This is a genomic window from Phenylobacterium sp., from assembly GCF_016793285.1.
Lineage (GTDB): Bacteria > Pseudomonadota > Alphaproteobacteria > Caulobacterales > Caulobacteraceae > Phenylobacterium.
In genome coordinates, this window is the sequence record NZ_JAEUMO010000001.1 from 1 (window position 1) to 51,952 (window position 51,952).

The window sequence follows — 51,952 nt, forward strand, 5'->3', positions numbered from 1 at the left end:
GGGACGGCGGCGCGCAGCTCGCCCAGGGGCACGGGCCCCTTGGTGCGCACTTCGATGGCGGTGCCGCCGACGAAGTCGATGCCGAAGTTCAGCCCCTGGACGACGAACGAGCCGATGGAGCCCGCGATCAGGATGGCCGAGATGATCGCCGCAACGGGCGCGCCCCGCACGAAGTCCACATGGAACTCACGCGGGAGAAGGCGGATGAGGGGCCAGGGCATGCGGCGTCTCTACTCGATCGGCAGGGCTTTGGGCTTGGCGATGCGGAACCACCAGCCGATCAGGACCTGGGTGATGACCACGGCGGTGAACACCGAGGTGATGACGCCGATCAGCAGGGTCCAGGCGAAGCCGCGGATCGGGCCGGATCCGAACTGGAACATGATGACGGCGGAGATCGCGCTGGTGATGTTGGCGTCGAGGATCGACACCAGCGCACGGCTGTAGCCGTGCTCCAGGGCCATGATCGGTGTTCGCCCGGCATGCGCCTCGTCGCGGACGCGCTCGTAGATCAGCACGTTGGCGTCGACCGCCACCGCCAGTGTCAGGATCAGGCCCGCGATGCCGGGGAAGGTCAGCGTCGCCTGGGTCATCGACATGATGCCCAGGATCAGCATCACGTTCACGATCAGCGCCAGCGCCGCGAAGACCCCGAACAGGCCGTAGGCCAGCACGATGAAGACGATGATCGCGATGCCGCCGATCACCAGCGAGAAGGCGCCGGCGCGGATGGCGTCGGCCCCGAGTTCGGCGCTCACGGTCTGCTGTTCCTGCACGGTGAGCGGCGCAGGCAGCGCGCCGGCGCGAAGCAGGATCGCCAGGTTGTTGGCGCTTTCGGTCGTGAAGTTGCCGGTGATCTGGCCGTTGCCGCCGGTGATCGGGTTGATGATCGTCGGCGCGGAAATGACCTTGTTGTCGAGCACGATAGCGAAGCGCTTGCCGACGTTGGCGCTGGTCGCCTCGCCGAACTTCTTCGCGCCGACCCCGTTGAAGCGGAATGTCACGATCGGGCGGCCGGTCTGCTGGTCGAAGGCCGAGCCGGCGTCGGTGAGCATCTCGCCGGTGACCAGCGCACGCCGCTTGACGACGTAGAACGGCGCGAGGTCGTCGCCCTGCACCATGATGCTGCCCGGCGGCACGCGGCCCGCCTGGGCGGCGGCGAGGTCCGCGGTCTCGTCCACCATCTGGAAGGTCAGCTTGGCCGTCTGGCCGACGATGGCCTTCAGCTTCTCGGGGTCGCTTTCGCCCGGCGCGGCGATCGAGATCCGGTTGGACCCCTGGCGCCGGATGTCGGGCTCCTTGGTGCCCAGTTCGTCGATCCGGCGGCGGATCACCTCGATGGACTGGTCCACCGCCTTGGCCGCCTGGGCCTGGAGGGCCTGGGCGACGAACACGATGCGGATCCGCTGGTCGCTCTCGACGCTGATGGTCACGTCGCGACCGCCCGCCGCGCCAGCCAGCGGCGCGCCCAGCGTGCTGCGCAGCGCCTTCGCGGCGGCCTCCACCTGCGCGGCGTCGTTGATCCGCACGACGACCTCGCCGTTCACGACGCCCAGGCCGGTGAACTGGATGTCGGCGTTGCGCAGTTCGGTGCGCGCATCCTCGGCGAGGTTGGTCAGTCGCTCGGCGCGCAGCGCCTGGGTGTCCACCTCATAGAGCAGGTACGATCCGCCCTGCAGGTCGAGGCCCAGGTTCAGGATCTGCCTGGGCATGAACGCCGGCAGGCTGTCGCGGGCGCTGGCCGGCAGCAGGTTCGGAAGCGTGAAGAGGATGCCGTAGAGCGTCGCCAGGACGACGAGGACGACCTTCCAGCGGGCTACGTTGATCATCGGAAGGCGCGCTTCAGGCCTTGGCGTCGTTGGCCGCAGCCGGCTCGCCGCGGGTGCGGACGTCCTGGATCATGCCCTTGACCACCTTCACGGTGACGCCGGTGGCGATCTCGAGGCCCACTTCCTTGTCCTCGACGCGGACGATCTTGCCGATCAGACCCGACGACAGCACGACCTGATCGCCACGCTTGAGGCCGCCCAGCATCTCCTGGTGCTTCTTCATCCGCTGCTGCTGCGGGCGGATCATCAGGAAGTAGAACAGCACGATCAGCAGGATCGGCATGCCGATGACCTGGATCAGGGCATTGGGGTCGCTCATCTCGTCTCCGGAAAGGTGGCCCTCGCGTAGGGCCGGAAATCGGGTCGGCGGAAGCTATTCGCAAGGACCTGCTTTTGCAATGGAACCGGCCGCAGTGCTAGGCAACGTCCGATGGACGCCGAGCTCAAGCCTGTTCTGACCCGCATCGCCGAGGCGCTGGAGCGGCTGGCGCCGCACGCGCCGGCGGCCCCCGACTTCGGCGGCGCGCGCCTGTTCCGCCACGACCCGGCGACCGGCGCCTTCCATCCTGCGCCCGACTATCCCCTGCCGCTGGAGAGCCTCGTCGGCGTCGAGCGCCAGAAGGACCGGTTCCTCGGGAACCTGCAGCGGTTCGCGCAGGGTCTACCCTACAACCACGCCCTCCTCTGGGGCGTGCGCGGCACGGGCAAGAGTTCGCTGGCCAAGGCCGCGTTCATGGCGGTGGCCGCGGGCGCGCCCGACGTGAAGCTGGTCGAGGTGGACCGCGACGAGGTCACCACCCTGCCCGCCCTGTTCGATGTGTTGCGCGGCCGGGCCGAACGCTTCCTGGTGCTCTGCGACGACCTCTCGTTCGAGGAAGGCGCCGCGGCCGCCAAGGCGCTGAAATCGGCGCTGGAGGGCGGGGTCTCGGGTCCGCCGGCCAACGTCCTCTTCGTCGCCACCTCGAACCGCCGCCACCTGATGCCGCGCGGCCACCAGGAAGATCGCGGCCTCGTCGCCGCTGCCGAGGACGCCGAGGAGGAGGTCAGCGTCTCGGACCGCTTCGGCCTCTGGATCGGCTTCCCGCCCATGGACCAGCCGACCTATCTCGCGGCGGTGGGCGCCTATGCCGAGACGTTCGGCCTCGAGGCGCCCGACCTGGAGCGCCGCGCCCTGCAGTGGGCCCAGCTCCGCGGCGCACGCTCGGGCCGGGTCGCCTGGCAGTTCATCCGCGACCTCGCGGGCGAACTCGGAAGGCCGCTGCCGCTATAGGCAAAGAAAAAGGCCGGCGAAACGCCGGCCTCTTCCCAACCCGACGGGATGACTTCAGGCGCTCTGAAGCTGGCCCGCCGACATCTTGCCGCTGCGCTTGTCGCGCTCGAGCTCGAAGCTGACCTTCTGGCCCTCGTTCAGGCCGGCCATGCCGGCGCGCTCGACCGCCGAAATGTGGACGAACACGTCCTGACCGCCGTCGTCCGGCTGGATGAACCCGAAGCCCTTGGTGGCGTTGAACCACTTCACAGTACCGACTGCCATTTTGTTCCCTTTCCGGGTGCAAATATTTCGCGCCATGTGCCGACGCTTGCATCAAATTCTCGGAGAGGGTCGTGGGGGAATTCCGCGTCGGATCTCAGGAAAATCCGGGCCGAAAATCTCGCGAGCCAGTGCGATATTCGAACGTCGGACCATACATTGATCCGCTCCCAATTCAACGATTTCGTTCGAATTATTGGCTGAGCAGGCGACAGGCGCGGGAATTAACTCTAGAATACGCACTTGCCTGCGACGCGCCCGGATGTGGCCGACGCCACGACCCGATGGAGCTTCTCGATGCGCAATGGTCCGGACCGTGACGTGATCACGGTGGTCCGCCACCCCTCCGGCTGGGCGGTCGAGCACGGCGGCGAGGTCAGCGACGTGACGCCCGACAAGGACGTGGCCAAGGCCGCCGCCAACAAGCATGCCCGCGCCGCCGTCGACGCCGGCCGCCCCTGCATTGTGCGCGTCGTCGGCGAGCACGGCTTCTTCAACGCGGCCTGAGGTCCCGATGCCTTCCCAGCCGCCCCGCCGCAAGCCGCCCGGGCCCCGCTTCCGCACCGAGATCGAGGCCGCCGAGGCCGAGGGCGTGGCGCGCGAGAACATGGTCCTGCGCCTCACCCTGGCCGACGTCACCCAGCTCAAGCGCGACCGCGAGCTGCCGGTCACCGACATCAGCTTCGCCGACGGCGTCATGCGCTACCTGGGCGTGAGGGTCGAACAGGGCGGCGTGGCCGAGAGCGTGCTCGACCGCGGCGCCTGACGTCCTACTGCGGCAGCACCAGGGCCGGATTGAACGGACGCGCGCGCTCCTGCGGGGTCGGCGCGTAACGGACCTCGAAGTGGAGCTGAGGCTCGGAGACGCCGCCGCTCTGGCCGGCTTCGCCGATCTGCTGGCCCTGCGAGACCTTCTGCTGCATCCGCACATTCGCGCGACCGAGGTGGCCGTAGGCGGTGACCCAGCCGTCGGCGTGCTTGATCAGCACGAGGTTGCCGAAGCCCGGCACCTGGTCGCCGGCGTAGACGACGTCGCCGTCGGCCGCCGCGAGAACCGGAGTCCCGGCCTGCACGCGGATGTTGACGCCGTCGTTCCTCTGACCGCCGCCCCGGTCGCCGAAGCCCGAGATCACGTCGCGGCTGCTCACCGGCCACAGGAAGACACCCCGGCCCATCTGCGAGATCTGGGCGTCGCTGACCTGCGGGCTGGCCGTCGGCGCCCCGACGGGCGGTCCGGACGGGCGGTACGGCTGCGGCGTGGACGGCAGCACGGCCGGCGGTCGCGGGGCCGAACGCGGCGGCGGCAGGGTCTGGCCGGTCGGCGGCGGCGTGTCGAACGACGACGGCCGCTGGGGCGGCGGCGCCTGCGGCGTCGTGGGCGCGCTCGGCGCGCTCGCCGCGATCGGACCGCGGTCGCGATAGCCGGCGGGCAGCCGCAGTTTGCGGCCCGGCGCCGCCGAGGCGCCGCGGCGCAGGCCGTTGGCCGCACGCAGCTTGTCGATGGTGGTGGAGAACCGTTGCGCGATCTCGGCCAGCGTGTCGCCGCGCTCGACCACATAGGCCTTGGCCGTGCCGCCCGGCCCCCGGATCGTCTGGCCCGGCTGCAGCCGGTAGGGCCGCTTCAGCTTGTTCAGCCTGGCGAGTTCCGGGATCGACGAATCCAGTCGCCCGGCGATCTCTTCCAGGGTGTCGCCCTTGCGCACGCGATAGGCCTTTCCGGGGGTGTCGACGTTCACGACGCGGCCGGTGACCTCCAGCGCGCCTCCGGACGCCGCGGCCGGCGGGACGACCTCGCGCTCGACTTCGCGTTCGCGGCGCTGGGGCGGCGAACTGCGCGGCGGCGTGGCGGCGACCTGCTCTTCCGGAGCTTCGGCCTCCTCCGCGGAGACGGCGCCCGGAATCCTCAGCTTCTGACCGCGCGCGATGGACGAGCCGCGCAGTCCGTTGGCGCGCCGCAGGTCCTCGACGCTGACGCCGAAGCGGTTGGCGATGGCGAACAGGGTGTCGCCCGACTTCACGGCGTAGGTCTCGGCACCGGCTTTCGCGGCCCTGGAACCGCTCGGGGCCTTCGCAGCAGGGGCGGCCGCCTTCGCCTTGGGGTTCTTGAGCACCTGGCCGGGCTGCAGCCGGTAGGGCCGCTTCAGGTCGTTGGCCTTGGCCAGGTCGTCCATGTCGACGCCCAGCTTGCCTGAGATCCCGGCCAGGGTGTCGCCCCGCCGCACGGTGTAGGTCGCCGCCGGTCCCGAGGACCGGCCCGTGCGCGCAAAGACGTCCACCGCGGGCGGCTCGAACGCCAGCACAGGCGCGCGGTCGGCCTCGGCCAGCGCGGCAGCCTGCGCGGACGACGCGGTCTCCGGCGCCCGCGGGCTCGCAGGCGCAGCGAGCTGGGCGGTCTCCACCGCCGCGACGGGCGCGGCCTGGACCGGCGCGGGGCCGGCGACGGCCACAGGCGGTGCGGGCGCGACCGGCTGGGCCGGCGGCGGGATCGCCACGGTCGGGACGAACGCAAAGTCGTTCGCGGTGGCGCACGCGGTCAGGGCCGAACCGGCCAGGAGGATCAGGACCGTGCGTCCGAAGTTACAAGTCATCGCCGCTCCGGGTGGCTTTATCGAGAATCATCGGGGCGTGAGGGGGGATCATGGCGACGAGCCGGCGCCCCCGCCACCCCCGCCTGCCAGGTCCGTCCCTGAAGGACGGGCCATGGTCACTAAAAGTTGCGCGGCATCCTGCGTCCTCAAGCCGGCGTCCACGTTGAGGGCTCAGCGCCCGAAATGGTCAGAGCTCCTTGGCGACACCGTCCAGAAGAGGCACGAACCGCACGTCGATCAGGTCCTCGATCTCGTACCCGCCCTTGCCGTCGCCGGTATAGCGGCGAAGCGTCTGGACGGGCCCCTTCCCGATCGGCGCCACCAGAACCCCGGTGGGCTTCAGTTGCGAGAGCAAAGCCTTGGGCTCACCTGGCGCCGCTGCTGTGACCATAATGCGGTCGAAAGGCGCCTGTTCGGGCCATCCCTCGCCGCCGTCGCCGAACCGGGTGATCACGTTGGTGAGTCCCAGAGCCTTGAAGCGCCCTTCGGCCTCCTGCATCAGCGTGCGGTAGCGCTCGACCGTGTAGACCAGCCGCGCGAGCTTCGACAGGATCGTGGTCTGGTAGCCCGAGCCGGTGCCGATCTCCAGGATCCGGTCGCGCTTGTCGATCTTCAGCGCCTGGGTCATCAGGCCCACGATGAACGGCTGGCTGATGGTCTGGCCGCAGGCGATGGGCAGCGCCGAGTCCTCGAACGCCCGTTCCTTGAAGAGGTCCTGCGTGAAGATCGGCCGCGGGGTGGATTCGATCGCGCCCAGCACCTTGGCCTCGGTCACGCCCTGGCTGCGCAGCGCCAGGATCAGGCGCGCCATCTGGGTCTCGGGCGTGTCGTCTTGCTCAGCCATCGTCAGGCCTTGGGCGGAACACCGCCGAGGCGTCCCTTCAGGTCATGCACCGTGGTCTGGTGAGTCAGGTCGATATGCAACGGGGTGACCGATATCTTGCCGTCGTAGAGCGCGCGCAGGTCGGTGCCCTCGGCGGGGCTGGAGCGCAGTTGCCTGAATCCGACCCAGTAGTAGTCGCGGCCGCGCAGATCGGTGCGCTTCTCGTTGTGGCGGATATGGAAGTCGCGGAAGCCCTGACGGGTCACCTCGACCTCCTTGATCCGGTCGACCGGACCGTTCGGGAAGTTGATGTTGAGGACCACGTCGGCGGGCCAGCCCAACTCGACCAGCTTCTTGACGATGCCCGGCCCGAAGGTCTCGGCGGCCTCGAAGCTGGCGCCCTCCTCGTAGAAGCCCATCTGCGAGAGCGCGATGGAGGGTACGCCCAGGGCCATGCCCTCGATGGCCCCCGCGACCGTGCCCGACATCGTCACGTCCTCGGCCAGGTTGGCGCCGCGGTTCACGCCGGAGAGCACGAGGTCGGGCTTCCTGCCGGGCACCAGGTCGTTGACGCCCAGCATCACGCAGTCGGTCGGCGTGCCGGTCGTCGCGAACCGGCGCTCGGCGATCTGGCGCACGCGGATCGGGTCGGCGAGGGTCAGCGCGCGGCTCGCGCCCGACTGCTCGTACTCCGGCGCCACCACCCAGACGTCGTCCGACAACGCCTCGGCAATACGCTCCAGAGCCTCCAGCCCCTCGGCATGGATGCCGTCGTCGTTGGTGAGGAGAATACGCATCACGCTAAGACCCGCTCATCCCCGCGCATGCGAGGACCCAGGCTTGATCCTTTTGGGTCCTCGCACCGCCAGCATCCTCATGAAAGCGAGAGTCTGGGCCCCCGCATGCGCGGGGATGAGCGGAGGTGGAGAAGCTCAAGCTCTGCCCCCGATGTGCGTCACCCCCGGCAGATAGGGATGCAGCGCCTGCGGGATGGCGATGCGGCCGCCCTCGTCCTGGTAGTTCTCCATGATCGCCACCAGGGTGCGGCCCACGGCGAGCCCCGAGCCGTTCAGCGTGTGGACGAAGCGCGTGCCCTTCTCGCCGGTCTTCTTGGTCCGCGCGTCCATGCGCCGGGCCTGGAAGTCGCCGCAGTTCGAGCACGAGCTGATCTCGCGGTACTTCTCCTGGCTGGGCAGCCAGACCTCCAGGTCGTAGGTCTTGCGTGCGCCGAACCCCATGTCGCCCGTGCAGAGCAGCATGGTCCGGAACGGCAGTTCCAGCCGCTTCAGCACCGCCTCCGCGCAGCCGACCATCCGCTCGTGCTCTTCCTCGGACTTCTCCGGGGCCACGATCGAGACCAGCTCCACCTTGTTGAACTGGTGCTGGCGGATCATGCCGCGGGTGTCGCGACCGCTCGCGCCCGCCTCCGAGCGGAAGCAGGGCGTCAGCGCCGTGAAGCGCAGCGGCAGTTCCTCCTCGGCCACGATCTGGTCCATCACCAGGCTGGTCAGCGGCACCTCGGCCGTGGGGATCAGCCAGCGGCCGTCCGTCGTCTGGAACAGGTCCTCGGCGAACTTCGGCAGCTTGTCGGTCCCGTAGGCCGCCGCGTCGTTGACCAGCAGCGGCGGGGCCACCTCCAGGTAGCCGTGCTCCTGCGTCTGCAGGTCCAGCATGAACTGGCCGATGGCGCGTTCCAGGCGGGCCAACGGGCCCTTCAGCACGGTGAAGCGCGCGCCCGACATGCGAACCGCGGCCTCGAAGTCCAGCAGGCCGGCGCTCTCGCCCAGGTCGACGTGGTCCTTCGGGTTCGAGATCGCGAAAGGCTCGCCCCAGCGGCGGACCTCGACGTTGTCGTGCTCGTCGCCGCCCACCGGCACATCGGCGAGCGGGATGTTCGGCAGCGACGACAGCAGCGCCTTCAGCGCCTCGGCGGCCTCGCGCTCGGCCTCGGCGTGTCGGGCCTGGCCGGCCTTCAGCGCCTCGACCTGCGCCATCAGGCGCTGGGCCTCGTCCTCGTTCTTTTGGGCCTTGGCCTGGCCGATCTTCTTGGAGGCCTCGTTGCGCTCGGCCTGGGCCGCCTGCCCCGCCGTCTGGGCGGCGCGCAGCTTCGCGTCCAGCTCGATCGCCTCGGCCGCCTTGCCGGACGAGCCCTTCGCCGCCCAGGCTTTCTCGTAAAGCTCGGGGTTCTCGCGAATGGCTCGGATGTCGTGCATGGGGGTCCAGGAGGTTTGAGCGGCTCTCTCTAGTGCGCGTCGGAGGGGGCGCCAAGCTTGCCGCCCGGCCCGGGCGCCGCGATGATCGCGCCGGTTGGCGGCGAGGATGTCCATGAAGCTCGAGCTTGCCGCGATGGCCGCGGCCCTGCTGGCGTGGCCCCAGGCCGCATCGGCTGCCGACGGCATCACCGCCATCCGCGTCGGCGGCGACGAGATCCGCGCGCCCGTGCCAGCGGGCTACTGCCCGCCGGAGGGTCGCTACGCCAACATCGCCCAGATCACCGACGCGATGGACAGCCAGAGCATCACCTACCTCGCCCTCGTCGACTGCGACGCGCTCGCCGAGGGACGCAACCTGCGCCGCTATCTCTTCCTGCGCGCGCCGAAGGTGATGGCCGACCAGAGGCTGACCCGGGCGGAGCTGATCGAGCGCATGGGTCCGATTCCCGAGACGCCCTTGAACCTCGCGCTCAACAACCCCGCCTGGGAGCAGGCGAAGGCCGAGGCCGAGCGCAGCGCGGGCCGTAAGCTGCAGGTGGGCGCCGACATGCGGCCGGTCGCGCGCGACGCCAACGGCTACTACGTGGCCGGGGTCATCAAGCTGAGCGCCGGGGCCGAGGCGCGCTGGACGGCGGTCGCGGTCGGCGCGACGGCCGTGAAGGGCCATGTGCTCGCGGTCACCAGCTACATCGCCGGCTCGGACGCGGACGCCCTGCGCGAAACGCTCGACGTTGCGAAGGCCAGCGCCAAGGCCCTCGCCGAGGCGAATCCTTAGACCATTCGGCGCTCGGGTTGGTCCGCGGCCGAAGCCGGATCTCTAGGCGGCGGCTTCCGCCTCGGCGTCTTCCTTGCCGCGGCGCAGTTCGATCAGCTTCACGCAGCCGACCGAAAGGAAGTAGAGGCCGATGATGGGCAGCGCCAGCAGGAGCTGGCTGATCGGGTCGGGCGGGGTCACCACCGCGGCCACCACCACCACGCCCAGCACGGCGTAGCGCCAGCCCTTCCACAACATGCCCGAGTTCACGATCCCGGCCATGCCGAGCAGCGTCAGCACCACCGGAAGCTGGAAACAGAGCCCGAAGGCCAGCAGCAGCGTGGTCACCAGGGTCAGGTAGTCCGACACCTTGGGCAGCATCTGCACCTGCACGCCTGTGGCCCCCACGATCTGTTGGGAGAGCGAGAACCACAGCACGAACGGCAGGATCACGTAGTAGACCAGCGCCGCGCCCGCGAGGAACAGCACCGGCGAGGCCAGCAGGAACGGCAGGAAGGCGCGCCGCTCGCGCTTGTAGAGCCCAGGCGCCACGAAGGCGTAGGTCTGCCAGGCCAGGACCGGGAAGGCGATCACCACAGCCCCGAAGCCGGCCAGCTTCAGCTTGGTGAAGAAGAACTCCAGGGGCGCGGTGAAGATCATGGCCGGCGCGCCGCCGGTGACCGCCGCCACGCTCTTGATCCCGATCAGCACGAACAACAGGTCGAACGCGCCGTGCGCCTCGCCCTTCTGCTGGGCGGCGAAGATCTGGCCGGCCAACTGGAACGGGTGGAGCAGGAACTCGTAGATCTGGGTGGCGAAGCCGAAGCAGCCGATGAAGCCCACGACGACGGCCGCGACGCAGACGATCAGCCGCCCCCGCAGTTCGATCAGGTGATCCAGCAGGGGCGCGCGGCTGGCTTCGATGTCAGCTTCGTCGCGGTCGTGGTCGCTCACGCCTTGGCTCCAGCCGCCTTGCGGACCCGCGGCTTCCTGGGCTTCGGCCCGCCCTCCACGATCGGCTTGGCCTCGGCGCCCGGCCTGGCCTCGGCCTTCGCGGCCGGCGGCTTCTTCGCCCGCGGCTTCTTCGCCGGCTTGGCGGGCTCGTCGGAAACCTGCACGGACGGCGGCGGCTCGTCGGTCGCACCGTACTGGTAGCTCATCGGCGGGTGCAACTGCACGCCCACATCCTGCAGGCTCTGCTCGATCTCGCCCACCGTGGAGCGCATCGCCTCGTCGTGGCTCGACAGGTCGGCGAACTGGCCGCGGCGCATGGCCTCGACCTCCTTGCGCAGGTCATCCAGCTCGGACTGGCGCGCCATCTCGTCGAAGCTGGAGCGGAACTCCGCGGCCATGTTGCGCAGCTTGGCCACGAACTGGCCGAGGCGCCGCAGCATCACCGGCAGGTCCTTGGGCCCCACGACGACGAGGGCCACGACCGCGATGACCAGCCATTCTAATCCGCCGACGTCGGGAAGCATCCGGGTGGCCTAATGAGAAGCGCCGGCCGCATCAAGGCGGGCCGGCGCCGGAAATCACGTTCGACGCGGGCGATCAGCTCCGCGCGCTGTCCTTCTCGTCCTTGGGAAGCGACTTCGACGCCTCCTGGCCGGGCTCGTCGTCCCCCTTCAGGCCGTCGCGGAACGCGCGGATGCCCTTGGCGGCGTCGCCCATCAGGCCCGACAGCTTGCCGCGACCGCCGAACAGCAGGAGCGCGACCACGAGGACCGCAAGAACGTGCCAGATGCTGAATGCGCCCATCGCGCTGATCACTCCCTGAGCGGCGCAGGCCGCGCCGCCGTTGTCTCACGGCTATATAGGCGCTCCGTCGCCCCCAAGCCAACGCGGCGTTTTGGTGGACAGACGAGAACAATTAGCGAACAATCGCGATATGGGCATCATTCGCAGCCGACGGCGCGTGTTGGCCACCGACCGCGCGCGCAACTTGCGTCGACGACAGACCGACGCCGAGGCTCGTCTCTGGAACGCCCTGCGCGATCGCGGGCTCGGCGGCTGGAAGTGGCGACGACAGGTCTCGTTCGGCGCCTACTACCTCGATTTTCTCTGTGACGAGGCGCGACTGGTCGTCGAACTCGATGGCGGCCAGCACGCGGAGCAGGTTGCCTATGATGCGCGCCGCACCGACTATCTCAGGAGCCGCGGGCTGAGGGTGCTCCGCTTCTGGAATTCGACCATCCTGGAGAACCGCGCCGGCGCCTGCGACATGATCCTCGACGCGTGCGGTGGCGAACACCCAGACTTCGCAGCGATGAGCCTCGGTCACCTCTCCCCTGAGCGAAGCGATGGAGGGAGAGGTTAGGGTGAGGGCCGGCTCGTGCAGTCGTGCTTCGCCGATAGCCGAGCGAGGATGTGCGGCGCTTCCACTCGCGGGCCCTCGACGGGCGAACGGAGTCGCCCAGCCGGCCCTCACCCTACCCTCTCCCTTCGTCGCGCTCCGCGCTCGCGGGAGAGGAAGTTACTCCGCCGGCGTCTTGCCGGCCGCGCGGCGCTCGCGGGCGGTGCGGGTGAGTTGGCCGACGTCGCGAACGGCGCCGCGGGCGGCGCTGGTCGTGAGCGCCGCGTAGGCCTGGAGCGCCTGCGAGACCTTGCGGGGCCGGGCCGCAGCCGGCTGCCAGCCACCGTCGGCGCGGGCGTCCATGGCCGCGCGCCGGCGATCCAGCTCGGCGTCCGGCACGGCCAGGCTGATGCGCCGCGACGGGATGTCGATCTCGATGGGGTCGCCGTTCTCGACCAGGGCGATGGTCCCGCCCTCGGCCGCCTCGGGCGAGGCGTGGCCGATGGAGAGGCCGGAGGTGCCGCCGCTGAACCGGCCGTCGGTGATCAGCGCGCAGGCTTTCCCGAGGCCCTTCGATTTCAGGTAGCTGGTGGGGTACAGCATTTCCTGCATCCCCGGCCCGCCCTTCGGCCCCTCGTAGCGGATGACGACCACGTCGCCCGCCTTCACCTCGCCGGTGAGGATGCCGCTGACCGCCGCGTCCTGGCTCTCGTAGACCCGCGCCGGGCCGTTGAACTTCAGGATGCTGTCGTCGACGCCGGCCGTCTTCACGATGCAGCCGTCCTCGGCGAGGTTGCCGAACAGCACGGCGAGGCCGCCGTCCTGGCTGAAGGCGTTGGCCTTGTCGCGGATCACGCCGCCGGCGCGGTCGACGTCCAGGTCCTCCCAGCGCCGATCCTGGCTGAACGCGGTCTGGGTCGGCACGCCGCCGGGCGCCGCGCGGAAGAAGGTCTGCACCGCCTCGCTCGGGTCACGGGCGATGTCCCAGGTGTCGAGGGCGGCCTTCAGGCTGGGCGAATGCACCGTCGGCAGGTCGGTGTGGATCAGGCCCGCGCGGTCGAGCTCGCCCAGGATCGCCATCACGCCGCCGGCGCGGTGGACGTCCTCCATGTGGACGTCGCCCTTGGCCGGCGCGACCTTGCTGAGGCAGGGCACGCGGCGCGAGAGCCGGTCGATGTCGGCCATGGTGAACCCCACCTCGCCTTCGTGGGCGGCGGCCAGCAGGTGCAGCACGGTGTTGGTCGACCCGCCCATGGCGATGTCGAGCGCCATGGCGTTCTCGAACGCCTCGAAGCTGGCGATCGCGCGCGGCAGCACCGAGCCGTCGTCCTGCTCGTAGTGGCGGCGCGCCAGTTCGACCACGAGACGGCCCGCCCGCAGGAACAGGTCCTTGCGGTCGGCATGGGTGGCGAGCACCGAGCCGTTGCCGGGCAGCGACAGGCCCAGCGCCTCGGTCAGGCAGTTCATCGAGTTGGCCGTGAACATCCCCGAGCACGACCCGCAGGTCGGGCACGCCGACCGCTCGATCACCTTCACGTCATCGTCGCTCACCGCATCGTCGGCGGCGGCCACCATGGCGTCGATCAGGTCCACCTTCCGCGGCCCGGTGGACAGCAGGACCTTGCCCGCCTCCATCGGCCCGCCCGAGACGAACACCGTCGGGATGTTGAGCCGCAGCGCCGCCATCAGCATGCCGGGGGTGATCTTGTCGCAGTTGGAGATGCAGACCAGCGCGTCGGCGCAGTGCGCGTTCACCATGTACTCGACCGCGTCGGCGATCAGCTCGCGCGACGGCAGCGAGTAGAGCATCCCGTCGTGGCCCATCGCGATGCCGTCGTCGACCGCGATGGTGTTGAACTCCTTGGCCACGCCGCCGGCCGCTTCGACCTCGCGCGCCACCAACTGGCCCAGGTCCTTCAGATGCACGTGCCCCGGCACGAACTGGGTGAACGAGTTGGCGATGGCGATGATCGGCTTGCCGAAGTCCGAGTCCTTCATGCCGGTGGCGCGCCAGAGGCCCCGGGCGCCGGCCATGTTGCGGCCATGGGTGGACGTGCGCGAGCGATAGGGAGGCATGGCGAGGCGTATCCGTAAGCGACTGTCCCCCTGCGCTTAGCAGACCGGGCGTCTTTTGCGGAGCGCTAACGGCGCCGCGGCTCAGGCTCCGGAGGGCTCGTCCTCGCCCAGGAAGTCGACGTGGAACTCCGGCGCATCGGCGTCGAGCGGGTCCTCGTCCGCGCCCGCCACGTTCGGATCGGGCACCGTGAAGTCGGCCGGGAGGTCCAGCGACAGCAGCCCCGCCGCCTTCATCTCGGCCATGCCCGGAAGGTCGGTCAGCGCCGCCAGCCCGTAGTGCTCGAGGAAGGCGTCGGTGGTGCCGTAGGTCACCGGACGGCCCGGCGTCCGGCGGCGGCCGCGCATCCGCACGAGGCCCAGCTCCAGCAGGACGTCCAGCGTCCCCTTCGACGCCTGCACGCCGCGCACCGCCTCGATCTCGGCCCGGGTGACGGGCTGGTGGTAGGCGATGATGGCCAGCGTCTCCTGCGCGGCCTTGGAGAGCCGCCGCGGCTCGTCCCGCTCCTCGGTCATCAGCCACGCCAGGTCTTCGGCCGTCTGGAAACGCCAGCCGCCGGCCACGTTCGCCAGCACCACGCCGCGGCCCTGGTACATCTGGCCGAGCTCGACGATCGCGCCGAGAACATCAGCGCCCTCGGGCAGCCGCTTGGCCAGATCCTCCTCGGTCAGCGGGCTGGAGGCGGCGAACAGCAGCGCCTCGATCTCGCGGGCGGTCTCGCGATAGTCGCTCATGCGCCGGCTCCCGGCTGGGCGGCGCCCCTGCGGGCGCGCAGGTAGATGTCGGCAAACGCCTCGAGCTGCCGCGCCTCCATCGCGCCCTCCTTCACCAGCTCGAGGCTGGCCGAGAGGGTCGAGGCGACGTAGCTCGCGCGGCTGGGGCCGGCGGTCGGCGTGCCCATCGGCGCGATGCCGCCCAGCGGCGTCCAGCGGTCGAGGTCGGGCAGCAGGCGGCGCAGGCGGTCGCGGGCGTCCTCCAGCGCGTAGGCCTGCGGGACGGCGGGCGTGTAGTGGCGCTGCGCCTCCTTCTGGCGCTGGCCGATGTAGGCGCTCATCAGGCTGTAGAGGTCGCCTTCGATGCGGCCGGACGGGATCACCCGGATCGCCTCGGGATCGCCGCGCACGAACACGTCACGGCCCAGTTGCGCACCGGTGCGCAGGGTCTCGGCGGCGTTGCGCATCGCCTCCAGCTTGGCCAGCCGGAACGCCAGGCGCGCCGCCATCTCCTCCGCCGGCGGCTCCTCGGCCTTGGGCTGCTCGGGCCTGGGCAGCAGCAGGCGCGACTTCAGGTAGGCGAGCCAGGCGGCCATCACCAGGTAGTCGGCCGCGAGCGAGAACCGCCGACGCCGCGCCTCCTGCACGAAGGCCAGGTACTGTTCGGCGAGCCTGGTCACCGACAGTTTCAGCAGGTCCACCTTCTGCGTGCGGGCCAGCGCCAGCAGCACATGCAGCGGGCCTTCGTAGCCCTCCAGGTCCACGATCAGCGCCTCGCCGTCCTCCGCGGCGGTGGCCGCGGCGGCGAAGTCCAACGATGGCTGGAAGCCCTGGTTCATCCGGTCACCTCGCCCCTCACCGCACGAAGCAGCTCTTCCCGGCGCCCTGCAAGCGCGCGCAGAACGCCTGGGCGTCGGCCTTCGAGGCGAAGCCGGTGACGAAGGTGCGGTAGAGGCTGCCGCCTTCGATCTTCTCCACGGCCTTGCCCTTGCCGGCGGCGAGGCCCGGCGCGGCCGAGACCGCGTCGCTCCAGGCCTTGTCGGCCAGCGCGGTCGAGCTGACGGCGCCCACCTGCACGCGCGCGGCGCCCGACGCGACGGCGGCCTTGGGCTCCGGCGTGGCGGGCTTCTTCTCGACGGGCGGCGGGACCGGCTTCAGCGCCGGCGCAGCGGCGACCGGCTTGGCGGCGGCCGGCTTGGCGGGGACCGGCGCCGCGGCCTGGACCTTCTGCGCGGGCGCCGCAGCCTTCGGCGGGGGCGCCGCCGGGATCGTGGGCTTCAGCGCCGCGGCGGTGGCGGCCGGCGGCGGGGCCACGCTCGCCGCCTTGGGCGCGGGGGCGGCCTGCGCCGGCGGGATCTGGGCGACCACGACGGGCGTCGTCGGGCGCGCCTGCGGCTGCTCGGGCGGGGCGGTGAACCGGGGTTCGGCGGGCAAGGTCTCGACCGGACCGCCGGCCTCCTCGCGGTAGATCTGGAGCTGTGCGTCGCCATCCTGCGGCTGAGCGCCGGCCGGCGCGGCCTCCTTCATGCCCGCGACCGGCGCGCCCACCACCTGCGGGGCCTCGCCGGCCTGCCGCACACCCTGCTGGTAGAAGACGAAGATCGCGGCCACGAGCGCGGCCAGCACCAGCACCGACAGGATCAGCGTGAACGGGATCGGCCGCGCGCCCCGCACCGGCTGGCGGGGATCGAAGCTCAGGGGAGCGTCGGAGGTCGGCGGCGCATAGGCGCCACGCTCATGGTCGGACATCGCAGGGCTCCGAATCGCGCACGTTCGGGCGCAGTTTATCGGAACCCGTGGAGGCGGGACTGCGGCGCCGCGCCGATTTCTGTGGGCGGTCAGCCCTTGCGGAGCCGGTAGAACCGCAAGCCCGGCCGCGACGGGCACTCCTCGCTCACCGCGGCCAGCACCCAGCCATGCGCCCGGGCGCGGGCCAGCACCTCGGGCTCGGGATGGATGTGGATCGTCCAGTCGGTGCTGGGGTCGCGGCGCAGCCGGCGCAGCACGCGCCCGACCGCGGCGCCTGGCGAGGCCAGCGCCCGTCGGACGCGGGCGCCGAGCGGGTTGGCGCGCGGGGCCGCCCCGGAGGGAATCCGAAGTTGCAGGAACAGCTCGTCGTCCGCGACCCGCGCGAACTCGGCCAGGATCCTGTCCACGATGTCGAGCGACGGCAGCCACTGGATGAAGCGGCTGCACAGCACGGCGTCGACCTCGCCGTCCGCCAGGTGGCGCATGTCCTCCGCGTCCGCGACCTCGACGCAGCAGTCGCCGAACGCCTCGCCGAGTTCGCGCCTGGCCACCGCGATCATGTCGGCCGAGATGTCGCAGCCCCGCACCTTCAGGCCCGCGGCCCGATAGACCGGCACGTAGCGGCCGGTGCCGAACGGCACGTCCAGCACCGAGCTGCCCGCCGGCCGGCTCCTGGCCCAGGCCGCGACCTGCTCCTGTTCCCAGACCCAGGTCGGGGCTTCTTCGCGCTTGCCGACGTATTCCTCGGCCACAGCGCCGGAATACTTGAGCTTGGCGGAATAGAGCGACGCGGTCATGCGGTGGCCTTCAGGGGGTGGGCGGTCTGGCCGCTGGCCCAGTGGGCCCAGGCCTGCGCGACGCCGGGCAGCTCGCCGGCCAGCAGCCGTTCGACGATCCGCGCCGCGTCGGCGGCCTGGAACAGGCCGCTGCGGACCTGCGGCCATTGGGCGACGTCCCGCAGATCGACCACGCGCCGGATGCGGACGGGCGCGGTCTCATAGCCGAGCGCGCTCATCACCGCCGCGCGATGGTGACCGCTGTTGACCCACCAGCGCTGGACGCCCTCGCCGCGCAGCAGCACCGCGTCGATGTCGCCGTCACGCCCGTCGTGGCGGCGCAGGCCGTGTTCCTGAAGCGAGGCCAGCAGGCGACCGACCCGGTGCGCCTCGACCGCGGCCTTCTGGTCGCTGACCGGACCGCAGGCGTGCCAGCCGTCGCGGATGGAGAGCTCCCGACCCGCCAGGCGGTTTTCGTTGGGCACGCCCTTCTCGCGGGCCGCGCGCCACTCGGCGGGCGTCTGCGTCTGCCAGGGCAAGGTCGCGGCCCACGGCGGCGCCCAGAGCAGGTCTGGCGAGGCGCTCGCCGGCCACAGGCCCAGCCAGTCGGCCGCGTTCCCCGGGATCACCCGGTCGTAGTAGGCGCGCAACACCTCGACGATCGCCGAGTCGGGCGCCTCGGGACAATCCCGGCCGGCCGCGGCGGCCCGGACGAAGGGGTGGCAGCCGTCCGCCGCCAGTCCGAAATGGTGCAGGCCGATCCCGTCGGCGAGCCGCGCCTCGACCACAACGCCGCGATCGCCAGCAGCGTCGGCTTTCCGCAGTCCCAGCGCGCCGAGAGCGCGACGCGCCAGCCTTCGGGCGGTTTCCGGCGCCACCGGGCGGGCGCGCAGGCTGGACGAAGACGCGATCACTCGACGGAACCCCCTTGCTGTCATGGAAGGTTCACACGCCGACGACTTATTGTCTACTATTTTGATAGGAATAATGTTAATTCAGCGCAGCCCCTCCAGCGCGCTGGTGTCGAGGGCGTAGCGGTGGAAGCAGGCGCGCAGTTCCGACAACTCGTCGCGCGAGACCGGGCCGCCGCGAAGCTGGATGTGCAGATCGCGTCCGCGGGCCGAGACGGCGCTGACCGCCCGGATCCGCTTCAGCCAGCCCAGGAACGCCGCCTCGTCGCCGGCCGAATGGTACATCGGCGCCCGGACGATCAGGGGGTCGGCCACGCCGCTCAGCTCAGCACGTCGAGATGGAAGAGGTTCTTGTGCTCGGCGATGGCGTAGCGGTCGGTCATGCCGGCGATGTAGTCGCAGACCACCCTCGCCCGCCCCGCCTCGTCGCGCCCCAGGCAGCGCGCGCCCCATTCGGCCGGCAGCACGTCGGGCTCGGCCATGAACAACTGGAACATCTCGGCCAGCATCCGCCGCGCCTGGCTGCGGGTGCGGTTGACCTTCCAGTGGCGGTACATCCGCTCCATCAGGAACGCCCGCAGTTGCGCCAGCTCCTCGATCATCTCCCGGGAGAAGGCGACCAGGGCGTGGCCCAGCAGCCGCACGTCTTCGGGCGACCGCACCTTGCCGGCCGCCGCGCGCCGCCCGGTCTCGGCCAGCACGTCGTCGACCATGGCGCCGATCATCCGCCGCACGGCCTCCAGCCGCAGGATGCCCGGCTCCAGCCCCGGATAGTCCGCCCGCGCGCTCTGCACATGCGGCCCGATCAGCGGCACCTCGGCCAGTTCGTCGAGGTTGAAGAGACCGGCGGCCACCCCGTCGTCCACGTCGTGGTTGTTGTAGGCGATGTCGTCGGCCAGCGCGGCGACCTGTGCCTCGGCCGACGCCCAGGTGTCCAGGCGCAGGGCGTACTGGGCATCGAACTCGGAGATCGCACTCCATGACGGCTTGGCCAACTGGTCGATCACCGGCCCGTTGTGCTTGATGACCCCTTCCAGGGTCTCCCAGGTGAGGTTGAGGCCGTCGAAGCCGGGATAGCGGCGCTCCAGCCGGGTCACCACCCGGAACGTCTGGACGTTGTGGTCGAAGCCCCCGTAGCCCTGCATCTGCACCTGCAGCTCGTCCTCGCCGGCGTGGCCGAACGGCGGGTGGCCCAGGTCATGGGCGAGCGCGATGGTCTCGGCGAGGTCTGCGTCGAGGCCCAGCGCCGTCGCCAGCGAGCGCGCGATCTGCGCCACCTCCAGGCTGTGGGTCAGGCGCGTGCGGAAGTGGTCGCCCTCATGCGCCACGAAGACCTGGGTCTTCTCCTTGAGCCTCCGGAAGGCCGAGGCGTGGATGATGCGGTCGCGGTCGCGGGCGAAGTCCGTGCGCGTGCGGCTGGGCGCTTCGGCGACCTTGCGGCCCCGCGACGTGGCGGGGTTCTCGGCGAAGGGCGCGCGGGATGGTAGAGACGAGGCCATCAAACCGTTCTGATCAAAGGCCTCTTGGTCGAAGCCGTCCGGCCCCTCATATAGTCCAGGCCCCCGCTTCGTCTAACAGGGCGAATTCGTCCAGCAGAGCATGAACACTCCCGACGTCACCCTCTCCTCCGCCGCGGCGGACCGCATCCGGGCCATCGCCGCCAGGGAGGGCCGCGCCGTGATGCTGCGCGTGGCGGTGGAAGGCGGCGGCTGCTCGGGCTTCCAGTACCAGATGGACCTGGTCGACGAGGCGGGCCCCGACGACCTGAAGGTCGAGCGCGACGGCGCGACCGCCCTGGTGGACGTGATCTCGCTCGCGCTGCTCAAGGGCTCCGAGATCGACTTCGTGGACGAACTGGCCGGCGCGGAGTTCCGCGTGCGCAACCCGAACGCCAGGTCCAGTTGCGGCTGCGGCGTCAGCTTCTCGATCTAGGAGGGACCGGGCGGGCGCGGCGCGGCCTCCCGGCCGGCCTCCTGCATCTTGACCCCCGCCGGCGGCTGGAACAACTGCGGACGGGCCTGCAGGCCGTGGCGGTACTCGTCGTAGCGGATCACGACCCGCGGCTGGCCGCGGTAGAGGTAGCTCAGCATCAGCGGCGCGTTGCGGCGCGTGTCCATCAGGATGGCGACCTGGTGCTCGCCCATCGTGGCGGTATGAACGGCCGCCTGGCCCGCGCCCCACGGCACCAGTTGCCGCTGCTGCGGCGCGTAGGCCGTGACGAACAGCGCCTCGCAACCGTACTCCAGCGACTGTAGCGGCGCCGGCAGCCCGGGAACCGGCGGCAGGATCGGCGCGCGCACCACCAACTGCGGGCCGGGATCGGTCGCATGGCGCCCCTGCCGGGTGGCCTGGTTGTAGGTCCAGATGTCGGGCTCGGCGATGATGACGACCGTCATGTCGCCCCGCAGCGGATCGGGCGACTCCTCGCTGCGCAGGAACCTGTCCCCCAGGCGCCAGAGCTGACGCGGCTGGGCGCCGCGATCGGCGGCGGCCAGACCGGGCGACGTGTTGCGGATCGTCGCCTTGAAGAGCTGCGGCGGCGCGCATCCCGTCAGCCCCGGCGTATCGAGCGAACCCTCCAGCGGCCCCGTCCCCTCCGCGGCCCCGGGTTCCGCCGGTTGCGGCGGAAGCGGCTGCACGGGCGTCAGCGGTACGACCGGCGGGACGTCGAGGCTCGGCGGAACCTGGGCGGCCGCACGCGTCGCCGCGCCGGCGGCGAGTCCGAGCGCCGCCAGCCACATCGCCGCCTCTCGAAGCTGTCGCATGTCGCCCCCTCGGCGGATGGGCCCATGCGCCGTCCCCACCGTCAAGCCGGCGCGCAGATCGGCCGTAGCCGGCCTTGAGGCGGCGCGGCGCGCCCACTAGCCTGCCCACGCAACCGGAGCCCTCGATGCGCATCGCCACCTGGAACGTGAACTCGATCAACGCCCGGTTGGAGACCATCCTGCGCTGGTTCGAGGAAGCCAGGCCCGACGTCGCCTGCCTGCAGGAGATCAAGTGCGTCGATGAGAAGTTCCCCACCGAAGCCTTTGAACGGCTTGGCTACAACGTCGCCGTCCACGGCCAGAAGACCTACAATGGCGTGGCCCTGCTCGCGAAGACCCCGCTGGAGGATGTGCGCCGCGGCCTGCCCCTCGGTCCGGGCGACGACGCCGACGACCACGCCCGCTACATCGAGGCGGTCGTGTCGGGCCCGCAGCCGGTTCGCGTGGCGTCCATCTACCTGCCCAACGGCAATCCGGCCGGGACGGAGAAATACGCCTACAAGCTGGCCTGGATGGCCCGCCTCGACGCCCATGCCCGCGAACTGCTGGGCTGGGAGGAGCCGTTCGTGCTGGCCGGCGACTACAACGTCATCCCCGAGCCGCGCGACGCGGCCTTCCCCAACAACTGGCAGGACGACGCCCTCTTCCAGCCGGCCACGCGCCAGGCGTTCCGGGCGCTCAAGAACCTCGGCCTCACCGAGGCCTTCCTGCAGGCCGACGGCGCGGAGGGCGCCTTCACCTTCTGGGACTACCAGGCCGGCGCGTGGCAGCGGAACAACGGCATACGCATCGACCACGCGCTCCTCTCGCCACAGGCCGCCGACCTGCTGACGGGCGTCGCGATCCACAAGCACGTGCGCGCCTGGGACAAGCCCTCCGACCATGTGCCCCTCGTCGTCGAGCTCGACGCCTGACCATGCTGGAAGACGGCTTCCACGACGTCCCGAACGGCAAGATCGCCGCCGTCGTCACTTCGCTGGAGATGTTCGCGAAGCCGCCGGCGCGCCCAGAGGCGGAAGGCCTCGACTGGACGCTGGAGCGCCTGCCGCGCCCCGCGGCCGAGGACTACCTGGCGCTCTATTCCGCCGTCGGCCGCGACTGGCTCTGGTTCACGCGGCTGGTCATGCCGCGCGAGGCGCTCCTGGCGACGATCCGCGACCCGCGCGTCGAGGTCTACCGCCTGGAGGCCCCCGGCGGGGAGACCGGCATACTAGAGCTCGACTTCCGGCAGGCCGACACCTGCGAACTGGCCTACTTCGGCGTCTCGCCGGGGCTCGTGGGCGGCGGCGCCGCGCGCTGGATGATGAACCGGGCGGTCGAACGGGCCTGGTCGCGGCCGATCAGGCGCTTCTGGGTCCACACCTGCACGCTCGACCACCCCAGCGCGCCGCAGTTCTACATGCGCTCGGGCTTCCAGCCCTTCCGCCGCGAGGTCGAGATCGCCGACGACCCGCGCCTCGCCGGCCTCGCACCGCTGGACTCCGCCCCGCACATACCGGTGATCGACGCCGACTCGGCGTAGGTTCCGCCGCATGGACGAGGCTGCGCGGCTCCTGACGCTGCTCGCGCTCGCCGGCGGGGCGCTGACCCTCGTGGGCGGGGCCTTCGCCTACTTCCTCGATGAGACGCGCCGGATCCGGCGCGCGCTGGCCGCGGGCCTCGGCGGCGCGGCGCCGCAGCCGATGCTGATCGCGCGCGGTCGCGGGGTCGGCATCGGCTTCGACCTCTCGGCCGGCGCCGTCGTCGTGACCTGGGACAAGGGCGGCTGGCGGCTCTGCTATCGCCTGACCGAGCTCGTCGGCGTGGAATTGATCGTCGACCGCGCCGTGGCCGCCCGCGCCTTCCGCGGCGAGCCGCGCCGCGCGCTGGACCAACTCGCCGACCCCCAGGAACGCGTGCGCCTGCGCTTTGTCTTCGACGACCCGACGCACCCGGACTTCGCGCTCGACCTCTGGCTGCCCGAGGACGACGGCCTGCCGAAACGCATGGACGCCCCCGAGGCGCTCGGCGAGGCCAACCGCTGGATGGCGCGCATGGACTCCATCCTGCGGCGCGCGGGTCAGGGCGTGGCCAAGGCGCCGGCCACCGCGCCGGTCGTGCGCCAGGCCGCCGCCCGCGCCGCCCCGCCGCCCGCCCTGTTCGACGACGATGACGACGATGCGTTTGAAGACAACCCCGAGAACGCCATAACTTGACGATGTAAATTTATCCGTCAGTCTGACGGTCTGGGAGGAGCCCCCCGATGTCCAACCTGATCGCCGCCGCCGCCTTCTTCGTCCTGCTGCACCTCGTGGTGTCGGGCACGCGTCTTCGCGACGTGCTGATCGCCCGCATCGGCCAGGGGCCGTACATGGGGCTGTTCGTCCTGGCGTCCTTCGCGGGGCTCGCCTGGCTGGGCTGGGGCTTCGCCGAGGCTCGGGCCGCCGCCGACAACGTCGTTTACTGGAGCGTGACGCCGGCGACGCGGACGATCCAGCTCGTGCTGCAGGTCGTGGCGATGGTCTTCATCGTCGTCGGCATCGCCACCCGGAACCCGACGGCGGTGCGGAGCGAGGCGGCGCTGGACGATCCGGACATCGTGCGAGGCATGCTGCGCGTCACCCGCCACCCGTTCCTCTGGGGCGTGGCGATCTGGGCGGTCGGCCACCTGCTCGTGAACGGCGACCGGGCCGGCCTCATCCTCTTCGGCTCCATGCTGATCCTGGCGGTCTACGGAACCCGCAGCATCGACGCCAAGCGCAAGCGCGCGCTGGGGGCTTCGTGGGACGCCTTCGCCGCCCGCACCTCGAACATCCCCTTCGCGGCGATCCTGTCCGGGCGCCAGAGCCTCAGCCTCGGCGAGATCGGATGGTGGAAGCCGGCCCTGGGCCTCGCGGTCGCCGCCGCCGTCGCCCTCGCCCACCCCTATGCCTTCGGGGTCGCCGCCCTGCCCTGAGACGGAGCCATGCTGGGTCGAGCCCTTCTCCAGACCGCCGTCATCGCCGTCCTCTTCGGCCTGATGCTGTTCCTGCCCGCCGGCCGCCTCGACTGGTGGCAGGCCTGGGCGTTCATCGCCCTCTTCGTCGTCTCGAGCATCGCGATGGCGGCCGGTCTCGCGCGCACCGACCCCGCCCTGCTGCGCGAGCGCACCTCGGTCTCCGGCGGCCGCGGCCTGCGGCCGCTGGACCGGGTGTTCTTCGCCCTCCTTCCCATCGGGATCGTCGGCTGGTTCGTCGGCATGGGATGGGAAGCGCGGCTGCACGCGCCGGCCTGGGGCCTCTGCGGCCAGGCTCTCGGCGGGGCGATGCAGGCGGCGTGCATGTGGGTCGCCTGGGTGACCTTCCGCGTGAACAGCTTCGCCGCGCCGGCGGTGCAGGTGCAGAGCGACCGCGCGCAGGAGGTGATCCAGACCGGCCCCTACGCACTTGTCCGCCACCCGATGTACGCCGGCGCGGTGCTCTGGATGCTGGGGACGCCGCTGCTGCTGGGCTCGCGCTGGGGCTTCGCCGGCAGCGTGCTCCTGATTCTGCTCGTCGCGGCGCGCGCGGTCGGCGAGGAGAAGGTGCTGGCGGCCGAGCTGGCCGGCTACGACGCCTACCGCCGCAAGGTGCGTTTCCGCCTGCTGCCGGGCGTCTGGTGAGGCTCAGCCCAGCGCGAAGTCCACGGCCGCCCGGCAGTGGACGAGGCTGGTGTCGACGGCGGGGACGTCCAGGTCGTCCTGGCCGAGCAGCATCCCGATCTCGGTGCAGCCGAAGATCACGCCGTCGGCGCCCTCGCCGCGCGCGGCGGCGACCATGGCCAGCGCGTCGGCCTTCGACCCGGGCCTCACCACGCCCTGGCAGAGTTCGTCGTAGATGATCGCCTGCAGGCGGTCGCGGCCGGCCTGGTCGGGCGTCAGCGGGTCCAGCCCGGCCGCGCGGAGCCGCTCCCGGTAGAAGTCCTTCTCCATGGTGAAGCGCGTCGCCAGCAGCAGGGGACGCGCGACGCCCCTCGCCTTCAGCGCCGCGGCGGTCGCGTCGCCGATGTGCAGGAAGGGCACGCCGACGGCGGCGCAGATCGCATCGGCGTTCAGGTGCATCGTGTTGGCGGCGAGCACGATGACGTCGGCCCCGGCTCGCTCCAGCCGCGCCGCGGCGTCGGCGAGGATGACGCCGGTCTCGTCCCAGCGATCCTGGGCCTGCAACGCGGCGATCGGCGCGAAGTCCACAGAACGGATCAGCAGCTCGGCCGAGTGCAGGCCGCCCAGGCGTTCGCGCACCAGCCGGTTCAGCTCGCGATAGTAGATCGCCGTCGACTCGGCGCTCATGCCCCCGAGGAGGCCGATGGTCTTCATTCGACACCTGCGCTGACACGATGACGCAGGGCCAGGGTCCGCCGCGCCGCTGGAGTCTCTTTAGGATCAGGCCGCCCCGGACGGAAGCGCCGACCACCGGAGGCTGCTTACTCGCCTTTTACGAGTGGCCTTGCAACGCGTTCCAATTTCATGTTGCAGTGCAGATATCACGGATATCTCAGAAGTGAGCGAAACCTTATTGCGTAAGGTTTCGATGTATTTCGCGCTTGCGAAATTCCGGCCATACAGGGCGACAATGAGGCCAACGTAAAACAAAGAAGGCGCGCCATTGGCGCGCCCCTAGGTTGTTATTGGGATGAACAAAGTCAGAAACGACCAGATCATTGCTCAAAACTACTGACGTTACAAGGACACATGACAACTGCATCTTCGCGCGCCTTCGCGACATAACTGAGTCTTATTTAGTTATCAGCGTTCACCTACCGCATTAGCGTTGACGACCTGACACGGCTGCTTCAGCTTGCCGCTCAAGCGCAGCGAATAGCGCTACATCAAAGCTGCGGGGAGGCAGTCCAGATGACGTTCAGGCATTGCTTGTTGGCGTCCAGCGCGCTGATGGCCGCCGTGGTCGGCACGTCGGCTCACGCCCAGTCCAGTTCCACGAACACGATCGCCGAGCTCGTGGTCACCGCCGAGAAGCGCGAACAGAGCCTGCAGGACGTACCGGTCGCGATCTCGGCGTTCACGTCGGAACAGCGTGACATCGTCGGCATCCAGTCCATCCAGGACATGACCAACTTCACGCCGGGCCTGCAGTATTCGACATCGACCGACCGCGTGTCGCTGCGCGGCCTGGGGCGACTCACCAACGTGCTGTCGGCCGACGCCTCGGTCGCCAACTACGCCGACGGCGTCTACGAGACCTTCGCCGTGCGCGCGGGCTCGTCCACCCTCTTCCTCGACCGGGTCGAGATCCTGCGCGGTCCGCAGGGCACCCTCTACGGCCGCAATGCGATCGCCGGCGCGATCAACATCATCTCGCGGCGTCCGACCGACAGCCCCTACGCCGAGGTCCGCGCCACCTACGGCAACTACAACCGCTCGGTGCTCGAGGGCGCCGTCTCGGGCCCGGTGAACGACAAGGTGAAGATGCGCCTCGCCGTCAACTGGGAGCGGCAGAGCAAGGGCTACATCGACAACACCGTGCCGGGCATGCCCAGCGAGGGCGGCGTCGTCGACAGCTTCTACGCCGAAGCCCAGATCGACGTGCAGTTCAACGAAAAGCTCGAGATGTGGTCGAAGTTCGGCTTCACGAACTGGCGCCACGGCGCCGGCGGCCCGGGTTCGCAATCGGCCGGCTGGACGCCCGAGATCTTCAATCTCGACGGCAGCAGGAAGGCGCTCCGCTCGGCCACCAACCCGAACGGCGCCGACGCCTTCGACATCACCGAGTTCTACTCGGAAGCCACCCACTTCAACCCGGGCTTCGGCTGCTCGGGCCTCGCGACCAACGTCGTGCTGGCCAGCCCCGACGGCTGCCGCAACGTCTCGTACGACAGCCCGTGGAAGATCAACCGGCCGACCACCTACAACGTGCGCGTTCCGAACGCCTACACGGTGGCCAGCCACTGGACGTACCACGCCGACAACTTCGACATTAAGTACATCCTGGGCGGGGTCCGGTACTGGTATCACCTGAAGGGCTCGACCCCGGGCGGCAGCCAGGACCCCGGCGTCCTGGAGTACCGCGTCGGCGCGGCCACCACGGTCTACCCGCAGGAAGCGTTCGACTACCAGGAGCGCAACGGCTTCATCTCGAACGAGCTGAACCTCGTCTCGACGACCGAGGGCCCGTTCCAGTGGATCGCGGGCGCCTACTACTACCACCAGCACTACCGTCAGCCGGTCCACACGATCGAGGATCCGCGCCAGACGGGCTGGAACATCTCGCCGCCGTTCGGCGTCTGCCTGAACGGCGCGGGCGTCGCGGCCACGGCGGTGACCTGTCCGGCCGGCATCGGCCGGCGGTTCGACAACCGTCCGTCGGTCAGCAACACCTCGTACGCCTTCTACGGCCAGGTCAGCTACGACTTCAGCGACGCCCTCACCTTCACCGGCGGCCTGCGCTACTCGCACGACCGCAAGTATGGAACGGAAAAGGCGCGCCTGCTCTGCCTGGGCCTGCCCGCCTGCCTGGGGGGCCTCGCGCCCGAGTTCGCGCTCATCCCGCTGGACCTCACGGGCGTGAACACGGTCGTCGCCGCCGGCAGCGGCGCCGGCATCGACGTGATCCCGAAGGGCGTCGAAGGCCCGACCACGTTCGATCCGACCACCGGCTTCGCCACCCGCAAGTACGACGCCTCCTGGTCGGCCGTCACCGGCACCGCCAAGGTCGAGTGGCACCCCGACGACGACACGCTGGGCTACGCCAGCTACGCCCGCGGCTACCGTTCGGGCGGCTTCAACATCGGCATCTTCACGGTGCTGAGCTTCCTGCCCTACTCGAAGGAAGAGACGGTCGACGCCTTCGAACTGGGCCTGAAGAAGACCTTCGGGCGCACGCTGCAGACCAACGTGGCGCTCTACCACTACTCCTATCAGAACCTGCAGATCCCGATCTCGGTCGTGCAGACCGGCAGCCTGATGGGCCAGACGATCAGCCAGGGCACGACCTCGTTCTACAACACCCCGAAGTCGCGCTCGCAGGGCGTCGAGGTCGAGGTGCTGTGGCAGCCGATCCAGAACCTGCAGATCATCGCCAACTACTCGTACATCGACGCCGAGATCACCAAGGGCTTCGCCGTCGACACCGTCGATCCGACCGCGGCCCAGCCGGGCGCCAAGCCGATCCACACGATCGCGCAGTGCCAGGCCGGCGGCGCCACCGTGCAGGGCGACTGCGTGCTGGACGAACCCACGCTGGGCCTGCCCGGCGGCGGCTTCCAGCGCATCCAGAGCCTGAAGGGCAACGACCTGCCCAACGCGCCGCGGAACAAGATCGCGATCGCCGCCAACTACACCTGGGACTTCGAGCCGGGGTCGCTGACCGCCAGCGTGTCCTACTCGTGGCGCGACAACGCCTACGGGGCCCTGTTCGAGCGCTGGTACAACAAGGCGCCGACCTGGGATCAGGTGGACGCCCGGGTCCTGTGGAAGGACAAGGACGATAAGTTCGAGATCATCGGCTATGTGAAGAACATCTTCGACAAGATCGGCTACGACCAGGGCGCGACGGGCCGGCGTGTCGACGGGCAGGTCACGAACCTGCTCTACGGCGCGAACCCGGCGGGCCTGGCCTGCAGCCCCGTCGCGCAGGGCGCCGCCAACCCGGCCGCCGGCAGCGTCGGCACCATCTACTGCATCCAGGGGATCTCGAAGACCTACTACAACACGCCGCCACGGACCTACGGGGTCGAGCTGCGCTACAAGTTCTTCTGACCTTTCAATGGCCCGCCCTCGCAGAAGGGGCGGGCCATTTCGCTCTTGAAGACCGGGAAGAAGCGCAATCACGCGCCCGCCCGGAGAACTGCGGGGAGGGAATACAATGAAACTCAAGCACAGCTTGCTTGCGTCCAGCGCCCTGCTGGCCGCCGTAGTGAGCGCGACGGCCGCCCAGGCGCAGTCGTCGGCCGCCTCGAACACCATCGAGGAGCTGGTGGTCACCGCCGAGCGGCGGGAGCAGAGCCTTCAGGACGTGCCGGTCGCGATCTCGGCCTTCACGGCCGAGAAGCGGGACCTGATCGGCATCCAGTCGGTCTTCGACCTGACCAACTTCACGCCCGGGCTGCAGTACTCCACCCAGACCGACCGGGTGAGCCTGCGCGGCGTGGGCCGGACCAACAACGTCCACGCGGCCGACGCCTCGGTCTCGGTCTATTCGGACGGCATCTACACGACCTCGACGGTCGAAGCCGGCAAGACGCCGCTCTTCCTCGAGCGGGTGGAGATCCTGCGCGGCCCGCAGGCCACGCTCTACGGGCGCAACGCCATCGGCGGCGCCATCAACCTGGTCTCCAAGCGGCCCACCGACGAGTGGTACGGCGAGGTCCGCGGCCAGTACCAGAACTACAACCACCATATCCTGGAAGGCGCGATCTCGGGCCCGACGTTCATCGACGGCATCACCTTCCGCCTCGCCGCCAACTGGGAGAAGCAGTCCAAGGGCTGGATCGACAACATCGTCCCGGGCGAGCCTGACGAAGGCAACGTCATCAACACCAACATCGTCGAAGGCCAGTTGAAGTTCGACATCGGCGAGAACTTCGACGGCTGGATGAAGCTGACGTGGATCGAGTGGCGCAACGGTGCCGGCGGGCCCGGCTCGCGCGGCACCTGGACGCCCGCCGTCTATCCGACGTTCGAGGCCGCCAACGCCGGCATCACGCTCCAGCCGGGATACGGCTGCAGCGGCAACGCCACCAACGTGCTCAACGCCAGCCCCATGGGCTGCGTGAACCCCGCGCTGACCAACCCGCGGAAGATCGCGTCGACGATCCCCTACGACGTCGACCTGAACGGCACCTACATCTTCGCCAGCGAGTGGACCTACCACTTCACGGGCTTCGACCTGCGCTACCAGTTGGGCGCGGTCCACTATCACTACTACCTGCAGGGCCCGACGCCGGTCGACCAGACCGCCCCGATCCTGCGCTACACCCTGCCTTCCGTGACCGGCCAGAACAACGCGGTGGTCAACCCGCGCTACGCGTTCAACTACCAGGAAGAGGAATCCTGGCTGTCGAACGAAGTCACCCTCGTCTCGACGCACGACGGTCCGGTTCAGTGGCTGGCCGGCCTCTACTACTGGAAGGAAAGCTACGGCCAGCCGGTCTACACCTATCTGGTGGACGAGCCGCGGGTGCAGGGGCCTTTCGGCGTGCCGGCGACCCTCTGCGCAAAGCGCAACGGCACCTGCGCCGCCAACCCGAACCGGCGGATCTTCGACACCTACCCCGAGTTCGACATCAGCTCGCGCGCCGCCTACGCCCAGCTCGACTGGGAGTTCATCGACACCTTCACGCTCAGCGGCGGCATCCGCTACTCGATCGACAAGAAGGAAGGCATCGAGCGCGGCCGCCTGCTCTGCTACCAGGTCGCCGGCTGCTTCGCGGCCCCCGAACTGAACGGCGCCATCGCCGGCGGCATCCCGGTGGTCGACATCACCGAGAACCAGTGGTCGTCCGCCGCGATCCTGCCGAAGGGCGTGATCACGCCGACGGTCTTCGATCCCGTCAGCGGCTTCGCCACCCGCTACCTGAAGGACGAGTGGCAGGAGGTCACCGGCAACGTCACCCTGAAGTGGGACCCCGACCCGGACACCAACGCCTTTGCCCGCTACAGCCACGGCTACAAGCCGGGCGGCTTCCGGATCGGCATCGACGTGGGCTTCTCGCCCAATCCGGAGACCCGCGAGGAGAAGGTCGAAGCCTTCGAAGTCGGCCTGAAGAAGAACTTCGGACGTAACATCCAGGCCAATATCGCGGCCTTCTACTACGACTACTCCAACGCCCAGATCCCGCTCACGATCGTCAACACCTCGGGCGCGGTCGCGGTCACGCAGTCGATCTTCTACAACGTGCCGGAAGCCTCCTCGAAGGGCATCGAGATCGAGACGATCTGGCAGCCGATCGAAAACCTGCAGATCCTGGCCAACTACTCCTACCTCGACGCGCATATCACCGAGGGTTCGGCCATCGACCCGGCCGACCCGGCGGCGCTGCAACCCGGCGCGCGGCCGATCACCGACCGCTCGCTCTGCCGCGCCACCGCCTACGGCGACGCCACCACCACCTGCGCGGCCGACGTCTATACGAGCCCGCGCCCGGTCGTGAACGCGGCAGGCGCCACCACCCAGGTCTCGGGCTCGCCCGATCCGAACGGCGGCTTCCAGCGCGTCCAGAACCTCAAGGGCTACAACCTGCCGAACTCGCCGCGGCACAAGATCGCGATCAACGCGAACTACACCTACCCGTTCAGCGACGGCTCCTCGCTCACCGGCTCGGTCAGCTACACGTGGCGCGACAGCCAGTACGGCTCGATCTTCGATCGGGACTACTACAAGTCCCCCTCGTGGGATCAGGTCGACGCCCGCCTGACCTGGAAGGCCAAGGACCGGAAGACCACGGTCATCGCCTTCGTGAAGAACCTGTTCGACGACCTCGGCTACGAGGGCGGCGCCGGCGCCTCGCGTCGGGCGGGGTCGATCTACACGCCGCCCGCCGGCGCGCCGATCGTCAACGTCGTGCAGGACGCGCGGCCGGACATCGCGGGCAACAACCCGGCCAGCACCTATCCGCTGACCCCGCCGCGCACCTACGGCATCGAGCTGCAGTACAAGTTCTTCTGATCAGCACCCCAAGCGTTGACGGAAGCGAGCGCCCGACGGTCACCGTCGGGCGCTTTTTCCATCCGCCCTCACCGGCCTATAGTCGCGTGAGAACCAAGGGAGGGACGCGTTGGAGTTCCAGGATATCCGGTATGCCATCGAGGATGGCGTCGGCGTCATCACCCTGAACCGGCCGCAGTACCGCAACGCGCAGAGCTGGCGGATGCTCGACGAGATCGACGCCGCGTTCGACCTGGCGCGCAACGACGAGGCGGTGAAGATCGTGCTGATCCGCGGCGCCGGCGGCGTGTTTTCCACCGGCCACGACCTGGGCACGCCCGAGGGGGCCGACTACCGCAAGGAGAAGATCGGCGCGGGCGGCGTGCGCCACTACGACGCCTTCAAGAAATACAACCTCGACCTGCTCCTGAAGTGGCGCAATTTCGAGAAGCCCACCATCGCCATGGTCGAGGGCTACTGCATCTACGCCGGCTGGATGCTGGCCGCGGCGTGCGATGTCATCTTCGCCGCCGACGACAGCCAGTTCCTGCCGGGTTTCGTCGAATACATGTCGATCCCGTGGGACGTCGGCATCCGCCGCGCCAAGGAGCTGTGCTTCGAGAGCCGGTTCATCGGGCCCGAGGAGGCGCGCGAGGCGGGCTTCGTGAACCGCGTCGTCCCCAAGGCCGACCTCGAGCGCGAGACCTTCGCCTGGGCGCGGCGCGTGGCCGAGAACGACGCCGGCTACCTGCGCTTCGCCAAGCTCCAGATGAACAAGGCACAGGACGCCCAAGGGTTCACCAGGGCCGTCGAGGACTCGCTCGGCGACTACGTGGCCATGATGTGGATGCCGGGCAACGAGATGCGGGTGGCGGGCGAGCGGCGCCTCCTCACCGTCGATCTCGCCGTGCGTGGCCGCAAAGGCGACCGCCACGGCCTCACCCCTGCGAAGGCGGCCGAATGATGGGAACGAGCTTCAAGGCCCTGCGCCTGCACAAGACCGACGCCGGTGCGCCCGACGCACGCTTCGAGGACCTGACCATCGACGACCTTATGGACGGCGACGTCACCGTCCGCGTCGAACACTCCACGGTGAACTTCAAGGACGGGCTCGCGATCACCGGGCGCTCGCCCGTCGTTCGGACCTGGCCGCTGATCCCCGGCATCGACTTTGCGGGTGTCGTGGAGAGTTCCGACCACGCCGGGTTCAGGCCGGGCGACCGCGTCGTCCTGAACGGCTGGGGGGTCGGCGAGACCCACCATGGCGGCTACGCGGGCGTCGCGCGGGTCAAGGGCGACTGGCTGGTGAAGCTGCCGGACGCCATCTCCAACGCCCACGCCATGGCGATCGGCACCGCCGGCTACACGTCGATGCTCTGCGTGCTCGGCCTGGAGCGGCTCGGCGTCACGCCCGACAAGGGCGAGGTGATCGTCACGGGCGCGGCCGGCGGCGTGGGCTCCGTCGCCGTGGCGATCCTGGCGAAGCTGGGCTACCGCGTCGTCGCCTCCTCGCGCCGCAAGGAGAGCGAGAGCGCCTACCTCGCCGGTCTCGGCGCCGCCGAGGTGATCGACGCGGCCGAACTCGCGGCGCCCGGCCGCCCGCTGGCGCGCGAGCGCTGGGCCGGCGCCGTCGACGCCGTCGGCAGCCACACGCTCGCCAACGTGCTGGCCCAGACCCGCTACGGCGGCGTGGTCACCGCCTGCGGCCTCGCCCAGGGCATGGACCTGCCGGCCTCCGTCGCGCCGTTCATCCTGCGCGGCGTCACTCTGGCCGGGATCGACAGCGTGATGCGGCCGAAGCCCGATCGCGAGCAGGCCTGGGCCCGCCTGGCGACCGACCTCGACCTCGGCCGGCTGGACGCCATGACCACGCACGCCGCCCTCGCGGACGTCCCGCGCCTCGCCGGCGAGATCGTCGAGGGCAAGGTGCGAGGCCGGGTGGTGATCGACCTCTAAGGTCCCGCCTGCCCCGTCGAAGTCAGATCTACAGCGCCTTCTCGATCGCCGCGACCAGGCCCGCGTCCTGCGGCTCGGTCCGTGGCCCGAAGGCTTCCAGCGCTTCGCCGTTCTTGCCGATCAGGATCTTGTGGAAGTTCCAGACGGGCACGGCGGGCTCGCCCAGCTCCTGCTCGGCCCAGGCGTAGAACGGATGCCGGCCGGCTTCCTTCACGTCGACCTTCGACGTCATCGGGAAGTCGATGCCGAAGGTGGTCGAGCAGAAGGTCTCGATGTCCTTCTCCGTGCCCGGCTCCTGGCCCATGAACTGGTTGCAGGGCACGCCCAGCACCACGAGGCCCTTGTCCTTGTAGTCGCTGTAGAGCTGCTCCAGGCCGTTGTACTGCGGCGTCAGCCCGCACTTGGAGGCCGTGTTCACCACCAGGACCACCTTGTCCTTGAAGGTGCTGAGCGGCAGCTCGCCGCCGCTAATCTTGTCGAACGTGAAGTCGTAGGCGCTGGACATCGCAGGCTCCCAGTCTCTGTCGGGACCGGAAGCTAGTCCCCTTACCCGGCGTCTTCCAACGCCTGTTCCACCGCGATCGCCAAATCCAACGCAGAGGTGGCTTCGGCGGCGTCCACCACCGGGCGCGGGGCCTCGCCGCGCACGGCCGCGAGGAACCCCTCGACGCTGGCGCCCAAGGGGTCCTGGGCGGCGGGCGTGTCGGCGAAACCGGGATTCAACGCGAACGGCGTGGTGTTGCGGAACGTGCGCGCCATGAAGTCGATGGCGACCTCGCCGGAAGGATAGACCACCCGCATCGTGCGGTGGCGCCCCGCGGCGCGGCGCGAGACGTCGAAGATCGCCGTGAAGCCGCTCTCGAAGCTGGCCTCGGCGCGGACCTCGTCCCAGACGCCGTCGTCCGCGCGATGGCCCTCGGCCTCGGCCGTCACCGGCTGGGACGCCGCGATGGCCAGCGCCAGGTCGATGTCATGCACCATCAGGTCCAGCACGGCCGAGACGTCGCGGCTGCGGTCCGACGGCGGCCCGTGGCGCACGGCTTCGAGCAGCAGGGGCTGTTCGGGCACGTCCAGCAGGCCCATGGCCTGGAACACCACGCGTTCCTGGTGCCCGCACGCGACGATCACGCCGGCCTTCGCGGCGGCGGCCCGCACCCGTTCGGCGTCGGCGACGCTGATGGCGATCGGCTTCTCGACGTAGACATGCTTGCCGGCCGCGATGGCCGCCAGCGCCTGCTCGGCATGGTGCGTCGCGGGCGATGCTACGGTCACCACATCCACCTGCGCCAACAGGTCGTCCAGCTCCGCGAAGGCGCGGCCGCCCAGCGGCATCGCCGCCTTGGCGGCCCGGTCCGGATGGGTGTCGAACACGCCGACGAAGTCGACTCCGGCGATCCGCGCGTACTGCCGCGCGTGATAGCCGCCGAACACCCCCGCCCCGATCACACCGCCGCGCAAGCTCATGAGGCGCCGCCTACCATGCGCCGCCCGCTCGACGCCACCCGCGCGAGGTCATACAACCGTTTGAACACCGGGAGCGAACCCGGCCGGGAGGACGACCTATGACGACCGTGCGCGAGATCCGCCTCAAGAGCCGCCCAAACGGCCTGCCCACCGCCGACAACTTCGAGCTGGCCAGCGTCGACCTGCCCGCGCCCGGCGCCGGCGAGGTCCAGGTGCGCAACACCTGGATGACGGTCGACCCCTACATGCGCGGCCGGATGAACGACGTGCAGAGCTACACGCCGCCCTTCGCCCTGGGCAAGGCCATGGACGGCGGCGCGGTCGGCGAGGTCACGGCCTCGAACGATCCGAACTTCAAGCCCGGCGACCTCGTCCAGTCGGGCTTCGGCTGGCGCGAGGGCTTCAACGCCCCGGCGGCCCAGGTGCAGAAGCTCGACCCCATGGGCCTGCCGCCGCAGGCGTTCCTGGGGGCCGCGGGCATGCCGGGCCTCACCGCCTACGCGGGGCTCCTGAAGATCGCGGCCCTCAAGGACGGCGACATCGTCTTCGTCTCGGGCGGCGCCGGCGCCGTGGGCTCGATGGTGGTGCAGATCGCCAAGGCCAAGGGTCACACCGTCATCGCATCGGCCGGCGGGCCCGAGAAGGTGGCCTTCCTGAAGTCGATCGGGGCCGACCAGGTCATCGACTACAAGGCCGAGAAAGACCTGACCGCGGCGCTGATGAAAGCCGCGCCCAACGGCATCGACGTCTATTTCGACAACGTCGGCGGCGAGCATCTCGAGGCCGCTTTGACCGCGGCGCGCCCCTTCGCCCGCTTCGCGCTGTGCGGCGCGATCTCGATGTACAACGCCACCGAGATGCCGGCCGGCCCGCGCAACCTCGTCCTGATGGTCGGCAAGCAACTGCGCATGGAAGGCTTCATCGTCTCCTCGAGCTGGGACCTGATGCCCAGGTTCCTCAGCGACCTGTCCGGCTGGGTGAAGGCGGGCAAGGTCACCTGGAAGGAGACCGTCTTCGACGGGATCGACAAGGCCCCCGACGCCTTCCTCGGCCTCTTCAAGGGCGAGAACCTGGGCAAGATGCTGGTGAAACTCTCCTAGCGCCGCAGGCGATCAGACGCTGAAGGGAAGGAACCGCGGAATACGCGGAATCACGCGGAAAGATGGCCGTGGCGCAATTCCGCGTCCTTCCGCGTTTTCCGCGGTTCTCTCCTAAGGGCGGCGCCGCTTCGCGGCCTTCGCGCGCCTAACCGCTGGACCGTCACGGTTGAGGGGGTAAAACGCTGCGGTCTTCCCCCTGAGGTCCTGGAGTTCCCCACCGTGCCGCGCCTGTTCAGCGCCTATGTGATCGTCGACTGGAGCGCCGCGGCCAAGCCGACGACGGGCGCCGATTCCATCTGGATCGGCGTCCTGAAGCGCGACATCCGCTTCCGCATGGCGTTCGAGAGCTACAACCCCCCGACGCGGGCGGAGGCCGAGACGCGGCTCACCGCCATCCTCGACGACCTGAAGAAGCGCGGCGAGCGGTGCCTCCTGGGCTTCGACTTCCCGCTGGGCTTCCCGCGCGGGTTCGCGGCCTCGCTGAGCCTGCCGGGCGACGAGCCCTGGCGCGCGGCCTGGGACCAGCTCGGCAAGATGGTCAAGGACAAGGCCGACAACACCAACAACCGCTTCGGGGTCGGCTCCGAGATCAACCGGCGCATGACCGGCGGCCCCTTCCCGTTCTGGGGCTGTCCGCCGAAGGACACCCTGACCACCCTGCAGCCGAAGAAGACCCGCGACCATGGGCCGGACGACCTGCCCGAGTTCCGCCACGCCGACCTCGCGGCGAAGGGCGCGGCCTCGATCTGGAAGCTCTACTACAACGGCTCGGTCGGCGGTCAGGCGATCCTGGGCATCCCCTTCGTGCGCCGGCTGAAGCAGGCCCGCGGCGAGGGCGTGAAGGCCTGGCCGTTCGAGACCGGCTTCAAGACCCTCGCCGAGGCCGACCTGGCCGGCGTCGACGTCGTGATCGCCGAGGTCTATCCGTCGATGCTCAAGCCGCAGGGCGCGCCGGGCGAGGTCAAGGACCTGACCCAGGTCCGCACCACCGCCGAGCACTTCGCCCGCCTGGACGAGGCCAGCAAGCTGGGCGCCCTGTTCGCCCCGCCGAAGGGCACGGCCGCCGACGTCGTCCTCGACGCCGAACGCGAGGAAGGCTGGATCCTGGGCGCGGGAGCCTGACCACTCGTCCCTGCCGCTCCACCGGCTGTCCCGCGCGAGGCCACAGGTGTCCCACCGGCCCCGCCGTTCATCCCTTGCCGGTTGGCCCCAAGGCCGCGCTATCGTGACCTCAGCGCATCGCTTCTGCCCCGAGGTTCCCGATGCTCCCGACCCGTATGCTGGCCGCCGCCAGCCTCCTCGCCCTCGCCACGGCCTGCGCCCAGCCGCCCGCCGGGCCCGTGAAGGCCGCGGCCGATGTCGACTGGCCGTTCTACGGCGGCGACGCGGGCGGCCAGCGCTACTCCGCCGCCGCGCAGATCACGCCCGTCAACGTCGCGGGGCTGAAGGTCGCCTGGACCTACTCCACGGGCGAACTCGCCCGCCATCCGAAGGCGATCGAGCGCGCGGCGTTCGAGAACACGCCGATCCTGGCGGGCGGCAAGCTCTTCGTCTGCTCGCAGTTCAACCGCGTCTCGGCCCTCGATCCCGGGACAGGCAAGGAACTCTGGTCATACGACCCGAAGCTCGACGACAGGGTCCGCTATCCGAACGACTACATCTGCCGCGGCGTGACCTACTGGGCCGACCTGGAGGCGCCGACCGGCGCCCCCTGCGCGAGCCGCATCTTCCTGCCGACCGTCGACCGCCGCCTGATCGCGCTGGACGCCGCCACCGGCGCCCTGTGCCCCGGCTTCGGCAAGGGCGGGAGCGTCGACGTCGGCCAGGGCGTGCTGCTGGAGCGCAAGGGCCAGATGCAGATCACCTCGCCGCCGGTGATCGTGAACGGCGTGATCGTGGTGGGCTCGTCGATCGACGACAACCAGCGGGTCGAGGAGGTCTCGGGCGTGGTCCGCGCCTACGACGCCCGCACGGGCGCGCCGAAGTGGGCGTTCGACCCGCTCGCCAACGCCGGCCCCGGCGTGAAGGCCGGCGCCGCCAACGTCTGGGCGCCGATGTCCGCCGACCCGGCCCGCGGCCTGATCTTCCTGCCCACCTCCAGCGCCAGCCCCGACTTCTTCGGCGGCCTGCGCCCCGGCAACGGCGGCATGGCCAACTCGGTCGTCGCCCTGGACGCGGCGACCGGCGAACCGCGCTGGAGCTTCCAGACCGTCCACCACGACGTCTGGGACTACGACATCCCCGCCCAGCCGACCCTGGCCGACGTCGGCTACGGCGGCCGCACGACGCCGGCGGTGATCCAGGCCACCAAGCAGGGCCTGATCTTCACCCTCGCCCGCGACACCGGCGCGCCCGTGATCCCGGTGGAGGAGCGCCGCGTGCCGCAGGGCGGCGCGCCGGGCGAGCCGCTGTCGCCGACCCAGCCCTTCCCGATCGCCCCGAAGCAGCTCTCGCCGACGAAGATCTCGGAGACGCAGGCCTACGGCCTCACGCCCTGGGATCGCGGCAAGTGCCGCGACCTCATCAAGGGCGCGCGCCACGAGGGCATCTACACGCCGCCCTCGCTGCAGGGGACGATCCTCTATCCGTTCACCGGCGGCGGCGTGAACTGGGGCGGCCTCGCCTTCGATGCCGGCCGCCAGGTCGTCTACGTCAACACCTCCAGCGCCCTGCACAAGGTCACCCTGATCCCCGCCGACAAGGTGAAGGCGACGAAGCAGGCCGAACTCGACACCGAAGTCTCGGAACAGCGCGGCGCGCCCTACGGCATGAAGCGCGAGGTGCTGCGGGTGATCCTGCCTTGCAACCCGCCGCCGTGGGGCCAGCTCCACGCCGTCGACATGCGGACCGGCAAGGTGCTGTGGGAGGTTCCGCTCGGCGCCACCGGCGACCTGGCGCCCGGGTCGCAGTTCCTCCTGGGCAACGTCGGCGTGCCGAACTTCGGCGGGCCGATGGCCACCGCCTCCGGGCTCGTCTTCATCGGCGCGGCCATGGACAACTACCTTCGCGCGTTCGACGGCGCGAACGGCAGGGAGCTCTGGAAGGGTCGCCTCCCCGCCGGCGGCCAGGCCACGCCCATGACCTACGTCTGGAAGGGCCGGCAGTACGTCGTCATCGCCGCCGGCGGCCACGGCAAGTCCGACACGAAGCGCGGCGACCAGGTGGTGGCCTTCGCGTTGCCGGGGCCGCTGAGCCAGTAGGCCAGTTCCCCTCGCCTTGATCGTTGTCCCGGCGATTCATCGGGCGGCGGCGGCGCAGCGTCTTGGGGGCGTTACAGCGGCCGGCGGCTCAGCATCCAGAACCGTCCCAGCAGCAGGCCGCTCGCGAGGAAGCTGGCGACGATGATCGCCGCGGTCATCCCCATCACGCCCAGGCCCATGGGGATCGCCAGCCACCAGGCGAGCGGCATCATGACCAGGATGTAGCTGGCCATGTGCGTGGACGTCGGCAGCCAGACGTCGCCCCGCGCCCGCAGCGCCTGCGCCGTCACCACCTGCAACGCGTCGGGCGCATAGAACAGGCACGACAGCACCAGCGCCGGGATCGCTATCGCCAGCGTCGCCGCGTCGGTCGTGTAGGCGCTCGCGATCAGGCCGGCGCTGGGCCAGACGGCGAGCGACACCGCCACGCCGAACGCGAAGGTCACAGCGAACGAGACCGCGCCCGCCCGCGTGACGCCCGCCGGGTCGCGCGCGCCGTAGGCCTTGCCGACCAGCACAGCGGCGCCCGTCGCCAGCCCCAGCGGGACCATGAACACGATCGCCGCCACGTTCAGCACCACCGTCCAGGCGGCGACGGCCAGCGCGCCGATCCAGCCGGCGATGACGTTCAGGCTCGCGAAGGCCGCCACCTCGAAGAAGTTCGAGACTCCGGCGCCGTAGCCGATCCGCCGCTGCTCGATCTCGGCCGGCCGGTCGCGCTCGGGCTTGTCGAACACGCCCAGCGCCCGGGACTCGGCCATGCGCAGGATGAAGGCGACGCTGACCAGCGCGAGGAACGTGCGCGCCCCCGTGGTCGCCCAGGCCCCACCCACGGCGCCCATCGCGGGCAACCCGAACGTCCCCGGCACGAACAGCAGGTTCAGCCCGAGGTTCACGATGTTGGCCGTCCACATGAACCAGGCCGCCGGCCCGGGCCGCGACAGCCCCTCCAGCCAGAAGGCGCAGGCGACGCTGATCGCGTACCCCGGCAGCGAGAGCGAGAAGACGAGCAGCACGCGGCTCGCGCCGTCCGCGAGGTCCCTGTCGAGGCCGATGACGTGCATCAGCGGCGGCCCGCCCACCGCCAGGACGACGGTGGAGACGAAACCCAGCGCCGTCGCGTAGACGATCCCGCGCCGAAGCACCGCGCCCGTCAGGTCGCGCCGCCCCTCCCCGATGCGCCGCGCCGTCATGACCTGGATGCCGGCCAGCAGGCCCACCACCGCCGTCAGCACCACGCTCGTCGGCGCCCAGCCCAGTGCGTGATAGCCGAGCTCCCTGGCGGAGAAGCGGCCGACCACGATCGCGTCGACCAGCCCCATCGCCATGATGCCCAGGCGCGCGAGTACGACCGGTCCCGAGAGCGTCAGGAGCGTGTCGAGGTCGGTGCGGACGGGGCTCCTGCGCCCGCGAGCATCCGCAGGCGCCTGGCCCGCGGGGCGGTCCATGGCGGTGAAGCTCAGGTTTTCAAAGAGGCGCGGACACTGGCGCCCGCGTCGAAAACAGGCAAGGCCGGCGTCGCCGCCGCCGACCTTTGCCTTACCGCCGTGGCCGCCGGACAACAGCCGGCGCCTCAGCTCCCCCGCGAAGCGGCGCGGACGGTCAGAACGCCTGCGCCACCCGTTGCCGGAGGTCGACGCGGTCGTCCTTCAGCTTTTCCGCCACCAGGAACGCCAGCTCGAGCGCCTGCTCGCCGTTCAGCCGCGGGTCGCAGTGCGTGTGATAGCGGTCGGCGAGGTCGCCCTCGGAGAGCGCCCGCGCGCCGCCCAGGCATTCGGTGACGTTCTGGCCGGTCATCTCCAGATGCACCCCGCCGGGGTGCGCGCCTTCCGCCTTGCAGACGTCGATGAACGACTTCACCTCCGACAGGATCCTGTCGAACGGCCGGGTCTTGTAGCCGGTGTTGGCCGTCAGGGTGTTGCCGTGCATCGGGTCGGTGGCCCAGACCACGTTCGCGCCCTTGGTGGCCTTCAGGAGCGCCGGCAGCCGGCCCTCGATCTTGTCGTAGCCGAAACGGCCGTAGAGCGTGAGCCGCCCGGCCTCGTCCTTCGGGTTCAGCACGTCGATGAGCTTCAGCAGTTCGTCCGGCTCCAGCGTCGGGCCGACCTTCACGCCGATCGGGTTCCGGATGCCGCGGAAGTACTCTACATGCGCCCCGTCGAGCTGGCGCGTGCGCTCGCCGATCCACAGCAGGTGCGCCGAGGTGTCGTACCATTCGCCCGAGGTGCTATCGACCCGGGTCATGGCCTCCTCGTAGCCCAGCAGCAGGCCCTCGTGGCTGGTGAAGAAGTCCACCTGGTGGATGGTCGGGTGCGTCTGGGCGTTGATGCCCAGCGCGTCCATGAAGCTCAGCGCCTCCGAGATCTTGTCGCCGAGTTCGCGGTATCGCGCGCCCTGCGGACTGTCGGCCACGAAGCCCAGCGTCCAGCGATGGATGTTGTAGAGGTCGGCATAGCCGCCGCCCGCGAAGGCGCGCAGCAGGTTCAGCGTGGCCGACGACTGGCTGTAGGCCTGCATCAGCCGCTGCGGATCGGGCGTGCGGCTCTGCGGCGTGAAGTCCATGCCGTTGATGTTGTCGCCGCGATAGCTGGGCAGCTCGACGCCGTCGATGGTCTCGACGGGCGAGGAGCGCGGCTTGCCGAACTGACCGGCCATGCGGCCCACCTTCACGACGGGCTTGCCGCCGGCGAACGTCAGCACCACCGCCATCTGCAGGATCAGGCGGAAGGTGTCGCGGATGTTGTCGGCCGCGAATTCCTTGAAGCTCTCGGCGCAGTCGCCGCCCTGCAGCAGGAACGCCTTGCCGGCCGCGACGTCGGCCAGCGCCGATTTCAGACGCCGCGCCTCGCCGGCGAACACCAGCGGCGGCATCTTGCGAAGGGTGGTCTCGACCCGCGAGAGCTCAGCCAGGTCCGGATAGTCGGACGGGATGTGCTTGGCGGGTTTTCCTCTCCAGGATGCGGGCGTCCAGGGCTCAGTCATGGGTCTTACTCGGTAACCGCCAGTTTTAGCGGGCCGGGCGTTTTACCCACATTGCACCGCAGCGTCACGCCCCCGCAGCTTAGCTGCGGCGTTCGGCGTCTTCCGCGTCGGCCAGGGCGGCGATGACGGCGCTGAGCGCGCCCAGCGCCAGCCACCATTCCTGCCAGACCCCGAAGCTGATCAGGCCGAAGAAGAAATAGACCGCCGCCGTGCCCGCCGCGCCCGCCGCCACCAGGCCGCGCTCGTCGCGCGCGATGCGCCGCACGACGAAAGCCAGGACCAGCGCGGCCAGGATCGCGCCCAAGGCTCCCAGCTCCAGCCACAACTGCAGCGGGCCGTTGTGGGGGTGGAGCTGGATGTAGGGGCTGAAGGCGCGGCTCGCGTCCAGGCCCCAGCCGCGCCAGGGATGGTCGGCGATGCGCGCGATGGCGTAGCCCCAGTAGCCCATCCGCTGGGCCCAGGACTCCGGCAGGTGCGCGCCGAGACCGAGCTTCAGCGCCGCGAGGATCAGCAGCGGCATCACAAGCACGACCACCGCCGCCGCTGCCGCCAGGGTCCTGGGCGCCGTCCGCGGCCAGATCCACACCACGGCGCCGACCGCGACCGCCAGGCCGACCGCCAGCACCGGCGCGTCCGACAGGAAGGTCTGCGCCAGCAGCGCCGTCCCCAGGGCCATCGGCACGGCCAGGAGCGCGGAGGCCCCGGCGCGATTGCCGCCGGCCGCTGCGACGGGCCACAACAGCGCCAGCACGAAGCTGCCCTGGGCGACGTTCTTGCGGCCGAGATCGGGCCGGATCGGGTCGCCGATGGCGTCGCGCAGCGCGCGGTAGACGCCGGCCCCGGTCAACGCCTCGACGATCAGCAGCGCGCCGTAGGCTGCGAGCCCCCAGGCGAACACCTTGAGCGCCAGGCGCCGCTGCGCCGGGGCGGCGCGGCGCGCGCCCTGCCAGGCCGACCAGTAGAGCACCACCTGTGCAGCCAGCTTGAGCGCGACGCTGTCTTCCGGCGCCGCCGCCCTGTGCGGCGTCCAGGCCGTCGAGACCGCAGCCCAGGCGACGATGGCCAGGAGCAGGATGGCCAGCGGCCGGTCCCGCTCGGTCACCCTGAGCGCCGGCAGGCACAGCAGCCCCGCCACCGCCACCAGCGGCGCGAAGCCGAGCGGGCCCAGCCAGGCGAACAGCGGCGTCAGCGCCGCGGCGCCCACGAGCACCCAGCCGCACCAAGCTCCCAGCCGGTCGCCCCTCTCGGTCATCGGCCCGTGATAGGCGGCTTCGCCGCGCTAGGCCACCTGCCCCAGCGCCGGCGGCGCATACTTCTCGCGCATGGTCACCAGTTCCTCGGCCAGGGTCGGGTGGACCGCACAGGTGGAGTCCCACTGCGGCTTCGTCACGCCCATCTTCAGCGCCACGGCCGCCATCTGGATGATCTCGCCGGCGTCGGGCGCCACGACGTGGCAGCCCAGGATGCGCTCGGTCCCGCACTCCACCACGAGCTTGATGAGCGCGCGCTGCTGGCCGCCGTAGAAGGTCTCCTTCATCGGCCGGAACTTCGAGAGGTAGATGTCGACCTTCCCGTACTCGTGCCTCGCATCGGCTTCCGAAAGGCCCACCGAGCCGATCTGCGGCTGGGTGAACACCGCCGAGGCCACCATCTCGTGGTCGAAGCTCATGGGCGTGGCGTGGAACTCGGTGCGGGCGAAGCTCTCGCCCTCGCGGATCGCAACCGGGGTCAGGTTGATGCGGTCGGTGACGTCGCCGACGGCCCAGATGTTGTCGACGTTCGAGCGGGAAAATCCGTCGACCTTCACCGCGCCGTTGGCGGCCAGCTCCACGCCGGCCGCCTCGAGGCCCAGGTCGGCCGTATAGGGCTCACGCCCGAGGGCGAACATCACCACGTCGCTCTCGCAGCTATGGCCGGTGTTGAAGTGGCTCACGATGCCGGTGGCGGTCTTCTCCAGCTTGGTGTGCTGGGTCCCGAGCAGGATCTTGATCCCCGCCTGCTCCATCTCCTCGGCGATGTGGGCGCGGATGTCGTCGTCGAAGCCGCGCAGCACGTTGGGGCCGCGATAGACGACCGTGGTCTCGACACCGAGGCCGTTGAAGATGCCGGCGAACTCCAGCGCGATGTAGCCGCCGCCGGCGATCACGATGCGCCTGGGCAGTTCGGTCAGGTGGAACGCCTCGTTCGAGGTGATGGCGTGCTCGACGCCCTCCAGCTCCTTCGGCATCCAGGGTCGCCCGCCCGTGGCCACCAGGATCTTGCGGGCCGTCACGGCCCCCACGCCCTCGACCTCGACGGTGTGGCGGTCCTTCAGGCGGGCCTTGCCGTGCAGCAGCTCGGCGCCGGCATTCTGCAGGTTGCGGACGTAGATGCCGGAGAGCCGGGCGATCTCCTTGTCCTTCTCCATCAGGAACTTCGACCAGTCGAACCGGGTGTCGCCGATCTCCCAGCCATAGCCGCGAGCCGTGTCGAAGGCCTTTTTGTATTCAGAGGCGTAGACCATGAACTTCTTGGGCACGCAGCCGCGGATCACGCAGGTGCCGCCGACGCGGTGCTCCTCGGCCACCGCCACCTTGGCGCCGGTGATCGCCGCCACCCTGGCCGCGCGCACGCCGCCCGAACCGGCGCCGATGACGAAGAGGTCGTAGTCGTAGTCCGCCACTGCGGTCTCCTTACGGTTCCAGCTCGACGATGCCGTTCGCCGTGCCGATCAGGGCCCTGTCGGCCAGGTCGAGAAAAAGTCCGTGGTCGACCACGCCCGTGACGCTCTTCAGCGCCGCCGCCAGGGCGGCCGGCTCCTCGATCCGCCCGCAAGCCGCGTCATAGATAAGGTTGCCGCCGTCGGTTCGTACCGGCAGGCCGTCCCTGCGGCGCAGGCTGGGCGCGACGCCCAGGTCGAACTCGTCCAGCACGTCGCAGATCCGCGCCTGCACCGTCTTGTGGCCGAACGCGGTCACTTCGATCGGCAGCGCGAACTTCCCCAGCATTTCCACCTGCTTGGCGGCGTCGGCTATGACGACGCAGGCCTTCGAGGCTTCCCACACCAGCTTCTCGCGCAGCAGCGCCCCGCCGCCGCCCTTGATGAGCGACAGTCCCGGTCCGATCTCGTCGGCGCCGTCGACGGTGAGGTCGATCGTCCTGGTGTCGCCCAGTTCGCCCAGCCTGATGCCGAGACCGGAGGCGAGGTCGGCGGTCGCCTGCGAGGTCGGCACGCCCACGATGTCCAGCTTGCGCGCGGCGAGCGCGCGAACGAACCACGCGGCCGTCGAGCCCGTGCCCAGACCCACGACCATGCCGCTCTTCACCAGCGACGCGGCCGCCTCGCCCGAAGCGCGCTTCTGGGCGTCGGCGTCCATTACTTGCCCTTGGCCTTCTTCGCGCTCATCGCCTCGCGGAAACGCGCCGCCCAGCCGGCCTTCTCCACCTGCGGGCCACGGGCGAGACCCAGGGCGTCGGGAGCCACGTCCCTGGTGATCACCGAGCCCGAGCCCGTGTAGGCGCCCGCCCCGATCCTCACCGGCGCCACCAGCGCCGAATTCGAGCCCACGAACGCCCCCTCGCCCACGTGCGTGTCGTATTTGAAGAAGCCGTCGTAGTTGCAGAAGATCGTGCCCGCCCCGATGTTGGCGCCCGCGCCGACGCTGCCGTCGCCCAGGTAGCTGAGGTGATTGGCCTTGGCGCCCCGGCCCACGGCGACCTTCTTCACCTCCACGAAGTTGCCGATGTGAGCGTCCTCGCCGATGTCGGCGCCGGGACGCAGCCGCGCATACGGCCCGATCAGCGCGCCTTCGCGCACGACGCAGCCCTCCAGGTGGCTGAAGGCGCGGATCACCGCGGCGGTCTCGACCGTCACGCCGGGCGCGAACACCACGTAGGGTTCGACCACCGCCCCCGGCGCGATCTGCGTGTCCCACGCGAAGTAGACGGTGTCCGGCCCCGTCATCTGCACGCCCTCGGCCAGGAAGTGCGCCCGGCGGCGTTTCTGGAACTCGGCCTCGGCCTGGCTGAGCTGCATCGGCGTGTCGGCGCCCATCACCGAGGCTTCCGGCGCGACGTGGGCGCGGACCATCGCTTCCTCATGGACGGCCAGCGCCACGATGTCGGTGAGGAAGTACTCGTTCTTCGGATTGTCGTTCTTCACGTTGGCGAGCCAGCGGAACAGGTCCGCGCGGCCGGCCAGGTACATGCCGGCGTTGCAGGTCCTGACCGCCTTGACCTCGTCGCTCGCCTGGCTGGGCTCCACGATGCGCATCACGTGCCCGCCGGCGCCGCGCAGCACGCGGCCGTAGAGCAGCGGATCGACCGGCTCGAACGCCATCAGCGCCAGCGCCGCATCCTTCGCGCGCAGGCCGAACAGCGGCTCGAGGTCCTGCGCCGTCAGCAGCGGGCAGTCGCCGTTCACCACCAGCACGTCGCCGTCGAAGTCGGCGAGCGCCGCCTTGGCGCACAGCACCGCGTGGCCGGTCCCCTGCGGCGGGTCCTGCACGACGACGGCGCCCTCGCCCAGCCGGTCGACGACCAGGCGCCGAACCGCCGGACTGTGGTTGCCGACGATGACGTGGATGCGCTCGCAGCCGGCGGCCTGCACGGTGTCGATCACACGGTCCAGCAGGCTGCGCCCGCCCACCTGGTGCAGCACCTTCGGCAGCTTGGACTTCATCCGCGTGCCCTGGCCGGCGGCCATGATCACGGCGGCTCTGGCGGTCATTCGGCGCTCCCCGGCGGCAATGCGAGTCTTCGTTCCCCTCCCCGCTTAGCAAGCCTTGTGGCGGGGCGCGACTAAGGGATAGCGTCCGCGCCGTCCTGTCGGGGAGTCTCCATGAAATCTCGTTCGCGTCTGGCCGCCCTCTTCGCCGCCACGGCCCTCGTCGCCCTCGCGCCCGCCGCCGCCCGGTCGGCCGACGCGGCGCTGGAGGCCAGGTTCGACGGCATGATCGACCCCGCCGAGATGGGCGGCTGGCTGAAGACCATGGCCGCCGAGCCGAACCACGTCGGCGCGCCCCACAACAAGGCCAACGCCGAGATGACGCTGGCGCAGTTCAAGAGCTGGGGCTGGGACGCCAGGATCGAGACCTTCATGGTCCTCTATCCGACGCCGAAAGAGGTGGCGCTGGAGCTGGTCGGCGGCGCCGGCGCGCCCTTCAGGGCCACGCTGAGCGAGGCGCCCGTGCCGGGCGACGAGACCTCCACGCGGATCAGGGACGAACTGCCGGCCTACGTGGCCTTCCAGGGCGACGGGGACGTCACCGCGCCGCTGGTCTACGTGAACTACGGCATGCCCGCCGACTACGACGCCCTCGAGCGCCTGGGCGTCTCCGTGAAGGGCAAGATCGCGATCGCCCGCTACGGCGGCGGCTGGCGCGGGCTGAAGCCCAAGCTGGCGCAGGAACACGGCGCGGTCGGCGCGATCATCTACTCCGACCCGCGCGACGACGGCTACGCCACCGACGACGTCTATCCGAAGGGCGCGGCGCGGCCGCCGCAAGGCTTCCAGCGCGGCTCGGTGGCCGACATGACGCTCTTCCCCGGCGATCCCTCGACCCCGGGCTATGGCTCGACCAAGGACGCCAGGCGCGTGGCCCGCGAGGACTCGCCCAGCATCCTCAAGATCCCCACGCTGCCGATCGGCTACGGCGACGCCCAGGTGCTGCTGGCCTCGCTGGACGGCCCGGTGGCCCCGGCGAGCTTCCGCGGCTCCCTGCCGATCACCTACCACGTCGGCGGCTCCGGGAGCGGGAACGGCGGCAAGGTCCACATCAAGGTGGTCTCCGACTGGAGCCTGAAGCCGGCCTACAACGTGATCGCCACGCTGAAGGGCAAGGAGAAGCCCGACGAGTGGGTGATCCGCGGCAACCACCGCGACGGCTGGGTCTTCGGCGCCTCCGACCCGCTCAGCGGCCACGTGGCCATGATGGGCGAGGCCAAGGCGATGGGCGCGCTGGTCAAGGCCGGCTGGAAGCCCAGGCGCACCATCGTCTACACGAGCTGGGACGCCGAGGAGCCGATGCTGCTGGGCTCGACCGAATGGGCCGAGACCCACGCCGCCGAACTCAAGAAGAAGGGCGTCGTCTACATCAATTCCGACAGCAACGGCCGCGGCTTCCTGGGCGTCGGCGGCAGCCATGCGCTGCAGCACTTCGTCAACCAGGTCGCCGCCGACGTGAAGGATCCGCAGACCGGCGTCTCGGTGCGCGACCGCCTGCGCGCCGGCCTGGCCGTGCAGGGGGTCGAGCAAGCCGGCAATCCGCGCGCCGCGGCGCTGGGCAAGATCGCCGCCGACCCGGCCCGCGACCTGCCGATCGAGGCCCTGGGCTCAGGCTCGGACTACTCGGCCTTCCTGCAGAACCTGGGGCTGGCCACCCTCAACCTGGGCTTCGGCGGCGAGGGCGAATCGGGCGGCGTCTACCATTCGGCCTACGACACCTACGAGCACCACAGCCGCTTCGTGGACCCCGGCCACGCCTATGCCGGCGCGCTCGCCAAGGTGACCGGCCGGATGGTCATGCGGCTGGCCGACGCCGAGGCGCCCGTGCAGCGCTACGGCGACTTCGCCGACACCGTCGCCGGCTACGTCGACGAGGTGAAGAAGCTGGCCGACGCCAAGCGGGACGAAGCCGCCGCCCGCACCCGCCTGCTGGCCGCCGGCGCCTACAGGCTGGCCGACGACCCGACGATCTCGCGCGGCGACCCCGCGGCGCTGCCGCCCTCCCCGCGGCTCGACTTCGCCCCGCTCGACGGCGCCCTGGCCAGGCTCAAGGCCTCCGCTGCGGCGTTCGACACCGCGCTCACGGCCAGAGGCGCCAGCCTTGGCCCGGCCCAGAAGAAGAAGCTGGACGCCGCCCTGCTCGGCCAGGAACAGCGCCTGCTGCGCGACAAGGGCCTGCCCTTCCGCCCCTGGTACATGAACATGATCTACGCGCCCGGCCGCTTCACCGGCTATGGCGCCAAGACCTTGCCGGGCGTCCGCGAAGCCATCGAGGAGCGCCGCTTCGACGATGCAGCGGCCTACATCGCGCTGACCGCCGAAGCCCTGAACGACTACTCGGCTGGCCTCGACGCGGCGACCGCGGTGGTCAATGGCGGCTGATCGGCCCCTCGCCGGCGTCACCGTCGCCTTCGATCTCGACGGGACGCTGGTCGACACGGCGCCCGACCTGATCGGCACGCTGAACCACCTGCTGGTCGAGGACGGGCTGCCGGCCCTGCCGTTGGCCCAGGCGCGGCCGTTCATCGGGCACGGCGCGCGGCATCTGATCCAGCTCGGCTTCCAGGCCGCCGGCCAGACGCTGCACCCCACGCGCCTCGAGCAGATGTTCGAGCGGTTCATCCCGCACTACCGCGACCGGATCGCCCTGGAGAGCCGCCCCTTCCCCGGCTGCGAGGCCGCGCTCGACGACCTGGCGGCCAGCGGCGCGACGCTGTGCGTCTGCACCAACAAGCCGTCCGACCTCTCTGAGGCCGTCCTCGGCCAGCTCGGCCTCGCCTCGCGCTTCGCCGCCATCGTCGGCCCCGACCGCGCGCCGGCGCCCAAGCCGGATGCTGCGCACATGCAGGCCGCCGTCGCCGCGGCCGGCGGCGAGATCGCCCGCGCGATCCTGGTCGGCGATTCCGGCACGGACGCAGGCGCCGCCCGCGCCGCCGGAACGGGCCTCATCCTCGTCGCCTTCGGCTACACCGAGATCCCCGTCGCGGACCTGAACGCCGACGCGCTCATCGCGCACTACGACGAACTGCCCGCCGCCTGCCTGCGGGTCGCCGGATCGACGGGATGAGGATGGTGGATGCGACAGGGATTGAACCTGTGACCCCCTCGGTGTGAACGAGGTGCTCTCCCGCTGAGCTACGCATCCGCCGTCGGGAAGGTCGGGGGCTATAGCCGACCCGCCCCCAGGCCGCAAGCACGCTTCGAACGATTGCGCCGCCGCGTCCTCACCGCCTCGGCGTCCGGCCGCGGATGCGGTCGAAGCCGGCCTTGATGTTGGCGAAGCGCATGTCGACGAAGGGCTCGAACTCGTTGTCGGTGAAGATGTAGGGCCAGTCCTCCTCGATGCCCTCGCGCACGAGTTCGCCCACGTAGAGCGGGTCGATCCCCGCCGCGAGCCGCTGGCGCAGCCCCTCCATGGCCTCCAGCGACGGTCCCTCGGTCGGCAGCGGCGGGATCGCGGCCTGCAGCCGCTCCGGGATGTGGTCCGCCGAGTCGGCGATGTTGGTGTTGATGAAGCCCGGGCAGAGCACCGAGACGCCGATGCCGCGGGGCGCGAGTTCCTGGCGCACCCCCTCCGAAAGCGCGACCACGCCGTACTTCGTCACGTTGTAGAGGCTGCCCGAGCCCGACAGCAGGCCGGCCATCGACGCCGTGGAGACGATCTGGCCGCCCTCGCCGTGCGATTCGATCAGCGGCCCGAAGATCGCGATGCCGTCGATCACCGAGATCAGGTTCACGCCGACCACCCAACTGGTCATCCCGTCGGGCCAGCGGGCGTAGCTGCCGCCGCTCCCGACCCCGGCGTTGTTCACGAGGATGTGGACCTTGCCGTATCTGGCGATCACCGCGTCGGCCGCCGCCTGCAGCTCGGCCTTCAGCGACACGTCGGCCAGCACGCCGTCCACGTCGGCGTTGGTCTGCCTGAGCTTCGCCACCGCCGCGTCGAGCGCGGCCTTGTCGATGTCGCACAGCATCACCTTGACGCCCGCCTGCGCGAGCGCCGTGGCGATCCCCAGCCCGATGCCCGACGCCGCGCCGGTGACGAATGCGACTTTGCCTGCGATGTCCTTCATGGCCGCTCTCCCCGTTCTCGTTGCAAGCCGCAGCGTCGCGGGAAAGCGGCCCGGGGCCAAGCCCCGATCGGCGGCGGCGATCAGCCCGTAGCGCCGCCGCCGTGCCCGAGATCCGCGGCCGCGTGATGGACACCGAAGACGCCCGCGAGGGCATCCGCTCCTTCGTCGAACGCCGCGCCGCCGTCTTCACCGGCCGATAGGGGCGCGAGGGCTCAACAACGCCGCTGCCCGCGCTAAGGTGGGGCCCCGCCCGCTCCGCGCGCGGGGGTCAGGCACGTTGGGAGCCCGTTCATGATCTCGCGGCGAACCGCAGCAACCGGCCTGACCGCCACCGTCGGCATCGCGGCCCTCGCCGCTCCGGCTCTCGCGGCGGGCGTGGGCGGCTATGGCGTTCGCCGGCTCGTCGACCGGCCCATCGTCGCGCCCGGCATGGACGCGCGGATGGGGGCGAACATCGAGGGGCCGTCGCTGATCGCGGCGCCGCGGTGGCTCCCGAACCGGCTGGGGGCCTACTACCTCTATTTCGCCGACCACAAGGGCGACTACATCCGCCTCGCCTACGCCGACCGCCTGGAGGGGCCGTGGAGGGTCCACGCGCCGGGGTCGCTGCAGTTCTCTCAGTCGAAGCTGCCGGCGACGCTCGCGGGCACGCCCGAGGCCGAGGCGCGGCTGAAGGAGATGGCCGAGAAGCGCGACCCCGTGGCCTACGCCGGCATCCCGACACCGATGGAGGACGCCAGCCTGCCGCATGTCGCCTCGCCCGACGTCCACGTCGACGAGGCCGGCAAGCGGATCGTCATGTACTACCACGGCCTCGCCGAGTTCGGCGTCCAGCGCACCCGCGCGGCGGTCTCG

General features: G+C 70.3%; 50 protein-coding genes, 1 tRNA gene and 1 pseudogene. 21 read left to right on the forward strand and 31 right to left on the reverse strand.

Annotated features, from left to right (window positions below):
• From JNL41_RS00005 to yajC, 3 genes and pseudogenes are all read right to left on the reverse strand, one after another.
• A pseudogene (locus JNL41_RS00005) lies at nucleotides 1-221 on the reverse strand (protein translocase subunit SecF); the annotation flags it as partial.
• A 9-nt stretch (nucleotides 222-230) separates the two neighbouring features.
• Nucleotides 231-1,829 (reverse strand): protein translocase subunit SecD, encoded by a 1,599-nt coding sequence (gene secD, locus JNL41_RS00010; RefSeq protein WP_293471979.1) that lies wholly within the window; start codon nucleotides 1,827-1,829, stop codon nucleotides 231-233.
• Nucleotides 1,830-1,842: 13 nt separating this feature from the next.
• Entirely contained in the window at nucleotides 1,843-2,148 is a 306-nt protein-coding gene (gene yajC, locus JNL41_RS00015; RefSeq protein WP_293471981.1) for a preprotein translocase subunit YajC, read from the reverse strand.
• Between the two features lie 111 nt (nucleotides 2,149-2,259).
• Between yajC and JNL41_RS00020 the strand changes: the two genes are divergently transcribed.
• Complete coding sequence (locus JNL41_RS00020; protein WP_293471983.1) at nucleotides 2,260-3,099, forward strand: ATP-binding protein; 840 nt, start codon at nucleotides 2,260-2,262, stop codon at nucleotides 3,097-3,099.
• A gap of 54 nt (nucleotides 3,100-3,153) precedes the next feature.
• Here JNL41_RS00020 and JNL41_RS00025 read toward each other — a convergent pair whose 3' ends face one another.
• Nucleotides 3,154-3,363: a cold-shock protein gene (locus tag JNL41_RS00025; protein WP_293471985.1), complete on the reverse strand. Its 210-nt coding sequence runs from the start codon at nucleotides 3,361-3,363 to the stop codon at nucleotides 3,154-3,156.
• Nucleotides 3,364-3,603: 240 nt separating this feature from the next.
• Here JNL41_RS00025 and JNL41_RS00030 point away from each other — a divergent pair, with 240 nt between their 5' ends.
• Both JNL41_RS00030 and JNL41_RS00035 read left to right on the forward strand, forming a co-directional pair.
• On the forward strand, nucleotides 3,604-3,867 hold the full coding sequence (locus JNL41_RS00030; protein ID WP_293471987.1) for a hypothetical protein: 264 nt from the start codon (nucleotides 3,604-3,606) through the stop codon (nucleotides 3,865-3,867).
• A 7-nt stretch (nucleotides 3,868-3,874) separates the two neighbouring features.
• The gene (locus JNL41_RS00035; protein ID WP_293471988.1) at nucleotides 3,875-4,126 is read left to right on the forward strand and encodes a hypothetical protein; all 252 of its coding nucleotides are present in this window, start codon (nucleotides 3,875-3,877) and stop codon (nucleotides 4,124-4,126) included.
• 4 nt (nucleotides 4,127-4,130) lie between these two features.
• On the opposite strand, the gene JNL41_RS00040 is transcribed toward JNL41_RS00035, so the two are convergent.
• The 4 genes from JNL41_RS00040 to serS form a co-directional block, all read right to left on the reverse strand.
• Nucleotides 4,131-5,948: a LysM peptidoglycan-binding domain-containing protein gene (locus JNL41_RS00040; protein ID WP_293471990.1), complete on the reverse strand. Its 1,818-nt coding sequence runs from the start codon at nucleotides 5,946-5,948 to the stop codon at nucleotides 4,131-4,133.
• 187 nt (nucleotides 5,949-6,135) lie between these two features.
• A complete protein-coding gene (locus JNL41_RS00045; protein WP_293471992.1) occupies nucleotides 6,136-6,792 on the reverse strand; it encodes a protein-L-isoaspartate(D-aspartate) O-methyltransferase in 657 nt (218 codons plus the stop codon).
• 2 nt (nucleotides 6,793-6,794) lie between these two features.
• Complete coding sequence (surE, locus tag JNL41_RS00050; RefSeq protein WP_293471994.1) at nucleotides 6,795-7,568, reverse strand: 5'/3'-nucleotidase SurE; 774 nt, start codon at nucleotides 7,566-7,568, stop codon at nucleotides 6,795-6,797.
• 135 nt (nucleotides 7,569-7,703) lie between these two features.
• A complete protein-coding gene (gene serS / locus JNL41_RS00055; RefSeq protein WP_293471996.1) occupies nucleotides 7,704-8,984 on the reverse strand; it encodes a serine--tRNA ligase in 1,281 nt (426 codons plus the stop codon).
• Between the two features lie 112 nt (nucleotides 8,985-9,096).
• On the opposite strand from serS, the gene JNL41_RS00060 reads away from it, so the two are divergent.
• The gene (locus tag JNL41_RS00060; protein ID WP_293471998.1) at nucleotides 9,097-9,759 is read left to right on the forward strand and encodes a hypothetical protein; all 663 of its coding nucleotides are present in this window, start codon (nucleotides 9,097-9,099) and stop codon (nucleotides 9,757-9,759) included.
• Between the two features lie 42 nt (nucleotides 9,760-9,801).
• Here the strand turns inward: JNL41_RS00060 and tatC are convergent, their stop codons facing one another.
• From tatC to JNL41_RS00075, 3 genes are all read right to left on the reverse strand, one after another.
• Nucleotides 9,802-10,692: a twin-arginine translocase subunit TatC gene (gene tatC, locus JNL41_RS00065; RefSeq protein WP_293472000.1), complete on the reverse strand. Its 891-nt coding sequence runs from the start codon at nucleotides 10,690-10,692 to the stop codon at nucleotides 9,802-9,804.
• Nucleotides 10,689-11,216, reverse strand: a complete 528-nt coding sequence (tatB, locus tag JNL41_RS00070) for a Sec-independent protein translocase protein TatB (protein WP_293472002.1) — start codon at nucleotides 11,214-11,216, stop codon at nucleotides 10,689-10,691. The genes tatC and tatB overlap by 4 nt, the downstream gene beginning before the upstream one ends.
• A 73-nt stretch (nucleotides 11,217-11,289) precedes the next feature.
• Nucleotides 11,290-11,496, reverse strand: coding sequence for a twin-arginine translocase TatA/TatE family subunit (locus JNL41_RS00075; RefSeq protein WP_293472004.1), 207 nt, complete (start codon nucleotides 11,494-11,496; stop codon nucleotides 11,290-11,292).
• 130 nt (nucleotides 11,497-11,626) lie between these two features.
• Here JNL41_RS00075 and JNL41_RS00080 point away from each other — a divergent pair, with 130 nt between their 5' ends.
• Nucleotides 11,627-12,055, forward strand: coding sequence for a DUF559 domain-containing protein (locus JNL41_RS00080; RefSeq protein ID WP_293472006.1), 429 nt, complete (start codon nucleotides 11,627-11,629; stop codon nucleotides 12,053-12,055).
• A gap of 156 nt (nucleotides 12,056-12,211) precedes the next feature.
• On the opposite strand, the gene ilvD is transcribed toward JNL41_RS00080, so the two are convergent.
• The 8 genes from ilvD to JNL41_RS00120 form a co-directional block, all read right to left on the reverse strand.
• Entirely contained in the window at nucleotides 12,212-14,107 is a 1,896-nt protein-coding gene (gene ilvD / locus JNL41_RS00085) for a dihydroxy-acid dehydratase (RefSeq protein WP_293472008.1), read from the reverse strand.
• Between the two features lie 81 nt (nucleotides 14,108-14,188).
• The gene (gene scpB / locus JNL41_RS00090; RefSeq protein ID WP_293472010.1) at nucleotides 14,189-14,839 is read right to left on the reverse strand and encodes an SMC-Scp complex subunit ScpB; all 651 of its coding nucleotides are present in this window, start codon (nucleotides 14,837-14,839) and stop codon (nucleotides 14,189-14,191) included.
• The gene (locus JNL41_RS00095) at nucleotides 14,836-15,657 is read right to left on the reverse strand and encodes a ScpA family protein (RefSeq protein ID WP_293472012.1); all 822 of its coding nucleotides are present in this window, start codon (nucleotides 15,655-15,657) and stop codon (nucleotides 14,836-14,838) included. Before JNL41_RS00095 ends, scpB begins: the two co-directional genes overlap by 4 nt.
• Nucleotides 15,658-15,673: 16 nt before the next feature.
• Nucleotides 15,674-16,567, reverse strand: coding sequence for an SPOR domain-containing protein (locus tag JNL41_RS00100; protein WP_293472014.1), 894 nt, complete (start codon nucleotides 16,565-16,567; stop codon nucleotides 15,674-15,676).
• A gap of 89 nt (nucleotides 16,568-16,656) precedes the next feature.
• Nucleotides 16,657-17,364, reverse strand: coding sequence for a class I SAM-dependent methyltransferase (locus JNL41_RS00105; protein ID WP_293472016.1), 708 nt, complete (start codon nucleotides 17,362-17,364; stop codon nucleotides 16,657-16,659).
• Nucleotides 17,361-18,257: a hypothetical protein gene (locus tag JNL41_RS00110; protein ID WP_293472018.1), complete on the reverse strand. Its 897-nt coding sequence runs from the start codon at nucleotides 18,255-18,257 to the stop codon at nucleotides 17,361-17,363. Before JNL41_RS00110 ends, JNL41_RS00105 begins: the two co-directional genes overlap by 4 nt.
• An 81-nt stretch (nucleotides 18,258-18,338) precedes the next feature.
• Nucleotides 18,339-18,569 carry a hypothetical protein gene (locus tag JNL41_RS00115; RefSeq protein ID WP_293472020.1) on the reverse strand — a complete coding sequence of 77 codons (231 nt, stop codon included), beginning with the start codon at nucleotides 18,567-18,569 and terminating at the stop codon, nucleotides 18,339-18,341.
• Nucleotides 18,570-18,574: 5 nt separating this feature from the next.
• Nucleotides 18,575-19,753, reverse strand: coding sequence for a deoxyguanosinetriphosphate triphosphohydrolase (locus tag JNL41_RS00120; protein WP_293472022.1), 1,179 nt, complete (start codon nucleotides 19,751-19,753; stop codon nucleotides 18,575-18,577).
• A gap of 100 nt (nucleotides 19,754-19,853) precedes the next feature.
• On the opposite strand from JNL41_RS00120, the gene JNL41_RS00125 reads away from it, so the two are divergent.
• Entirely contained in the window at nucleotides 19,854-20,186 is a 333-nt protein-coding gene (locus JNL41_RS00125) for an iron-sulfur cluster assembly accessory protein (protein ID WP_293472024.1), read from the forward strand.
• On the opposite strand, the gene JNL41_RS00130 is transcribed toward JNL41_RS00125, so the two are convergent.
• On the reverse strand, nucleotides 20,183-21,019 hold the full coding sequence (locus JNL41_RS00130) for a hypothetical protein (RefSeq protein ID WP_293472026.1): 837 nt from the start codon (nucleotides 21,017-21,019) through the stop codon (nucleotides 20,183-20,185). The two genes, JNL41_RS00125 and JNL41_RS00130, sit on opposite strands and share 4 nt — an antisense overlap.
• 125 nt (nucleotides 21,020-21,144) lie before the next feature.
• Here JNL41_RS00130 and xth point away from each other — a divergent pair, with 125 nt between their 5' ends.
• The 5 genes from xth to JNL41_RS00155 are packed head-to-tail and all read left to right on the forward strand — an operon-like array spanning nucleotide 21,145 to nucleotide 24,638.
• On the forward strand, nucleotides 21,145-21,933 hold the full coding sequence (xth, locus tag JNL41_RS00135) for an exodeoxyribonuclease III (protein WP_293472028.1): 789 nt from the start codon (nucleotides 21,145-21,147) through the stop codon (nucleotides 21,931-21,933).
• Nucleotides 21,934-21,935: 2 nt separating this feature from the next.
• The gene (locus JNL41_RS00140) at nucleotides 21,936-22,541 is read left to right on the forward strand and encodes a GNAT family N-acetyltransferase (protein ID WP_293472030.1); all 606 of its coding nucleotides are present in this window, start codon (nucleotides 21,936-21,938) and stop codon (nucleotides 22,539-22,541) included.
• Between the two features lie 10 nt (nucleotides 22,542-22,551).
• Nucleotides 22,552-23,214: a hypothetical protein gene (locus JNL41_RS00145; protein ID WP_293472032.1), complete on the forward strand. Its 663-nt coding sequence runs from the start codon at nucleotides 22,552-22,554 to the stop codon at nucleotides 23,212-23,214.
• A gap of 47 nt (nucleotides 23,215-23,261) precedes the next feature.
• Entirely contained in the window at nucleotides 23,262-23,954 is a 693-nt protein-coding gene (locus tag JNL41_RS00150; protein WP_293472034.1) for an NnrU family protein, read from the forward strand.
• 9 nt (nucleotides 23,955-23,963) lie between these two features.
• Nucleotides 23,964-24,638 (forward strand): isoprenylcysteine carboxylmethyltransferase family protein, encoded by a 675-nt coding sequence (locus JNL41_RS00155; protein ID WP_293472036.1) that lies wholly within the window; start codon nucleotides 23,964-23,966, stop codon nucleotides 24,636-24,638.
• Between the two features lie 3 nt (nucleotides 24,639-24,641).
• On the opposite strand, the gene JNL41_RS00160 is transcribed toward JNL41_RS00155, so the two are convergent.
• Nucleotides 24,642-25,331: an aspartate/glutamate racemase family protein gene (locus JNL41_RS00160; RefSeq protein ID WP_293472038.1), complete on the reverse strand. Its 690-nt coding sequence runs from the start codon at nucleotides 25,329-25,331 to the stop codon at nucleotides 24,642-24,644.
• Between the two features lie 558 nt (nucleotides 25,332-25,889).
• Between JNL41_RS00160 and JNL41_RS00165 the strand changes: the two genes are divergently transcribed.
• From JNL41_RS00165 to JNL41_RS00180, 4 genes are all read left to right on the forward strand, one after another.
• Nucleotides 25,890-28,730 carry a TonB-dependent receptor gene (locus tag JNL41_RS00165; protein ID WP_293472040.1) on the forward strand — a complete coding sequence of 947 codons (2,841 nt, stop codon included), beginning with the start codon at nucleotides 25,890-25,892 and terminating at the stop codon, nucleotides 28,728-28,730.
• A gap of 106 nt (nucleotides 28,731-28,836) precedes the next feature.
• A complete protein-coding gene (locus tag JNL41_RS00170) occupies nucleotides 28,837-31,638 on the forward strand; it encodes a TonB-dependent receptor (protein ID WP_293472042.1) in 2,802 nt (933 codons plus the stop codon).
• 109 nt (nucleotides 31,639-31,747) lie between these two features.
• Nucleotides 31,748-32,581: an enoyl-CoA hydratase-related protein gene (locus tag JNL41_RS00175; RefSeq protein ID WP_293472043.1), complete on the forward strand. Its 834-nt coding sequence runs from the start codon at nucleotides 31,748-31,750 to the stop codon at nucleotides 32,579-32,581.
• Nucleotides 32,578-33,573, forward strand: coding sequence for an MDR family oxidoreductase (locus JNL41_RS00180; RefSeq protein ID WP_293472044.1), 996 nt, complete (start codon nucleotides 32,578-32,580; stop codon nucleotides 33,571-33,573). The genes JNL41_RS00175 and JNL41_RS00180 overlap by 4 nt, the downstream gene beginning before the upstream one ends.
• Nucleotides 33,574-33,601: 28 nt before the next feature.
• Here the strand turns inward: JNL41_RS00180 and JNL41_RS00185 are convergent, their stop codons facing one another.
• The gene (locus tag JNL41_RS00185) at nucleotides 33,602-34,078 is read right to left on the reverse strand and encodes a glutathione peroxidase (RefSeq protein ID WP_293472045.1); all 477 of its coding nucleotides are present in this window, start codon (nucleotides 34,076-34,078) and stop codon (nucleotides 33,602-33,604) included.
• A gap of 41 nt (nucleotides 34,079-34,119) precedes the next feature.
• Nucleotides 34,120-35,037 carry a Gfo/Idh/MocA family oxidoreductase gene (locus JNL41_RS00190; RefSeq protein WP_293472046.1) on the reverse strand — a complete coding sequence of 306 codons (918 nt, stop codon included), beginning with the start codon at nucleotides 35,035-35,037 and terminating at the stop codon, nucleotides 34,120-34,122.
• Nucleotides 35,038-35,135: 98 nt separating this feature from the next.
• Here JNL41_RS00190 and JNL41_RS00195 point away from each other — a divergent pair, with 98 nt between their 5' ends.
• From JNL41_RS00195 to JNL41_RS00205, 3 genes are all read left to right on the forward strand, one after another.
• Nucleotides 35,136-36,137 (forward strand): NADP-dependent oxidoreductase, encoded by a 1,002-nt coding sequence (locus JNL41_RS00195; RefSeq protein WP_293472048.1) that lies wholly within the window; start codon nucleotides 35,136-35,138, stop codon nucleotides 36,135-36,137.
• A gap of 219 nt (nucleotides 36,138-36,356) precedes the next feature.
• Nucleotides 36,357-37,259: a cobalamin biosynthesis protein CbiG gene (locus JNL41_RS00200; protein ID WP_293472050.1), complete on the forward strand. Its 903-nt coding sequence runs from the start codon at nucleotides 36,357-36,359 to the stop codon at nucleotides 37,257-37,259.
• A 140-nt stretch (nucleotides 37,260-37,399) separates the two neighbouring features.
• Complete coding sequence (locus JNL41_RS00205; protein ID WP_293472052.1) at nucleotides 37,400-39,337, forward strand: pyrroloquinoline quinone-dependent dehydrogenase; 1,938 nt, start codon at nucleotides 37,400-37,402, stop codon at nucleotides 39,335-39,337.
• A gap of 71 nt (nucleotides 39,338-39,408) precedes the next feature.
• Here the strand turns inward: JNL41_RS00205 and JNL41_RS00210 are convergent, their stop codons facing one another.
• The 6 genes from JNL41_RS00210 to glmU form a co-directional block, all read right to left on the reverse strand.
• Nucleotides 39,409-40,785, reverse strand: a complete 1,377-nt coding sequence (locus JNL41_RS00210) for an MATE family efflux transporter (RefSeq protein ID WP_293472054.1) — start codon at nucleotides 40,783-40,785, stop codon at nucleotides 39,409-39,411.
• A 154-nt stretch (nucleotides 40,786-40,939) separates the two neighbouring features.
• Nucleotides 40,940-42,319: a class II 3-deoxy-7-phosphoheptulonate synthase gene (locus JNL41_RS00215; protein WP_293472056.1), complete on the reverse strand. Its 1,380-nt coding sequence runs from the start codon at nucleotides 42,317-42,319 to the stop codon at nucleotides 40,940-40,942.
• A 79-nt stretch (nucleotides 42,320-42,398) separates the two neighbouring features.
• On the reverse strand, nucleotides 42,399-43,571 hold the full coding sequence (locus JNL41_RS00220) for an O-antigen ligase family protein (protein WP_293472058.1): 1,173 nt from the start codon (nucleotides 43,569-43,571) through the stop codon (nucleotides 42,399-42,401).
• 27 nt (nucleotides 43,572-43,598) lie between these two features.
• Nucleotides 43,599-44,981, reverse strand: a complete 1,383-nt coding sequence (gene gor, locus JNL41_RS00225) for a glutathione-disulfide reductase (RefSeq protein WP_293472060.1) — start codon at nucleotides 44,979-44,981, stop codon at nucleotides 43,599-43,601.
• Nucleotides 44,982-44,991: 10 nt separating this feature from the next.
• A complete protein-coding gene (rpiA, locus tag JNL41_RS00230; RefSeq protein ID WP_293472062.1) occupies nucleotides 44,992-45,675 on the reverse strand; it encodes a ribose-5-phosphate isomerase RpiA in 684 nt (227 codons plus the stop codon).
• Nucleotides 45,675-47,027, reverse strand: a complete 1,353-nt coding sequence (glmU, locus tag JNL41_RS00235) for a bifunctional UDP-N-acetylglucosamine diphosphorylase/glucosamine-1-phosphate N-acetyltransferase GlmU (RefSeq protein ID WP_293472064.1) — start codon at nucleotides 47,025-47,027, stop codon at nucleotides 45,675-45,677. Before glmU ends, rpiA begins: the two co-directional genes overlap by 1 nt.
• Nucleotides 47,028-47,138: 111 nt before the next feature.
• Between glmU and JNL41_RS00240 the strand changes: the two genes are divergently transcribed.
• Nucleotides 47,139-49,406 (forward strand): transferrin receptor-like dimerization domain-containing protein, encoded by a 2,268-nt coding sequence (locus JNL41_RS00240; RefSeq protein WP_293472066.1) that lies wholly within the window; start codon nucleotides 47,139-47,141, stop codon nucleotides 49,404-49,406.
• Nucleotides 49,396-50,091: an HAD hydrolase-like protein gene (locus JNL41_RS00245; RefSeq protein ID WP_293472068.1), complete on the forward strand. Its 696-nt coding sequence runs from the start codon at nucleotides 49,396-49,398 to the stop codon at nucleotides 50,089-50,091. Before JNL41_RS00240 ends, JNL41_RS00245 begins: the two co-directional genes overlap by 11 nt.
• Before the next feature lie 3 nt (nucleotides 50,092-50,094).
• Here JNL41_RS00245 and JNL41_RS00250 read toward each other — a convergent pair.
• Together JNL41_RS00250 and JNL41_RS00255 are read right to left on the reverse strand one after the other, a co-directional pair.
• A tRNA-Val gene (locus JNL41_RS00250) sits at nucleotides 50,095-50,169 on the reverse strand.
• 79 nt (nucleotides 50,170-50,248) lie between these two features.
• Nucleotides 50,249-51,097 (reverse strand): SDR family NAD(P)-dependent oxidoreductase, encoded by an 849-nt coding sequence (locus tag JNL41_RS00255; RefSeq protein ID WP_293472069.1) that lies wholly within the window; start codon nucleotides 51,095-51,097, stop codon nucleotides 50,249-50,251.
• A gap of 291 nt (nucleotides 51,098-51,388) precedes the next feature.
• Here JNL41_RS00255 and JNL41_RS00260 point away from each other — a divergent pair.
• Nucleotides 51,389-51,952: hypothetical protein (locus JNL41_RS00260; RefSeq protein ID WP_293472070.1), on the forward strand; the 564-nt coding region annotated here is incomplete at its 3' end.

What these genes read in the sequence shown, in the direction of transcription:
- JNL41_RS00160 (WP_293472038.1), bottom strand. Translation starts at nt 25,331, where the DNA reads ATGAAGACCATCGGCCTCCTCGGGGGCATGAGCGCCGAGTCGACGGCG.
- JNL41_RS00035 (WP_293471988.1), top strand. Translation starts at nt 3,875, where the DNA reads ATGCCTTCCCAGCCGCCCCGCCGCAAGCCGCCCGGGCCCCGCTTCCGC.
- JNL41_RS00080 (WP_293472006.1), top strand. Translation starts at nt 11,627, where the DNA reads ATGGGCATCATTCGCAGCCGACGGCGCGTGTTGGCCACCGACCGCGCG.
- surE (WP_293471994.1), bottom strand. Translation starts at nt 7,568, where the DNA reads ATGCGTATTCTCCTCACCAACGACGACGGCATCCATGCCGAGGGGCTG.
- JNL41_RS00120 (WP_293472022.1), bottom strand. Translation starts at nt 19,753, where the DNA reads ATGGCCTCGTCTCTACCATCCCGCGCGCCCTTCGCCGAGAACCCCGCC.
- JNL41_RS00220 (WP_293472058.1), bottom strand. Translation starts at nt 43,571, where the DNA reads ATGACCGAGAGGGGCGACCGGCTGGGAGCTTGGTGCGGCTGGGTGCTC.
- JNL41_RS00210 (WP_293472054.1), bottom strand. Translation starts at nt 40,785, where the DNA reads ATGGACCGCCCCGCGGGCCAGGCGCCTGCGGATGCTCGCGGGCGCAGG.
- JNL41_RS00240 (WP_293472066.1), top strand. Translation starts at nt 47,139, where the DNA reads ATGAAATCTCGTTCGCGTCTGGCCGCCCTCTTCGCCGCCACGGCCCTC.
- JNL41_RS00155 (WP_293472036.1), top strand. Translation starts at nt 23,964, where the DNA reads ATGCTGGGTCGAGCCCTTCTCCAGACCGCCGTCATCGCCGTCCTCTTC.
- secD (WP_293471979.1), bottom strand. Translation starts at nt 1,829, where the DNA reads ATGATCAACGTAGCCCGCTGGAAGGTCGTCCTCGTCGTCCTGGCGACG.
- JNL41_RS00185 (WP_293472045.1), bottom strand. Translation starts at nt 34,078, where the DNA reads ATGTCCAGCGCCTACGACTTCACGTTCGACAAGATTAGCGGCGGCGAG.
- JNL41_RS00125 (WP_293472024.1), top strand. Translation starts at nt 19,854, where the DNA reads ATGAACACTCCCGACGTCACCCTCTCCTCCGCCGCGGCGGACCGCATC.
- JNL41_RS00145 (WP_293472032.1), top strand. Translation starts at nt 22,552, where the DNA reads ATGGACGAGGCTGCGCGGCTCCTGACGCTGCTCGCGCTCGCCGGCGGG.
- JNL41_RS00060 (WP_293471998.1), top strand. Translation starts at nt 9,097, where the DNA reads ATGAAGCTCGAGCTTGCCGCGATGGCCGCGGCCCTGCTGGCGTGGCCC.
- JNL41_RS00255 (WP_293472069.1), bottom strand. Translation starts at nt 51,097, where the DNA reads ATGAAGGACATCGCAGGCAAAGTCGCATTCGTCACCGGCGCGGCGTCG.
- JNL41_RS00195 (WP_293472048.1), top strand. Translation starts at nt 35,136, where the DNA reads ATGACGACCGTGCGCGAGATCCGCCTCAAGAGCCGCCCAAACGGCCTG.
- tatB (WP_293472002.1), bottom strand. Translation starts at nt 11,216, where the DNA reads ATGCTTCCCGACGTCGGCGGATTAGAATGGCTGGTCATCGCGGTCGTG.
- scpB (WP_293472010.1), bottom strand. Translation starts at nt 14,839, where the DNA reads ATGAGCGACTATCGCGAGACCGCCCGCGAGATCGAGGCGCTGCTGTTC.
- glmU (WP_293472064.1), bottom strand. Translation starts at nt 47,027, where the DNA reads ATGACCGCCAGAGCCGCCGTGATCATGGCCGCCGGCCAGGGCACGCGG.
- JNL41_RS00045 (WP_293471992.1), bottom strand. Translation starts at nt 6,792, where the DNA reads ATGGCTGAGCAAGACGACACGCCCGAGACCCAGATGGCGCGCCTGATC.
- JNL41_RS00215 (WP_293472056.1), bottom strand. Translation starts at nt 42,319, where the DNA reads ATGACTGAGCCCTGGACGCCCGCATCCTGGAGAGGAAAACCCGCCAAG.
- JNL41_RS00245 (WP_293472068.1), top strand. Translation starts at nt 49,396, where the DNA reads ATGGCGGCTGATCGGCCCCTCGCCGGCGTCACCGTCGCCTTCGATCTC.
- JNL41_RS00020 (WP_293471983.1), top strand. Translation starts at nt 2,260, where the DNA reads ATGGACGCCGAGCTCAAGCCTGTTCTGACCCGCATCGCCGAGGCGCTG.
- JNL41_RS00170 (WP_293472042.1), top strand. Translation starts at nt 28,837, where the DNA reads ATGAAACTCAAGCACAGCTTGCTTGCGTCCAGCGCCCTGCTGGCCGCC.
- serS (WP_293471996.1), bottom strand. Translation starts at nt 8,984, where the DNA reads ATGCACGACATCCGAGCCATTCGCGAGAACCCCGAGCTTTACGAGAAA.
- rpiA (WP_293472062.1), bottom strand. Translation starts at nt 45,675, where the DNA reads ATGGACGCCGACGCCCAGAAGCGCGCTTCGGGCGAGGCGGCCGCGTCG.
- JNL41_RS00095 (WP_293472012.1), bottom strand. Translation starts at nt 15,657, where the DNA reads ATGAACCAGGGCTTCCAGCCATCGTTGGACTTCGCCGCCGCGGCCACC.
- JNL41_RS00140 (WP_293472030.1), top strand. Translation starts at nt 21,936, where the DNA reads ATGCTGGAAGACGGCTTCCACGACGTCCCGAACGGCAAGATCGCCGCC.
- JNL41_RS00040 (WP_293471990.1), bottom strand. Translation starts at nt 5,948, where the DNA reads ATGACTTGTAACTTCGGACGCACGGTCCTGATCCTCCTGGCCGGTTCG.
- JNL41_RS00075 (WP_293472004.1), bottom strand. Translation starts at nt 11,496, where the DNA reads ATGGGCGCATTCAGCATCTGGCACGTTCTTGCGGTCCTCGTGGTCGCG.
- JNL41_RS00130 (WP_293472026.1), bottom strand. Translation starts at nt 21,019, where the DNA reads ATGCGACAGCTTCGAGAGGCGGCGATGTGGCTGGCGGCGCTCGGACTC.
- JNL41_RS00025 (WP_293471985.1), bottom strand. Translation starts at nt 3,363, where the DNA reads ATGGCAGTCGGTACTGTGAAGTGGTTCAACGCCACCAAGGGCTTCGGG.
- JNL41_RS00180 (WP_293472044.1), top strand. Translation starts at nt 32,578, where the DNA reads ATGATGGGAACGAGCTTCAAGGCCCTGCGCCTGCACAAGACCGACGCC.
- ilvD (WP_293472008.1), bottom strand. Translation starts at nt 14,107, where the DNA reads ATGCCTCCCTATCGCTCGCGCACGTCCACCCATGGCCGCAACATGGCC.
- JNL41_RS00205 (WP_293472052.1), top strand. Translation starts at nt 37,400, where the DNA reads ATGCTCCCGACCCGTATGCTGGCCGCCGCCAGCCTCCTCGCCCTCGCC.
- JNL41_RS00190 (WP_293472046.1), bottom strand. Translation starts at nt 35,037, where the DNA reads ATGAGCTTGCGCGGCGGTGTGATCGGGGCGGGGGTGTTCGGCGGCTAT.
- JNL41_RS00100 (WP_293472014.1), bottom strand. Translation starts at nt 16,567, where the DNA reads ATGTCCGACCATGAGCGTGGCGCCTATGCGCCGCCGACCTCCGACGCT.
- xth (WP_293472028.1), top strand. Translation starts at nt 21,145, where the DNA reads ATGCGCATCGCCACCTGGAACGTGAACTCGATCAACGCCCGGTTGGAG.
- JNL41_RS00105 (WP_293472016.1), bottom strand. Translation starts at nt 17,364, where the DNA reads ATGACCGCGTCGCTCTATTCCGCCAAGCTCAAGTATTCCGGCGCTGTG.
- yajC (WP_293471981.1), bottom strand. Translation starts at nt 2,148, where the DNA reads ATGAGCGACCCCAATGCCCTGATCCAGGTCATCGGCATGCCGATCCTG.
- JNL41_RS00150 (WP_293472034.1), top strand. Translation starts at nt 23,262, where the DNA reads ATGTCCAACCTGATCGCCGCCGCCGCCTTCTTCGTCCTGCTGCACCTC.